The sequence below is a fragment of the Pseudoalteromonas sp. TAP-3C genome, assembly GCF_059888565.1.
The window spans coordinates 115343-173013 of the sequence record NZ_JCBFEM010000002.1; the positions used below are offsets into that span (position 1 = coordinate 115343).

Consider the following 57671-nt stretch of genomic DNA (forward strand, 5'->3'; position numbering starts at 1 on the left):
ATTTAGACACTTTACTGATTATTTTACCGTATTCTTTGGGGCTGATGGTGGTAGGTTTGCTTGAATCGATGATGACAGCCACTATCGTTGATGACCTTACCGATACTAAAAGTGATAAAAACCGCGAGTGTAAAGGCCAAGGTATTGCCAACATTGGCTCTGGTTTACTCGGTGGTATGGCCGGTTGTGCAATGATAGGTCAGTCTATTATTAATATTAAATCGGGTGGTCGTGGCCGCTTATCTACTTTTGCCGCCGGTGTGTTTTTATTAATTATGGTGGTGTTTTTAGGCGAGTGGTTAAAACTTATCCCTATGGCGGCGCTGGTTGCTGTGATGATCATGGTGTCAATAGGTACTTTTGCATGGGGCTCTATTCGCGATATTAAAAATCACCCGCTTTCAACCAATATTGTAATGGTTGCCACGGTTGTGGTTGTGGTTGCCACTCATAACTTAGCCATAGGCGTATTTGTTGGGGTATTACTATCAGCAGTATTCTTTGCTAATAAAATTAGCCGCTTTATGGTTGTACAATCTGAGGCATCTAATGGTGATAAAACTTACACAGTGACCGGCCAAGTATTTTTTGCTACCGCCGATAAATTTGTAGACTCGTTTGATTTTAAAGACGCAGCCGACAATGTCACTATTGATTTAACGCACGCTCATTTTTGGGATATAAGCGGCGTAGGCGCGCTTGATAAAGCCATTATTAAATTACGCCGTGAAGGCGCTGATGTGACAATAAAAGGTATGAATAGCGCAACCCAAACCGTGGTTGATAAATTTGCCATTCATGACGACCCTGCTGCCGTAGAAAAAATGATGGCAGGCCACTAAGGAGAACACAATGAAAAAAATAATAGCATGTGTAGATGGCTCAATTATGGCGCACTCTGTGTGCCAGGCGGGCGCTTGGTTATCGCAAAGCTTATCAGCCCCTTTGGTATTACTGCACAGTATTGAAAGAGACCGCTCTGCTGATATTAATTTAGCCGGTAACATTGGTTTAGGCGCTAACGAAAGCTTATTACTAGAGCTTGCTGAGAACGACGCGCAAAAAAGTAAATTACTTAAAGCGCACAGTAAAGCACTGCTTGAGCAATTACAGCAATCGTTACCTGCAACCATAAACGCCGAAACACTGGAGCGCTTTGGTGATGTCAATAAAACATTAGCGAGTATTCAAGAGTCTATTCGTTGCTATGTAATGGGTCGCAGCGGTGAAGATCATCAAGTGGGTGATAACTTAGTAGGCTCACACATTGAAAGTGCGCTGAGGGTTATTGAAAGCTCATTATTGCTAACTGTTGGCGAGTTTAAACAACCAAAATCGTTTTTACTGGCCTACGATGGCAGACAGCAAGCAAGCCTAGCTATTGAGCGTTTACTTGAAACCAAGTTACTGGCTAATTGCCACTGTCATTTAGCCATGGTAGGTAATAGTAACCATGCCACTAAAGAGGCGTTTAACAAAGAACTAAGCCGTTTAGAGTCAGAGTTTGCTTCAATTACCCCTCACTTTATAGAAGAGGGTAATATTGCCGACTCCTTGCTTGCTAAACAACAAGAACTCAACGTTGATTTAACTGTAATGGGTGCATTTGCACACTCTAAGGTTAGGCAGTTTTTTGTGGGTAGTAACACCTTAAAACTAATAGCAAATAGTCAATCTTCAGTATTGATTATTAAATAGTCTTACTTTTAATCATTTAAGCCCAGCTTGCTGGGCTTACTTTAATTAAATTACTTAATAAGGCGCAAAATGAAACAGTTTAATTTACTTGCCGAACTTGCAGCATCGGCTGAGGTAGTAATAGGATCAGAACAACATAACGATATAATCGTTAAAAATAATAACCACTTCGCTCACACTGTATTTGAAAAAAGCACACTTGGATTTGGCGAAAGCTATATGCATGGCTTATGGGATGCAGAACAATTAGATGAGGTTTTTTATAAGTTAATAAGGGCTGATATTGGTAACAATTTAAACCCGCTTAAACTACTACCCCACGCCATAAAAGCGCGGTTATTTAACTTACAAAAAACTAATCGAGCTTTTGAAGTTGGCGAACAACATTACGACTTGGGCAACGACCTTTTCGAGGCCATGCTCGACTCGCGCATGACCTACACATGTGGGTATTGGAAAGAAGCCGACTCGCTCGAACAAACCCAAATCAACAAACTCGACTTAATTTGCCGTAAACTTAAATTAGAGCCTGGTATGACCCTACTTGACATTGGCTGTGGTTGGGGCAGTTTAATTAGCTACGCGGCAGAGCACTACGGAGTAAAATGTACGGGCTGTACAGTATCAAAAGAGCAAGTGGCTTGGATCAAAGAAAAATACGCGCACTTGCCCCTTGAATTTGCTTTACAAGATTATCGCTCTTTAGAGGGGCAATATAACCGTATTGTTAGCGTAGGTATGTTTGAACACGTAGGTTATAAAAACTTTGACACGTATTTTGAAGTGGCAGAGCGCTGCTTAAAAGAAGATGGTTTGTTTTTATTGCACACTATAGGTAAACACGCAAAAACCGTTAAAACCGACCCTTGGATAGATAAGTATATATTTCCAAACGGTTATATTCCTAACATGTCGCAATTTGTTGCTGCCGCAGAGCCACATTTTGTTGTTGAAGATTTACATAATTTTGGCCCCGATTACGACAAAACGCTAATGGCATGGTTTAACAACTTTAATGAACACTGGCCGCAACTAAGTAACCATTATAATGAGCAGTTTTATCGAATGTGGACCTACTATTTATTAAGTTGCGCAGGGGCATTTAGAGCCAGAGATTTACAATTATGGCAGTGGGTACTTAGTAAAAATGGTGTTGTTAACGGCTACACACGAGAATCATAAGGATGCATTGTGAACAAAGCCACAAGGTGATCGAGACTGGTTTTGCTGGTTTAGTGGCGAATGAGCAACAAAAACTTCAGACATCTGGCTGCATTCAGGGGACTCAATTAACTTATTACATAGGTAATAACTTTGAGCAAAATGCGTTTGCGCTGATGAAACACTTTCAGTAATCATTTTTCATTGACAATACAACAATAGGAAAAACAATGAACAAAATTTTGCAGTGCCTTGTGTTAATAATGTGTGGTTTTAGCCCGCAAGTGTATGCTGGCGACGCCGCAATCGATTTAATTATGCACCCTGTTGGGTTGCTATGTATCGCTATTTTTATTATTGCCTATATTTTTGTCATCCTTGAAGAAAAAATTCATTTACGTAAGTCTAAACCGGTATTGGTTGCCGCAGGCCTAATTTGGACCTTAATTGCATGGCAATACTCAGCACAAGGCATGTCTGAGCTAAGCACGGCGGCATTTCGCCATGCTCTGCTTGAATTTTCTGAGCTGTTGTTATTTTTATTGGTTGCTATGACCTACATTAACGCCCTTGAAGAGCGGCGCTTATTTGACGGCCTACGAGCTTGGTTAGTTGAGCGTGGCTTTAGTTATAAACAGTTATTTTGGATAAGTGGTGTGATGGCGTTTTTTATCTCCCCCGTGGCTGATAACTTAACCACCGCCTTATTACTGTGTGCTGTAGTAATGAAAGTGGCTGCCAACGACAACCGCTTTATTGCCATGGCCTGTGTCAATATTGTAGTGGCTGCAAACGCCGGCGGTGCATTCAGTCCTTTTGGCGATATTACCACGCTAATGGTATGGCAAGCAGACGTAGTTGAATTTACTGAGTTTTTCTCTCTATTTTTACCTGCCTTGGTAAGCTATATTATTCCTGCGTTTATCATGTCATTGTACATTAATAATAAGCATCCTAAGTCAAACGATGAAGAGGTTGAGCTAAAACGCGGCGCACTGCGTATTTTATGCTTGTTTTTACTCACTATTTTGACCGCAGTGGTACTTAAAACCGCATTTGGCTTACCGCCTGTGGTAGGTATGATGATGGGCTTAGGTTACTTACAATTTTTTGGCTACTTTTTACGTATGACCCTGCCTGGTTCACTTGCCCGAAAACGCGCCATGGCCGAGCAACAAGGTGATAAACAACGGTTAAGCCGCTTAGGTAATGTGGTGCCTTTTGATGTATTTAGCCGAGTGTCGCGCGCCGAATGGGACACCTTACTGTTTTTTTACGGTATTGTTGTTTGTGTAGGTGGTTTAGGTTTTATTGGTTACTTAGCTTTACTATCAGATATGCTTTACACGGGCTGGTCTGTTACCGGAGCAAATATTGTATTAGGTTTAATGTCGGCCGTGGTTGATAACATCCCCGTGATGTTTGCAGTATTACAAATGATGCCTGACATGTCTCATGGCCAGTGGTTACTGATCACCTTAACCGCAGGAATAGGCGGCAGTATCTTGTCTATTGGGTCAGCGGCAGGCGTTGCGCTAATGGGCCAAGCCAGAGGTATTTATACCTTTAATAGCCATTTAAAATGGGCACCGGTTATTTTATTGGGCTATTTTGCAGGTATATTTACCCACTTATACTTAAATACTCGCTTTTTTATGTAGCCTATTTATATCCAGTTACTCGCTTTGTTACAAAGCGAGTAATTTTTCATAAATTTATAATATGAGACAATAATGAAAAAATTACCTATTAGTGTTTTTTTTGTAACACTAAATGAATCGGCATATATTGCTGACGCTATAAAAAGCGTGGCCGCATGTGACGAAATCATAGTCGTTGATTGTGGCAGCACGGATGGCACCCAAGAAATAGCAACAAAGCTAGGCGCTAATGTTGTTCATCACCCATGGCAAGGTTATGCCAAACAAAAGCAATTTGCCCTCGAGTTATGTCAGCATGAATGGGTTTTAAACTTAGATGGTGATGAGGTGATGACTGAAGATGCCTTAAAAGAGCTAGAAAGTGTGATTAATAACCCCCGTTACTCGTCTTTTCGTTTAAAGCGAATTGATATGTTTATTGATAAGTTTCCAAAAGAATCGGTTAAGAAAAAGAATAACTTAAGGGCTTACAAAAAATCTTTAGCATTTTTTAATAAACAAAAAAAGGTCCATGAAAGTGCCACTGTTAAAGGGCAAGAATATTATTCAAAAAGCCATTTTTATCACTTTGGATACAATAACATTGATACGCTGCTTGATAAAATTAACACATATTCGTCGCTCAGAGCACAAGAAAAATTTGAATCTGGTAAAGCATATTCATTAGCTAAGCTGCTATTTGCATTTCCTGTTTTTTTCTTTAAAGAATATATACTTGGCAGGTTGTTTTTATTTGGTGTAAGGGGCTTTATTAAAGCAATGATAGGTGCATCTTATGCCTTTGCAAAAGAAGCAAAGCTTTATGAAATGCACAAAAAGGACAAAGATAAATCATTAAATCAGGACTTATAATTTTTCATTTTGTACATTTTTTTATCTGCCACTGCAATTAAAGTATCGAGCGTTTTACCATCCTTAGGGTAAAATGCAGCCCCATATGAAAAATCAATTTTCATTTGGGGGAAATTGCTTTTAGCAACTTTATCTGCCAATACGTTGGCTATTCTGCAGGTAAGCTTATGTACATCTTTTAAGGTGTTAAAATGTTCCAGCAGTAACACAAATTCGTCCCCCCAAGCCTTGCCGCGGTATCATCTTCACGCAGAGTTTGCTGAAATACACTTGCAACTATCTTCAGTGCCTCATCACCCGCTTGGTGGCCAAGTTCATCGTTAAGTTCTTTAAATTGGTTTAAATCAACAAACACAATACTTAACGTGTTAGTTTGCATTTTTTCTGTTCGCTTAAAGTGTTTAACTACTTGGTTAAAACGATCTTCAAGTAATAATCTATTAGGTAAGCCTGTTAAATGGTCGTGATAAGCTAAAAAACGAAACTTATCACGCTGTGAAATATGATTGCTAATATCAGAAAATATTGTAATAAACCCTTCATTTTCGCCGCGTTGCATAATTCTTGTGGTAGACTGCCAAGTATGAATGGTCTCGCCAGATGCTTTACGGATCATAATTTCACCGCTCCAATGTCCCTCTTTTTTTATTTTTTTAAACGCCTCACAAATTAATTGCCTTTGATTAAGGCCATTTCTTAAAAAAGTCGGTCTACGAATTAATACATAATCATGCGAGTAGCCGAACAATAATATAAATGCATCGTTAACCCTGATAATATTATCATCTTCATCGGTGATCATAATCGCTTCACCGCTGTGATTAAATACCAAGTCATCAATTGAATATTGCTCATTTTCACAACTATTATAAACGCAGCAAACGGTCGAGTTGCTCTGTACGCTTTTTTTGAAACTCACTGAATAAATATGCTGCTGTACACATAGCTCTATGGTTTTAGGTAGTTGAGCACTGTTTAAATGAAGTTGATTAGCCATTACTGACAATTGCGCTTGTAAAGGCTCTGGCAATAAAGCAAACAGCTCATTACTAGATAAAACATCGTCAACAATTTTTAGTGCTGCAACAGGTATATCTTCTATTGTCATTTTATGCGCCTAATATTCAGTGAGTAGCCAATGTGTTAAATGCAAAATATATACCGAATTAATGATTTTTTATTGTTGAAATAAAACCATCTGGTTTAACCGCTAATACTGCGCAGTCTAATTGCGATAATACCGTTTCTGCGGTATTGCCTAATACTGCACGCGCTAAAGCCTGAGGGTTGTCATCATCACTAATAACATACAGTATATTTTTAAATCTGTTCATGGCTATTCCTTGAGTATCTCAGCGCTATTTTACGCAGCAGCAAAAGTGGAAAAGTTATAATCGCTCAATTAATAATTCAACCGCTCTTTGTGACGCATCTTGAAAAGGCTCTAACACCAAAGCAACGCCGAGCATTTCAAACTCTGCGGTTTCTTGCTTACTCTGTGACAGCATTGCAAGTTTACCGATAAACCCCGCCGAACGAGTAATTTGAATAATTGTTTTTCGAGTATCTTCTAGAGTAAGTCCAGTATGATGTTGCGGGATTGACGAGACCACCCATTTAGCATGGTTAAGTGGTAGTTCGTTTACAAATTCAGCATCGGTTACGTCCCCGTATGTCGCCTCTAAACCTAACGTTTGCCATTGTTTAATGGCTGTTGGGTTAAAATCAATTCCCAACACACTGATGCCTTTGCTTTTTAATTGTAACGCAATTGCAGTGCCTAAACGGCCTAAACCAAAAATAATAACCGTATAGCGCTCACCTTCATGATCTGTTGTTTGTTCACGCGGGGTATTTTTTCTTTCAAAAATAGTAATCAAAGGCTCAAACAAAGCATATAGTTGATGCGAATAGGTTATCATGTAAGTAGACAGTGCAATTGTGATAATACCCACTAAGGTGACTAAACCAAGAATATCCGCTTTTAAATGCCCAAGGCTGACTCCCATGGCAATAAATATTAATGAGAACTCACTAATTTGTGCCACTGTTAAGCCTGCTAAAAAACCGGTTCTTTTGCGATACCCCATCGCTCCCATAATGGCCAATACAATAATCGGATTGCCTATGAGTACAAACAACGAGAAGATAAGTGCACCAGTTGTATGCGCGCCAAGTTGCGATAAGTCTAAAGCCGAGCCTAAGGCAATAAAAAAGAACAATAATAAAAAGTCACGTAAAGGCCCTAGTTTAGCTGCAATAGTTTCACGATAAGGTGTAGAGGCTAACGCAACCCCTGCGAGTAACCCACCCACTTCCATACCTAAACCTATTACCTCACCTATGGCGGCAAATAAAGCGGCTTGGGCTATGGCATAAATAACTAACAGCTCTGGGGTTTTAGCTAGTCGTTCGGTTAAGGGAGTAGCCAAGTATTTGACAAAAACCACCACAAACAACAATAAACCAATGCCCGATAGTGCCACATTATAAAATGAGCCACTATGACCACTGTCATCAGAGCCCATGCCTATGGCCGCTAAAGCAATCATTGCAAAAACAACCACAAGATCTTGCACAATTAAAAAACCAAGGGCAACTTGGCCATGTAACGAGTCTATTTCTCGCTTATCTGACAACAACTTAACAATAATAATTGTGGAAGAAAACGTCAGTGCAACAGCCACATAAACACTGCTAATATGATCAAGCCCAATCATTAAGCCAATAAAATAACCAAATACTGAGGTAAATAATACTTGCCCAAGCCCAGTTAAAACAGAAACCTCGCCAATCGACTTGATTAACTTTACATCAAGTTTAATCCCCACTAGAAAAAGCAGTACGGCAATGCCTAAGTCTGAGAGTAGTTCGATTTTATCTTCAGAGTGCACAAGATCAAGCGCAGAGGGGCCAGAAAGCAACCCAACCGCAATAAACGCTATAATTAATGGCTGTCTTAACAAAATGCCAATAAAACCCACTAATGCGGCTAATACTAGCAACACCGTCATCTCAATAAATGGCGATTGGGCGATGAGTTCAGTCAAGAAGCCTCCTACTATGAATAATTTACATTTATAAACACTATGTAAACAAACAATAGTATAATTTACAAATTATAATTAGCTATGTTGTTTTAAAAACTCAATAAGCTTGGCAACGTTTTCACGAGCACTGCGCCCTGCACCAATTAACGTGGCTGATCCGGGGCTTGCCCAATCTCCATAACCAAATAACCACAAGCGCGGTTCTTTTTTCGCTTGGCCATCACAAACAGCCACGGTGCCGTTTGGTTCAAGTACCTCCAGTTCCGTTAAATGTTTAAGCTCAGCTTTAAAGCCAGTGCACCATATAATCGCATCTATGTGCTCTTTGCTGCCATCTGGCCATACAACACCGTGTTCAGTAAAGCTCTCAAACATAGTTACGGTGTTAAGCTGGCCTTTATCTCGCGCTACTTTTAGCCAAATCACTAACCCGAATACTGCCATGAAACTCATTAGATTCAATACCTTGCGGGCAGTTAATTAATGCTGCGAGCACTTGAATACGGGCAAAAAGCTGATCACGAACCTCTCTAAATTTATTTAATACTTGCTCATCCGCTAAGTTAACCGCCCCCGGATCAGCAAAAGGCCAGTGAAAACGCTTTACATGGCCTAAAAAAACCGGACACACTTCATCTGCGCATAACGTAATAACTGTATCAATCGTTTGTGTATCAATGTCATCCACCGATTTAGCACTGTGATGGCTAATATCAATGCCTATTTCTGATAACACAGTAACTGCATGCGAATTTAAAACCGCTGGTTTTGACCCGGCACTGCCCACTTTTATATCTGGGCCTAAAATATGGCGAGCAATGCCCTCTGCCATTTGACTGCGCGCAGAATTGGCTACACAAAGAAACAAAATGTTTTTCATAAATACCCCTTAAATGGCACGTTGGTTAACTCTTTTTGATAAAGCATCAGCAGATTCTTTTCGCTCTGAATAGCGATCAACTAAATACTCTTTGCGATCGCGCACCAGTAATGTAAATTTCACTAGCTCCTCCATAACATCAACAATGCGGTCGTAATAAGAAGAAGGTTTCATTGTGTCGTTATCATCAAATTCTAAAAAGGCTTTTGCAACCGACGATTGATTAGGAATGGTCAGCATGCGCATCCATCGTCCTAATACACGTAGTTGGTTTACTGTATTGAATGACTGTGAGCCACCACATACTTGCATTACCGCCAACGTTTTACCTTGTGTTGGCCTAAGCGCTCCCAGTGCTAATGGGATCCAATCGATTTGCGATTTCATTATGCCTGTCATGGCACCGTGTTTTTCAGGCGAGCACCACACCATACCTTCACTCCATTGCACTAATTCTCGCAATTGGGCAACTTTAGGGTGAGACGCCTCTTCACTGTCTGGTAAAGGTAAACCAGCAGGGTCAAAAATTTTTGTTTCGGCGCCCATGGCTTCTAATATCCGAGCCGCCTCTTGGGTAACCAAGCGACTAAAAGAGCGCGCTCTTAACGATCCATACAGTAATAATATACGCGGTTTATGCTCACTGGCCTTGTTTGCAAACAGCTCATTATTATTTGGTATAGTAAATAGCTCGGGGCTAATATTTGCTAAGTCATTACTCATTGGTGTTTATCCTCAAATTTATTTTCAAGCGCACAGCACAAACCATCGTCTTTATTGGCTTTGCTTGAAACCTGTTGCAATAGCGCAATTAACGGTAATAAAGGGGTAACGTTTAACGAATAACATACTCGCGGATGTTCTATCTCGCCAACCACAATTCCAGCTGACTTTAAAATTCGTAAATGCTCAGACACCGTCGATTGTGCCAACCCAACCTCTGAAGTGATTTCACCACCAACACAAGAAGTTCGGCTTAGTAATAATTGTACAATTTTAACTCTAGCAGGATGTGCTAATGCTTTTGTAACTAAAGCAATGTCATTTTGATCTTTAAAATTCACCGTAAAACCATTTAATATCGTTAATCGTCGAATAACGATATTGCTGTTAAATTTATTTTTTGTCAATAACTCTTTTATGCAAATTTACAGCACACTATTTTTACTTGAGTATATGCTTTTATAGATATATGATAATTCGCATATTCATATTTTCACATGTTACTTTATTAAAAAATGCACAGGTGTGTTTTTAATTATTAAGCATAGGAACAAATTGATGAACCCATTACAATTTTATAAATGCCTCGCTGATGAAACGCGGCTGAGGTGCATGCTACTTATTGCTGCACAGGGCGAATTGTGTGTCTGTGAGTTAATGAACGCTTTAAACGAACAGCAACCAAAAGTTTCTCGGCATTTAGCGCAACTACGTAGTTGTGGATTACTTACCGACAGACGCCAAGGCCAATGGGTTTTTTATAGTATAAATAAAACGTTACCAACGTGGGTTCACACTGTTTTATCTGACACACTACAATACAACACCGATTTCATTACAGATAACCTAAGCGAGCTGGAAAAAATGGGCAACCGTCCAGAGCGCGCGCAATCATGCTGCGCATAAAAATCAACCATTAAAAAAGGAAAATAATATGGGAATATTTGAACGTTACTTAAGTGTTTGGGTTGGCTTAGCCATTGTTATCGGGGTTTTGCTTGGTAATATTATTCCTGATTTTTTTGCCGTTATTGCTGCCCTTGAGTTTGCCCATGTAAACTTAGTTGTGGCGGTGTTAATTTGGCTGATGATTTACCCCATGATGGTTCAGATAGATTTTTCATCGTTAAAAGATGTTGGTGCTAAACCTAAAGGGCTCATTCTTACTTTGGTTATTAACTGGTTGGTCAAGCCTTTTACTATGGCATTTTTGGGCTGGTTATTTTTTAAAGGCATTTTTGCCGATTGGGTCGACCCGCAAACAGCCACTGAGTACATAGCCGGTATGATTTTACTCGGTGTTGCGCCTTGTACCGCCATGGTATTTGTGTGGAGTCAGTTAACTAAAGGCGATGCCAATTACACCTTAGTGCAAGTATCGGTAAACGACATTATTATGATATTTGCTTTTGCCCCGATTGCTGGTTTTTTACTGGGTATTACCGACATCACTGTACCGTGGGATACACTCCTGCTTTCAGTCGGGTTGTATGTATTATTACCTTTGGTAGCAGGTGTTATAACTCGCAAACGGGTTGATAAAAAATCAGATCATCAAGCAATAGAGGGTTTACTTTCAACCCTTAAACCCTGGTCAATCATTGGCTTACTTTCAACAGTCACTTTACTGTTTGGTTTTCAAGCGCAAACAATTATTGCTAACCCACAAGCCATTGTATTAATTGCTATTCCTTTGTTAATTCAAACCTATGCTATTTTTGCGATTACGTATTTTATCGCCATTAAAATGCGCTTACCGCACAATGTTGCCGCGCCTGCTGGCATGATAGGGTCATCAAACTTTTTTGAGCTAGCTGTGGCCGTGGCTATTTCGTTATTTGGATTACACTCAGGTGCTGCACTGGCAACAGTTGTTGGGGTATTAGTTGAAGTACCGGTTATGCTCAGCTTAGTGTGGTTTGCCAATCGTACCCGTCATTGGTTTAGTAATCCAATTTAAGTAACGAATTAATAATTAGAGACTCATTATGAACCACCCTTTTGACATATTAAAACTAGACAATGGCGCAGCATTTATTTTTACACCCTGCCCTGGCACAAAAGAGGCAGACTTAACAACATCGTTAGCAAGCTTAAAGTCTGCAGGCGCTACTGCGGTGTTAAGTTTACTACCGGATCAAGAAATAAAAGCGTTGGGTGTAACAGCTCTTGGTGAGCAAGTAGCTCAGCAAAATATGACGTGGTATCAATTACCCATTGAAGATGATCACGCGCCAGAGCAGCCTTTTTTTACTGCATTTGCAACAGTAAAAAGTGAACTATTAGCACGCATTCAGGCACAACAAACCCTGGTTATTCACTGTCGTGGCGGCAGCGGTCGTACTGGGTTAGTCGCGGCCATGTTGTTACTCGAATTAGGGCACCCTTGGCAACAAGTACACAGCTTAATTCAAAGTATTCGGCCAAAGGCATTAACCTTGGCACCCCATATTCATTTTTTAAAAACACATTATTCAATTTGAGGTAGTTATGACTATTAAAGTAGGTATTAATGGCTTTGGCCGTATAGGACGCTTGTCATTGCGCGTAGCATTTGATTGGGACGATGTAGACATTATACAAATAAACGATCCCGCTGGTGATGCAGTCACTTTAGCTCATCTGCTCACTTTTGACTCTGTGCATGGCCGTTGGCACCACGAAGCCACCGCTAATCAATCAACCATGCTTATCGATGGCAAACAAGTGCTGTGTACACAAAATAAAAATATTGCAGACACTGACTGGTCTGGTTGTGATGTGGTTATTGAAGCCAGTGGCAAAATGAAATCAAAAAGTGCACTGCAAGCCTATTTAGACCAAGGTGTAAAACGCGTTGTAGTCACAGCCCCTATTAAAGAAGAAGGTGTGCTTAATGTAGTAATGGGAGTAAACCAGCATTTATACGATAAAGCCGCGCACCCAATTGTTACAGCAGCATCATGCACCACAAATTGCTTAGCGCCAGTGGTAAAAGTGATCCATGAAAAATTGGGCATTGTTCATGGCTCAATGACCACTATTCACGACATTACCAACACCCAAACTATTTTAGATGCACCGCATAAAGATTTACGCCGTGCACGCGCTTGTGGCATGAGTTTAATTCCAACCACCACAGGATCTGCCACCGCAATTACCCATATATTCCCAGAGCTAAAAGGTAAGCTTAACGGCCATGCAGTGCGCATCCCATTAGCAAATGCATCATTAACCGACTGCGTGTTTGAGGTTAGCCGTGCGACCAACGAAACCGAAGTTAATCAATTACTTAAAGAAGCGGCAGATAATGAGCTTAAAGATATTCTTGGTTATGAAGAGCGCCCACTAGTTTCAATTGATTACAAAACCGATCCGCGCTCTAGCATTATAGATGCGTTATCAACTATGGTGGTAAATGGTACACAAGTAAAATTGTACGCCTGGTACGATAATGAGTGGGGTTATGCTAACCGTACAGCAGAGCTAATGCGTTTAGTTGGCCGCTCAGATAAGGAATAAACTATTATGCAGTGGCTAGCACAACTAACACCACAAATCCGTCAGTACATGATAGTGACAGGAAATTACTGGGCATTCACTTTAACCGATGGCGCATTACGCATGTTGGTTGTGCTGTATTTTTACGGCTTAGGTTACAGCCCGCTAAAAATTGCCATGCTGTTTATTTTTTATGAGCTTTTTGGCGTCATTACTAACCTTATTGGTGGTTGGTTGGGAGCAAAACTTGGCTTAAACAAAACCATGAACATTGGCTTGTTTTTGCAAATTATTGCTTTGGCCATGTTATTAGTGCCCTCTGAGCTACTATTTATACCCTGGGTAATGGCGGCGCAAGCCATGTCAGGCATAGCCAAAGATCTCAATAAAATGAGCGCAAAAAGCTCAATTAAATTACTGGTGCCCGACGATACCCAAGGGCAATTATACAAATGGGTGGCTATTTTAACCGGTTCAAAAAATGCACTCAAAGGCGTTGGCTTTTTCTTAGGAGGCGGTTTACTTAGCTTACTTGGCTTTCAAGGTGCTATTTTGGTTATGGCATGCATGCTAACGTTAGTTTGGATCATTAGCCTAATAACACTTAACAAAGATTTAGGAAAAGCTAAATACAAACCCAAATTTACTGATATTTTATCTAAAAGTAAGTCGGTAAATACCCTCTCTGCAGCAAGAATGTTTTTATTTGGCGCCAGGGATGTGTGGTTTGTGGTTGCTCTGCCCGTTTACCTTGCCACCGTATTTAATTGGCAGCACTGGTATGTAGGTGGCTTTTTGGCTATTTGGGTCATTGGTTATGGCATAGTACAAGGTTTTGCGCCAAAACTTACTGGTAACAGTAAAAACGCTAAACCTGATGGTCGTCATGCCATGCTATGGGCGATAGCACTTGCAACAACGCCTGCCGTTATTGCGCTATCACTTTATTACCAATGGCATGTACAGTTTATGTTAATTGCGGGACTGCTGGTTTTTGGCGCTTTATTTGCAATAAATTCCTCTTTGCACAGCTACCTAATTGTTAGTTATGCAGGTAAAGATGGGGTTTCCCTCGATGTTGGCTTTTATTATATGGCAAACGCGATGGGGCGATTAATTGGCACGGTTTTATCGGGTTGGGTGTATCAACAATACGGGCTTGCTGCGTGTCTTGGAATATCAACGGTGTTTATTATTTTAACCGCCGTTATATCAATTCGCCTACCACGAGAACGAAAACATTTAATACCCTCTAATTAAAAAGTCGTCTTTTGATATTTACCCGCTGTTAATTTTGTGGAATACTCCGCACCCTCTTAGGGGAGTAGCCCGCTCAGTAATGAGTAAACTTATCAACATAATTGCACCTCACGTGCATGGTAAGTTTGTAATGTTGTAGCAAGCGTTATCGGCGAGACCTAGGTAGACACTATCCTCATGGCGGGAGATAGCTGTTTGCCTTGGTTTAGTATTCCCGCCTGAAGATAATTTTAATGGATATTTTTTTAACCTCTACCGTCACTGTGGCCCTTGCTGAAATTGGCGACAAAACTCAACTTTTATCGCTTTTACTAGCAGCACGCTTTCACAATAAAATAGCGCTTATTTTAGGCATTCTTGCTGCGACTCTTATCAACCATGGTTTATCTGCCTGGTTTGGTGATTGGCTTAGCGGAAATTTTGCGGTTCAATACTTACCTTGGGTGGTTAATATAAGCTTTATTGTTGTTGGCTTATGGCTACTCGTTCCCGATAAAGATGAAGACGTAAGCCATAAATACGACCGCTATGGGGCGTTTTTAGTGGCGCTTATTTTGTTTTTTATTGCAGAAATTGGCGACAAAACGCAAATTGCAACCGTACTACTGGGCGCACAATATCAATCGGTACTGTGGGTAACCATTGGCACAACAGTAGGGATGCTTATTGCTAACGTACCCGTTATTTATGCAGGCAAGGCATTACTTAAACGCATTCCGTTAAACACGGTCAGAGCTATTGCCGCCACGGTATTTGTACTATTAGGTATTTACGGTTTAGTCACTATGTAATGCTTAAAAAAACGCTTATCGAAATTAGGTAAGCGTTTTTTACGTTTTACTAATACAATAACAGCCTTTTGTGTCGGCTATTAACAGTGATGAATTAAAGCCAGCGTGTAAATTACTGATCACTGTTTCAACAAAACCACTGCCTTGCGAGCAAGCAAGCCCTTCAGATAATGGCCCCGCATAAACAAACTCACCGTTTTGATCAATTAAAACCGCAGCCGGTGTGGCTGGGATCAGCGCTTTCAATTCATTATTTAATTTAAATTTTTGCACTGTAACGCCGTGGTTTAAAGCAAAGCGTTGCAAAGCCGATAGGTGCGGCCCCGCTTGTCTGGTGCAGCCACAGTTATTTTCAGTAATAATAAAAAGTTGAGCGCTGTCTTGGTTTTGCCATAGTATTTGCTCTTTAAACTGCGAAAACCAATTTTGTTGTTTCAACATCTTATTTTCATCAAAAGGCTTAAGTTGCCCAAGTTGAAAATAAACAAGTAATGACACAACAAATAACAGCCAAATTCCTATTAGCGTATACGTAAAATAACCCGACTTATTTAAATTTCGCAATACTTTGCTCTAATACATCAATACTTACATCAATCATTTGCACTTTTGCAGTGAGTTGCTCAACAATTTTGCCATCTTCATGTTGACGCTGACGCATCTCATCTGTACTTATTGCTATTTGCTGCGTATTCCCTGCTTGTTCAGCCACAACCTGAGCCACGGAATAACTGCTATTTGATACAGCTTGAATTTGTTCACTCATTGTCGAAATATTTTCTTTCATAGTCGTACTAATTTTTGTTAAATCGACAACAAAATCAACACATTGATTCATTGATTGTGTGGAAGTACGACTATTATTAACCAAATCTGTTAACGTGGATGCGATTTTAGCCGTAGTCGCTTGGCTATTATTAGCCAGTGAACGAACCTCATCTGCAACAACAGCAAAACCACGGCCATGCTCACCGGCTCTTGCCGCCTCTATAGCAGCATTTAATGCCAATAGATTAGTTTGATCAGCAATACCTGAAATCTCATTTAGTAAATTTGTAATTACATCACCAGCAGCAACCAGGTGGCTCAATTGCTCCTCAGTTTGCGTTAACAAAATAAGCAACTCTTTACTCTTACTGTCTGTTTGTAATACTTCTTGCAGCGCTGTATTCGCCGACTCAGTAATGCTACTTACTTGCTGCTTTAATAAATCACTTTCTTGTTCAACCAGTTTAAAGCCATGCGCAACTTGCGAACCTGAACTTGCAATATCGTCTGTTTGTGCATCACGCAGCTTGGCACTATTGGTTAAATCGCCGTGAACATCTATTAACTCTTTTGAGTTATTTTTGAGTGAATCAGACTGCGTTTGTACTTGTTTAATCACATCTGACAGGTAATCAAGCAAAGTATTAAAACCAGTGACTGCATCACTATTAGTATCACTAGCCCGCACAGAAAGCTTAATTTGGTTTGGGTCTTGCATTATTTGATTAGTCGCATAACCTAACGACAAGCCAGCTTGGCGCTCTCGTTGTAATGTTATTGCAATAAACCCGGCAACAATGGCTTCAACAATGGCGTAGGCCGCATGAATAAGCACCGTAGTAAACGCAAGCCGATCTGGGTCAAATACATAAAAACCTGTGTTTTGTGTTTGCAAATAATAAAAAGATAAATGGTGAATAGCAACAAATGCAATAGCAGTAATAAACACTTGCCATTGAACAAACATAATTAGCATGGCTAAGAAAATAAATATTTCAAAATGCACCTCAATCAAGCCATACGCTTGTTGAATATGCAAAAATGAAAACATCATAATAGCGGCGGCAACAACGTGCGGGGTAATTTTGCTCTCTGGCTGAGTTTTTAATAACCAAATGGGAAACAAACTTAATGGCAAGCCAATAAGAAGCCCCTCTTTTAACGTATCAAAATAAAGGCCTATGCCAATAGATTCAACGAACAATAAACAAAATATGATTGTAAACAATCGGCTTACACTAGACATAGCACCCTTAACTAATTTTTATAATTTAATATACTTGCACTAAAAAAGTACCAAGTAGATAATTAACCTAACGTGTACATACGTTAAGTTAACGCTTTTTGTTTAATTTAAGTATATTTATTGCCTGTACTACTTAATAATTTTTAATATCTCTTTAAAAATAGACGTTCCCGCTTTTTTTGTCCATTGAAAAATAATTGCCTCTATCGATGAAATAGTCGCCCCCGCTTGACGCAGTTGCTCAATTGCAATCGCTTTATTATTAGTATCCCTCGCCCCTACTGCATCACTTGCAATAATAACGTTAAAATTTTGCTTTAGTAAGTCTAAACAGGTTTGCAGTACACACACATGCGCTTCTGCACCTACTACTATTATTTGCGAACGTTTGTAACCCTTAAGCTGCGCCAAAAACCCCTTTTCTTGACAGGCGCTAAAGTACATTTTTTCGAAATAGTCTGCATTAGGTAAACATTTTTTAATTTGTGAGTCGGTTTCGCCTAATCCTTTTGTGTATTGCTCAGTGATCAACGCTGGAATGCCTAAAAGTACACTTGCACGACTTAACTGTAAGGTACACGTTAATAATGCGTCATAGTTATAAATTGCTGGGGCAAGTTTACTCTGTAAATCAATAATTAAAAAAAGGCTATTTTCAATATCTAAGTCCTGAGAGATCCCCACGAATTTAGCCTAAATTATCAATTTGTATAGTCAGAAGTGACAACTGGCTATACACATAAATAATGAACTGCCCATCAGGCTCATACCTAGGATCATCAACCACTTCTTTGCCAAGATAAATATAGGACAATACTCGTCGTTTTTTCTCTGTATTCGCTTGTAATGCCGCATCCCCTTGTTGTGCCGACACGGTGTACCCTATGCACCATAAGACAAACAACATTAACGCCGCTATGAGCAATAAATTATCAAACCTTTCTGCGCTTCTTGAATTTGCAAAGGCTAAACTAATGCCAAGTTTTGCATTCTTAGTGTCTCTGAAACTTTCTTCTATTTGCATACGTTGTTTATATAAAGTCACAATCCGTTGAGGCTTATCTGTAAATTGTGTAGGTAAATTAAACACAAGTAGCCAAGGCTCTTTGGCCTTTTGTTGTTGGTATTTAACCGTTGTACATTGAGATTGCCCACCCCGTTTTTTGATTTTTTTACGTCCCTTGTTTTTCCCTCTAAACAAAACACCTTGGCACGCGAAACGAACTGTTTTTCCGTAGTAAATCTGTGTCAGAAGGTGTGGTTTATCTGTTGCTTGCTCAAACCATGATTTACAATTTCGCCATGTCTCAAGGTCGCTAGATAAGGTCACATTGCCTCTGACGCGCCCAAGCCAATACCAGCCTTTATCTTCTATGGCTTTAAACCATGGCGTTCTAAAAATAGCATCAGATAAAATAATAGGCTGACAATCTGCAGGTAAACACTGTGCCAAGCTATCGAGTAAGTGTTGATGAGCCGCTTCGGTATTTAATTCGCTTTCAGGATACACTTTTTCATAGAGCGTTAACGCTCTTCCCCCCATTGGTATGCTTGCCCTGAGCACTTGAAATATTTCGCCGCCATTAATAGGTGACCAGTCAACGATAATAAGTGGGTGTTGTTGCTGGCCTACTAAGCATTCGGTCATATGTTCATAGAAACAAAGACGTTCTTGATGCAGGTTAGCATTACCAATCAAACGGTCTGCGCGTTTAATATCATGTTTTTTATCGGTATTAGAAAATGATTTTAATCCGCGGCCTAGGTAAGTGACAGTAACGCGCTGGTCACGCAAGCCTGAGTTAACAAACGTAAAGACTGTATTTAAACGTGTTTTATGAATTTCAGGGTAGGCAATGGCAATATCTTTGTGTAATATTTCGGTGGCTTTCATGATTATGAGTGAGTTTTTTTATAGTGAAAAAATTTGATCACAAATAATCATGAGAGTCTACCATTAATTTTTATTTTGTGGGGATTCGTCAGATCTAAGTCAGTAAAGTGATTCATAGCGACTCCTTCTAGCGCTAGCTACTATAAATAAAAAAGCAAAAATCACAAACAATTAACAGTTTATGTTTTTTTGTAATTTTTATATTAAACTCATGATAGTATCACGATTAATAATTTCAATTTATATAGCTTCTCAAAGGAGTTTTGTGGGTGCTTTTTAAAAACGTTACTCTTTGCTTATTTTTACTTTTATATGTAGACCATACATTTGCATCACAAAACTACACACAACAATTACAACATATTTCCAATGATGAAAAACTATCTCAAAGCTATGTTATCAAATCAATTCAAGATGACATTGGTTTTATATGGATTGCAACGGCTCAAGGATTAAAACGCTTTGATGGTTACGAAGTAACGCCTTTTAGTGGTGGGTTTGATTTAGACAAACATTATATTTTTGGCCTTTACACCACACACAGTGGCAAAATAGTCGTATCAACTAACTTATCAGGTGCGTTTTTGGTTGACCCCCACACATTAAAAGTTGAGCAAATTTATTCAGGGCAATTAGATACAGAGCAACAAAAATTCTCTCCCATAGCAGCAATAGTGGAACTAAAAAAACAATTTTATTTTGCAATTGATGAACACGTATTTTCTTTTAATAAAAGTACTAAAAAGCTCACACTTGAATTCTCAATGAGTGATAAAGACAGCTATATCCGCGCACTAGCCTTACACCAAGGCGATTTATACATTGGTACTAATATTGGCCTCTTTATAGTTGATACAGGTAAAAACATACCTGTGCCTGTTAAACTGCATAATGATGATAAGCTCACCAGAGATAATAATGATGTAAAGTTTTTACAGATTGACGACGATCAAGGCTTACTTATTGGCACGGTTGAAGGCATGTACCTTGCACCTTTTAAGCAAAACGCGCAGATTGATACATCAGCTATTACTGTACTGATAAAAAATCTAAATATTTGGGATTACATTAATACCCCTCAAGGGGAGTTTATCGCAAGTGAAAGTGGGCTGTATCAGTATCATCGCCATACCAAGCAGATAGAATTTATTTTGAATTTTCAAGATAGTAAATTTAATTTAAGTGAAAATACAATTAACGATTTACTACTAGATAAATCTGGCTTGTTATGGCTTGCATCTAGAACACATGGCGTTTTTACATGGAATGCGCAAGCTAAAAAATTTAAACATATAACGTTACCAAAAAACAATATTGTTAACACTATTCACCAAGAACAGTCCGGCGGATTGTGGTTAGGAACCGATAACGGTATTACTTATTGCGACCAAAATTATAGTAATTGCAAAGCTTATCTGCAATCGGCGGACACAAAAGCAGCTTATGCACAATTTGCTGTTTTTGATATTTTTCCCTCTTCTTTTGCAGGTGTTAATTATTTATGGCTGGCTAGGTTTGACGGTTTAGCGCTATTTGATACTAAAACTGGCAAAATAATAGAAAATAAAGATATTGAAAAACATAGCTTAAATGATGGCAGCACTTATGGTTTTGCCGAGATAGCCCCAGACACTTTTGCCTATATAAAAGGTGAGAATTTTTATATTTTTAACGGCAAAACGGGATCAAATAGGGTAATTAAAGGCTTAAAAGAAAAAATAGATCCATTCCTAAGTTACACATTTCATCGCTCGCAAAGTATTTACCCAGACGATTTATTTTTAAGCACTACAAAAGCACTGTACCGATACAATGAAAAAACAGGCAAACTCACTACACTTTTTCAATCAGATAAAGAAAACAAATTATTAAATTACACTGTTGAAAATTTATATTTTGATACGACACGCAATACATTGTGGCTAGCCACTACTGAAAATGGACTGATTGGCGTTGACCCTGCAACATACCAAATAAAGCATCATTTTAATTCAAAAAATGCATTAAACACCGATTCTATATACAAATTGCTTGCAGATGATCATGGTTTTTTATGGGTTAGTAGTGACAATGGCCTCTACCAACTTAATTTAGATACGCTGGAAATAGCCACTTACACCGTAAAAAACGGCTTAAATAACAATAAATTTGGCGCAATCGCTGGTACAAAACTAACTAATGGCAAACTTATTTTAGGCAGCCACAACGGTGCACTATTATTCGACCCCAATGAATTTTCGAAAAATAAAAACACTGAGTTAGAAAACACCTTAACCATTACCAATATTAGTTTATTTTCCAGAGAGCTTGATTATTTTCCTAAACAGTATTTAAAAACTTCATTAATGCTAAATCATGATGATATGGGGCTCATGGTGCGTTTTTCTAGTTTTGACTATCAAAATATCAACAACACCTATTACAAAGTAACGCTGTTAGGTCCTACGTCTTTAAGTTATGAAAACTTAAAGGCTAATCGTGTTTTCTTTACAAAGCTACCGCCTGGTGATTATTCGTTAATTGTCACTGCAAATAGAAAAGACGGCAGCGAAGTAAGCAACCCCACTCTGTTAAAGCTCAATGTTGCCTACTCACCATGGCAGTCACCTATTGCCTATGCTGCCTACCTTATTAGTGCATTTGTTGTGTTGTTTTTACTGTTTTGGCAATACCGCAGTCGTAAAATTGCTATTGAAAAGGCTCATCGTGAAGCGGTTCATTCTAAAACGCAAACAGACTTAGCCCTTAAAAGTAACAAAAGCGGTGTGTGGGATTATAATTTTACCAACAACACAATAAATACACTGAGAGGATTAGAGCTCGGGTATGAAAATCTACCTGATCGTACCGATATAAGCCAATTTTTTAATATTATGCACCCAGATGACCGCCATCGGTTTCAGCGTAAATGGGAGGCCTATTTACAGCAACCAAACCAAAAACATTGGCAAGCAACCTACCGCCTTCGCGATAAAAATAGGCATTGGTTATGGTTTCAAGATTTAGGTCAAACGATTTTTAACAAAGACACTCAAGAGCCGCTTTATGTCTCTGGTATTTTTACAAATATCACCGAGCAATTGGCAAACGAGCAGCAAGCAAAAATATTAGGTGAGGCATTTAGCCAAATAAATGACTATTTACTCATTTTAGATGAAAACCTAAAACCTGTGTCTGCTAATAATAGTTTTATGGAAGTTTTTTCAGATAATGATAAACAAAAGAGCGTTACCTCAGCGCTATTTATCAAAGCCATCGGGCAAGAGAAGTGTGAAGAATTTGCCCACACATTAAAAGCACTTAAACCAAAAGAAAACTGGCGTACTAATGCAAATGTAAATACCACAAAAGCTAAACAGCATCCTATTAATATAAGTGCCACAGCCGTTGCCAATGAAAAAGATGAAGTAAGTTATTATGTTATTGTTATTACCGATTTAACCGAACAAAAACGTGCTGAGAACGAGCTACGCTACCTTGCTAACTATGATGCATTAACGGGGCTACCTAATCGCAGCCTGATGAATAAAAAAATTGAAAGTGCAATTATAAAAGCAGCAGAAGATAACTCACAATGTGCGGTTATTTTCATCGATTTAGATAAATTTAAACCGGTAAACGATTCGTTTGGCCATGCGGTAGGTGACAAGCTACTGTGTAATATTACTGAGCGAGTAAGCCAATATCTAGGTGATGGGGCAAGCTTTGGTCGTCAAAGCGGCGATGAATTTTTAGTGCTAATTGAAAACATCGCCTCAATGGCCTCTTTGCACCACACGCTTAATGAAATGAGTAGTGAACTGGCTAGTAAAGTTATTATTGAAGACTTTTCTATTAGTATATCAGCCAGTATTGGCATTGCAATGTATCCCTACGATGCAACATCTACTGATGCACTGATCCGCAATGCAGATATTGCCATGATGCATGCTAAGCAAGCAGGTAGAAACGGGTTTCAATTTTTTAATGAAAAAATGAATGAACAAATTAAACAAAAGCTTATTCTTGAAAACGACTTAAAAGACGCAGCTAAAGATAATCAATTTTTTAATCACTACCAACCCATTGTTAATACCAAGGATAAAACAATCTGTGGGGTAGAATTACTAATGCGCTGGGAAAATCAAGGCAAACACATTTCCCCCGCTTCGTTTATTCCCATTGCTGAAGAAACCGGTTTGATTGATATGTTAACTGAGCAAGCATTACAGCGTGCAATTTCTGATCTGGACCCTATTTTGAGCGTTAACCCACAGTTTTACATATCATTAAATGTATCACCTAAGCATATTTTAAAAGCGAATATAACCCAGAGACTTAGCACCATACTTGAAAAAGCAAATATTAAACCACAACAAATACGCTTAGAAATTACAGAAAACACCCTACTAGAAGACAAAAACAAAGCGGCTAAACAGCTAAAAAGTTTGCAAACGGCAGGATTTAAACTGTTTCTTGATGATTTTGGTACAGGTTATTCATCGCTCACCTATTTAAGTCAATTTCCGATTAGCGTTATAAAAATAGATCAAAGCTTTGTCAGTAGTATTGGCATAGACAAGGGCGATGAATCAATTATTAAAACGATTTACTCACTAGCCGAAAACTTAGAACTATACTGTATTGCTGAGGGCGTAGAAACGCGAGCGCAACTCGAGTTTTTACAAAATATAGGTTGCTATAAGCTACAAGGTTACTACTTCGCTCACCCTATGAGCGCCAGCGATTTGCTCAGCCCTGAATGCTTTAAAAAAATTATTGATTTAATATAAGCCTGCTTAAAACAAGCTTAATAACAGCCAGTGAACGAGTGCGCTAATGTATGTGCTTACATTCATAACTTTCAATTTGTAACACACTTTCGCCAACATTAAATTTGTCTGCAAGTAGTTTTATTACTTTTAACCGGCATTCTTCATCGTGCTTTTCTATTGTGCAGTGTTGCTTTAGCACCACATGAGCACCCACTATGACCTGTTTATTTTTACGAACAACCGTCACATTATGTACATTAGCCACATGCTCCATAGTTGCTATCTCCGTTTCAATATCAGCAACTTCAGGTAATTTAGCTTTGTTTAAACGCAGTCCTTTTATACAGCTAATAATTACCTTAATACCAGTAAACAACACAAAAGAAGCGATTAACATACTTGATAAAATATCAATTATATTCCACCCGGTAACGTAAATTAAAACACCGGCAACAAACGTAGATACCGTTGAAATTAAATCAAAAAACGAGTGTAAAAATACCGCATATACATTAATACTGGCCCTACGGCCTTTATAAAGTACCCAGGCCGCTGCACCATGAAATAAAAAACCAATCGCAGCAATAACAGACATCAAATAACTATTAATTTCATGGCTATGGCCTTGGTTATGTTCGATGAATCGATCTGCACCTTCATACAAAATAATAAGACTAATGGCTAAATACAACACACCGTTGATAAGCCCACCAATAAGTTCCGCTTTTTGGTGGCCATCGTTATACGTTTTCGCTAAATGAATAGCAAAACTAGAGGCGATTAAAGCAATAAATAACGAGCTATTATGGACAAATAAGTGCCCTGCATCAGCAAGAACCGCCAATGAGTTGGCGTAATAAGCACCTATTAATTGAATAACCATAAATGAACAAGTAATTGCAAGTGCAATTAACAAACGGCGACGAGAAGCATGATGCGTGGTTATTTCTGTCATGAAATATAAAAAGCCTTTACTAAAACAAATTAAGCTTTTGCAATAAAGCAAATTGGGAAATGCGTAATGATATACAGTCACAATTGTAATATGAACAGCAAATAAACACACTAAAAACTTAGTAAAATACAAAAATCTGTACTAAAAATAACTAATCTGATATAAAAATAATAATTAATTCATAAATATAATCTGCATTGATATTTTACTTGGAGAGATCAGTGGGCCATGATGTAACAAAAATAATTTGCCACGTTTTTAATAATATGTCGTTAGCGGTTATTATTTATGATAAATGCGCAGACAATTATGTAGTAACCCCCCACGCTAAATCTCTGCTTCACATTGAAAATAAAAATGAACGTATAACAAAATCAGCGTTTGATGATATTACTTTACTCAATTGGCAAACTAAAAAGCCGATTAATATTCAACAGCTATTTTTAGCAGATACCCGCTCGCCTGTTGTATTTAAAAACAAACATAACACGACCCTTTTAACCATAACACGCTCCGTGTGTGATGATCTGATCATGATCACTTTAGAACATGACAATACCAGCAACGACGACGAATATGACTTTGATAAGATAATTTCTGAAATTTCCACTGAACTTATCGATATTCAAAATGACAACATAGATCAACAAATTGATTTTGCCTTAAAAGCCATTGGCACAGTGTGCAAAGCCGACAGAAGCTACTTATTTGAATTTAATACCGATAAAAATACCCTAACCAATACCCATGAATGGGTTAATACAGGCATAGCAAGCTACAAAGACAGATTACAAAATGTACCTAAAGCGGAACTGCCGTACTTTTTTGAGGTAATGAATTTAACCCATGTATTCCAAGTGAATGACGTAGCACAACTACCGCCGCAAGCCCAAGCTGAAAAAGCCGAGTTTGAAGCGCAAAACATTCAATCGGTGTTATGTATTGGCCTGCGTTTTGATAAAGAACTGGTAGGATTTATTGGCTGTGACTGCGTAAACCATAAACGCCCATGGAGCGACATTGACTTGATCAGAATAAAGTTGGTAGGTGAAATTATTAATAACGCACTAAAAAACATAAATTACAAAAACAAATTGCATGACGCACAGCAACAACTGATCAAGGCAAATAAAAAGCTGAATCAACTGGCAAATACAGACGCACTCACTAATATTGCAAATCGACGCTTTTTTGATTCAACACTTAACAGTGAAATTAAACGCTGCGCTCGCCAAAACAAACCCTTAAGCCTTATCATGTGCGATATTGATTTTTTTAAACCTTACAACGACTACTATGGCCATCAGCAAGGCGACGAGATACTTAAAGTGGTAGCAAAAGCACTAAAAAAATCATGCAAACGCGAAGGCGACCTAGTCGCACGTTACGGCGGAGAAGAATTTGCCATCATACTCCCCTTGGTTGATGAAAGTCATTGCACTGAATTTGCAAAGCTAGTTAAACAAACAATCACAACTTTAAACCTAACCCATGACCATTCCCCAGTCGCCTCATACCTAACCTTAAGCTTTGGGTGCTACAGCTGCATACCAAACGCAACAACTCATGCCGATGAAATAATAAACAACGCCGATAAAGCGCTCTATCAAGCAAAAAATGCCAATCGCAATCAAATACGTGTATTTAAGCTGTAGGTCGTGCTTTAGCGCGTTTAGTGTGTAATGCAGCAGTGAACTTAATTTCAAATAAACCACGGTGTTAACAATCCATCCATGGAGCTTGGTCACATCGGTCATCCATGACCTCACTTCTTCGCGCTGCACTCTTTATTCGGTAAGTCGTTTAGGTCACTCATCACCTAAGCTGCCTGTGCTTGTAGGTCGTGCTTTAGCGCGTTTAGTGTGTAATGTGCGGCAGTGAACTGGTTGTTTAAATTAACACTGGCGTTTGAATCCATCCATGGAGCGTGGTCACATCGGTCATCCATGACCTCACTTCTTCGCGCTGCACTGTTTATTCGGTAAGTCGTTTACTTTGGGCGTCCTGCCCTTCGCCATAAAGGCCTGCTTCGCAGTTCAAAAATATTCCCGATATTTTTGTCACTCCCTCATCACCTAAGCTGCCTTTGCTTGTAGGCGCCAAGCTTGCTGGCGCGATAACTTATAAATCGATGCTTTTATACACATATAACCTGTAGGTTGTGCTTTAGCGCGTTTAGTGTGTAATGTGCGGCAGTGAACTGAATTTCAAATAAACCACGGTGTTAACAATCCATCCATGGAGCTTGGTCACATCGGTCATCCATGACCTCACTTCTTCGCGCTGCGAAACTTCGTTTCGGTCACTCATCACCTAAGCCGCCTGTTCGGCGGTGAAGTTTTTGATATGGCCATTGAGCAAATGCGCAGATTTCTAAGCCGCCTGTTCGGCGGTGAAGGAAGACGGTATTCATTTTTTTGCAATATACGATTTCTAAGCCGCCTGTTCGGCGGTGAAGGCAATGCCGGCTGTTGTTGCTTGCGCACCAATTTTCTAAGCCGCCTGTTCGGCGGTGAAGATGTACGGGTAACAGTGGATGGTGATGGAAATTTTCTAAGCCGCCTGTTCGGCGGTGAAGAGCGTTTCAGGGGGGAGAACGTCGGGTTATATTTTCTAAGCCGCCTGTTCGGCGGTGAAGCGTGCATGGATGGCAAGCACAGCCGAGTTTATTTTCTAAGCCGCCTGCTCGGCGGTGAAGGCAAAATGCACAAACGCGGTTTTATTGCTACATTTCTAAGCCGCCTACTCGGCGGTGAAGCGCATTGCTCTATGCACTCGACAACGCCCCAATTTCTAAGCCGCCTGTTCGGCGGTGAAGAAGCTCGCCACATTTACGCGCTAAAAATGCTTTTTCTAAGCCGCCTGTTCGGCGGTGAAGTTGTTTTGTGGGTGCATGGTGTTTTCCTTTTTGTTTCTAAGCCGCCTGCTCGGCGGTGAAGGTAAGTGTAGGGCTGGCGTGCCCTTCAATTGCTTTCTAAGCCGCCTGCTCGGCGGTGAAGTTCGTACCAATCAAGATAGATCTCAAGCGCTTTTTCTAAGCCGCCTGCTCGGCGGTGAAGTTAACAATGAAGTGATCAGCAATTTTGATTTATTTCTAAGCCGCCTGTTCGGCGGTGAAGGATTAGCCTAAGCACTTAGAGTGCTACGTTGTTTTCTAAGCCGCCTGTTCGGCGGTGAAGTTTATGAATAAATATCTTATGAGTTTTAGCTGTTTCTAAGCCGCCTGTTCGGCGGTGAAGCTCATTTACACCATCTTCAACTTTAGCTATCTTTTCTAAGCCGCCTGTTCGGCGGTGAAGCAGTAAAGCCCTATAGTGTTGTTTAGGCTTTCTTTCTAAGCCGCCTGTTCGGCGGTGAAGACCTACAAGGTTACGACAATGTGGGGTACTTTTTTCTAAGCCGCCTGTTCGGCGGTGAAGATTATCAATGGTAACTCTTTTATCAACTCAGCTTTCTAAGCCGCCTGTTCGGCGGTGAAGCAATGTTGTTGCTAAAAACAAGTGACGCAAACTTTCTAAGCCGCCTGTTCGGCGGTGAAGCCTGATCCAATCGTCTTTTTTACCTTGCACTTTTTCTAAGCCGCCTGTTCGGCGGTGAAGATGTCGCACTGGCCGAGGTCGAATTGCAAGCTTTTCTAAGCCGCCTGTTCGGCGGTGAAGGGTCATGTTCTGTTCGTAAACCACCCGTTGACTTTCTAAGCCGCCTGTTCGGCGGTGAAGGAAAGCGCAACAGGCCGTGGTCGTTACCGAATTTTCTAAGCCGCCTGTTCGGCGGTGAAGAGGTTGGTGAGGATTGGATAACTAAATTTGACTTTCTAAGCCGCCTGTTCGGCGGTGAAGATATCTGTCACGGGTAAGATAACCAGATTAACTTTCTAAGCCGCCTGTTCGGCGGTGAAGGGTTGCACTATGTGACTTTTGAGGGCGAAACGTTTCTAAGCCGCCTGTTCGGCGGTGAAGATATATAAGGGTTTCCCACTTGAAAATTAATATTTCTAAGCCGCCTGTTCGGCGGTGAAGGTGATAAACGTGTGGCTACTAGTTATTTTACGTTTCTAAGCCGCCTGTTCGGCGGTGAAGCTTATGGGGCTGAGTATTTCACAATACGTGAATTTCTAAGCCGCCTGCTCGGCGGTGAAGAGCTTAGATCGAGATATTCCGTTTTTTAACATTTTCTAAGCCGCCTGCTCGGCGGTGAAGTCGACAGCAGCTATGAAGAATGGTTCTTCGTTTTTCTAAGCCGCCTGCTCGGCGGTGAAGGGTAAAACCAAAGAGGCTAATAGATTCATTATTTTCTAAGCCGCCTGCTCGGCGGTGAAGTTCTCTGCTGCCTCTTTAGCTGACTTTGATTTTTTCTAAGCCGCCTGCTCGGCGGTGAAGTTTTTGCGGGGTCGTGGACATCAAACCTGCTATTTCTAAGCCGCCTGCTCGGCGGTGAAGGTAAACCAAGCCACTCTCCGTTTGCGGCTTTTTTTCTAAGCCGCCTGCTCGGCGGTGAAGGAGTTGTTAAAAACCGCTTTGAGTGTGACGATTTTCTAAGCCGCCTGCTCGGCGGTGAAGTTAAGACCATACCAAGAAAAATTTAAAACGAATTTCTAAGCTGCCTGTGCGGCAGTGAACAAAGCGATGCTGTGTACTTTAACAAGCTTACATTTCTAAGCTGCCTGTGCGGCAGTGAACAACCAACAAACTGCTTTTAAGAACTTCTTTGATTTCTAAGCTGCCTGTGCGGCAGTGAACAAAGAGCAAGGCCGAGAAAACAACTTAACACATTTCTAAGCTGCCTGTGCGGCAGTGAACAAATTTAGCTACAAGCGTTCGAGTGGAAGGTTTTTCTAAGCTGCCTGTGCGGCAGTGAACGTTATCCTTTAATATTTCAGTATGCGCTTAAATTTCTAAGCTGCCTGTGCGGCAGTGAACTTTGAACAGGCCAATGAGTACGCTATCAAAGATTTCTAAGCTGCCTGTGCGGCAGTGAACCCGCTGTAGCTACTACCCATCGCCTGATTGTCTTTCTAAGCTGCCTGTGCGGCAGTGAACTTAGTGTTTCAAATACAAAGTGCTGTTCTTGCTTTCTAAGCTGCCTGTGCGGCAGTGAACAAGCGGCGATGGTAGATTTATAGGATTTGATATTTCTAAGCTGCCTGTGCGGCAGTGAACTTGGGGTTGGGTTCTTCTGCTGTTCTGCCCGTTTTCTAAGCTGCCTGTGCGGCAGTGAACTGTTGTCTGCTGTCCTGCCCCATCATTATCAATTTCTAAGCTGCCTGTGCGGCAGTGAACTGTCCCTGCAACAGTTCGGTGAAGAACTGTGTTTTCTAAGCTGCCTGTGCGGCAGTGAACTTAGATACATTTATAAAATAAATTGTTATACATTTCTAAGCTGCCTGTGCGGCAGTGAACTGAAACGTGTTTTAGTATTGGTATCGTTGGGATTTCTAAGCTGCCTGTGCGGCAGTGAACAAGTTAGATAGTAATTACAAGGTAGTTGATAATTTCTAAGCTGCCTGTGCGGCAGTGAACTCCATAACTAAGGACTGTTTAATTCTGTGTAATTTCTAAGCTGCCTGTGCGGCAGTGAACTGTCTGGGGTCGGTTCGCCCTCTGTTTAATTCTTTCTAAGCTGCCTGTGCGGCAGTGAACGATCGTCGTCAATTTTGGGAAGGCGTATTTGATTTCTAAGCTGCCTGTGCGGCAGTGAACATATCGACACTTTATTTCTATGTATCAAGTAATTTCTAAGCTGCCTGTGCGGCAGTGAACTTTAACGCAAAATTACAAAACATATGAAAATATTTCTAAGCTGCCTGTGCGGCAGTGAACCGCAACTAATCGAAGTTCGCAAAGCCATATTTTTTCTAAGCTGCCTGTGCGGCAGTGAACTCAGAAAAAGACTTTAATCACGAGTGGGAAATTTTCTAAGCTGCCTGTGCGGCAGTGAACATAAAACTACTGTGGCAAGTGTTCGCATGGTCTTTCTAAGCTGCCTGTGCGGCAGTGAACATTTCAAGAGATGCAATTGCGCCTTGTGTTTCTTTCTAAGCTGCCTGTGCGGCAGTGAACGTCTAGCGCTTCAAGCGGTGCGGCCATTTTTCTTTCTAAGCTGCCTGTGCGGCAGTGAACATGCAAAAAATAATCACCGAATTGCGCGTTAATTTCTAAGCTGCCTGTGCGGCAGTGAACACTTCATTGTTAAAAATGGTTTCGCCACTAATTTTCTAAGCTGCCTGTGCGGCAGTGAACACGCTTCAACGGTTCGCCAAAACGGCCCAAACTTTCTAAGCTGCCTGTGCGGCAGTGAACTTGTAGCGCGGTACTTTTTGCAAGCGCTGAAATTTCTAAGCTGCCTGTGCGGCAGTGAACAAAGGCCGCTTAATCGCGGCCTTTTTGTTTTGTTTCTAAGCTGCCTGTGCGGCAGTGAACTTATTAGCAATACAGTTGTTATTGACGAGCAATTTCTAAGCTGCCTGTGCGGCAGTGAACAGCTAAAAAAGTTTAGAAAAGAGTTTTCACAATTTCTAAGCTGCCTGTGCGGCAGTGAACTCAATGTCGAACAGCTCACAGCCGCCGCGCAATTTCTAAGCTGCCTGTGCGGCAGTGAACATTGCTGTTAATAACAGTCACCCCGCTTTTAATTTCTAAGCTGCCTGTGCGGCAGTGAACAACACAAAGGCCGCATCCGAAAGAAGTTCTAATTTCTAAGCTGCCTGTGCGGCAGTGAACTGGTCCATACAATGTTTACGTCGCCCTCTACTTTTCTAAGCTGCCTGTGCGGCAGTGAACGCAGCCAGTGATGCAACAAACGACCAAGTTGATTTCTAAGCTGCCTGTGCGGCAGTGAACAAAAAGACGCTAAAATGAACGTTACTATTAATTTTCTAAGCTGCCTGTGCGGCAGTGAACTGTCTGACGCTTGGACGTTCACCGCTTCGTTTGTTTCTAAGCTGCCTGTGCGGCAGTGAACTGTATAAAGGTGGTTAAATCGCTTTGAATACTTTTCTAAGCTGCCTGTGCGGCAGTGAACTTTTTCGGCGCGTTCCTGTGCAAGCACTAGGTTTTCTAAGCTGCCTGTGCGGCAGTGAACAACAGTTTATCAGCAAAAAAATAAGTTACAACAGGTTGTTAGGGTAAATATGCTAATTTTACCTTATAAAAAACGACCTATTGTAACTTATTGTTTTTATATCATATTTTTAAAGAGCAAAAATAAAGGGTTAAAACCAAGGTACGGTAGCGGTTTTGCTTAACCCGTAACAATCAAATTGACCATTAACTGAATCCGCTTGAATGTCACTCAACACAAAAAATTTGCGATGTATTTGCCCTGTTGAACTACTAAACAGATCTAAATACGGATTGTCAAACCCTTGGCTTAGCATTTTTACCTTGTAACGTTTTTCACCGTCTTTGTTTATACTGCCTCTGGTTATTAGGCGCCTTAACTTAGCTGAACTCATATTACTTCTCTTTTGAGAAATAATGCGGTATTGCGTTTGTTCAGGGACGGGCAAAATATTACTTAATTGACAATAACCAAGCAAAGGCCCTAGCCAGTTTAAACCTTGTAAATCATGCAATAAGCTTGCATTTCCATGAATACGAAACAGCCGTCCTAACTTCACATTTGCTTGTGGAAAGCTAATACCAATTTCATTAGTGTTTAATGCCACTAACGCTTTGTGGAATTTAGTAAATACTTTGCTGCTGAGTTCTGCCTCACGCATTTCGGCATCAGGCTGCAAACGTAACTCAATGTAAGAATCCATAATTTCTCCTAAACTCGAATATTTGATACATAGGCAAGCCCTTTTTTGCCTAAGTAAAAGCTCGACACGCCGGCATTTTCAATGAGTGTTTTAATTTCGAGCGCTTTATCACGTTCAACATCAATGATAATTTCTAGTTGCCCACTGGCTTTAGTCATCATTGATGTTACTTCTCCTTGTCCCTTTATCTTTTCTTTTTTAATAAAAGGATTACCCCATATTGTTTTTTTTGGTCCTGTTGTGAATCGGTCCATAAAATCCTTTTTAGTAAAACCTCGTTTTGAGATACCGCTTATGCCACCCGCTTTAGTTTTTGCAGTAGACATAACATACTTTTTCTCTAGCCGAACTAATTGTAAATATAAAGCAGAGCAATAAAGGCTAATGGTCATTACTTGTCCTTTTTTATTAAAATAGTCAATATCAGGAAAAAGTAACTTTAAAGTATTCACTGCACTAGCAACAACACTTTCATTTTCTTGAGGTTTTTCTTTATTCAAAAATTCAAGGCGGCTAATAATGCTAATTGGATCAAGTTGAATATTTTCTTCAATCATTGTCTTATCAACTATAAAACTGCATAGCTTTGGCATATCTAGATTTAACACCCCCCAAAACTCTTCTGAATAATCAGACGTAAAAACAGGATCAGTTACTTTAATCATTCCCGTAAATGAATTCTGATCAGTGCTGCCATTCATGTTTCGAATAAAGGTCATCTCATTTGTAAAATGAGGCTTATCTACAAAAGTTACTTTACTCTCTAAATTTTCAAAATAATAAGCACTTTCATACATTTTACTGCGCGCTTGATACAACTTTCGTTGATCGCCAATTAAGCGATTTAATAACCCCATAACTGTATCTAATGTATTGTCGCGAACTTTAAAATTTCCCTCTTTTTTAAGGTTGGTCATAGAGCCTAAAAATTCCCTGCCTTTTTTAGGTAATGGCTCATTATTTGAGCCTCCTAAAAACGAATTACGCCAGCATGAATCATAATCAATCGTTATTTTCATATCGCCACCTATTTCGCGTAAAAATATTGGCCATATTGCGATTGTGGTTCACTAACGATTTCTGACTCATCACGCTTAATACGCATCATTTTATGACTATCGTTATAATCGACGGTTATCTCATCGACATACATGTAACCTTTGGCTTGACGAATACTTAAATCGGCAATGCGCGACAATGTATGCTCAATAATTGCTTGTATTGCATCGTCATTAAGCAAAATTCCGCACTCACCTTCTTCAAAAATAGTACCTTTACGAACATAATTACTGTGAAAAGTCGCGATTGGATTTAACGATGGATTGAGTTCTTTGATAAAGCTTTGCACTGATTTTGCAACTTCTTCACCTTGGCCTTCTTTAATAATCATGCTGGCACGGTCGAACTTTTTATCGAGTGAAATAAACTGCAATTGCTCAATGCTAATAGAGCCATAGGAAATATATTCAGTATCGCCAAACGTGGTTTTAGAAAAAAACGATGAACTATCTCGCTCACCTGCCTGACCAAACTGCTCAAAGTTACCATTTCCTAATTGATCAACGAAGTCTTCTAATAATAATGGGCTAGTTCTTTTACATTGACTTGAAGGCACAACATAGCCACGAACAAGGCCTGTAATAGAGGCTAATACTTTTTCTAAGTTTTTTTCTCCTGCAAAATGTAGATCAAAAGCTTGCTCTTTAAATAAGTGATGGCGAATACAGTTTTGACTGATGTATAAAGGCGTTTTTTTAAAATCTATATCGGTCGCCTCTTTTTTGTATTTATAACCTGTCTCGTCTTTTATTTTTCCTGTTAAATTTGAATAACCCCTCAATTTTGGCAACGTATGGTTGTCTACTGTTTTTCCGTTATCGCCAGTTAAAGTAGTTGGGCCATTCCAATTCACTACGCCATGACCCAATGCTTTAATTTTGAAATCAACACTTTTAATTCCGGTTACTTTTTTCATGATTTATTCCTCATCTTCTGTGGTTTGATTAATTTGTTTGATAGACATTGCGCCTATGGGTTGTTTGTCGCACACAGCGTAATAAATAGCGTGTGGATGTCGGGCACTTTCGCCCCCCACTGCTAGCAGGTCGTTAGTGGTGTAGCTTAAATAAATAGGTGATTCAGGATCCCTCGCTTCATTGAGTAAAATTTTATCTGTGAATGACTTACCCAACCCTCCCATAATATTGTGGTGCTTTTTAAACATGTGAGATAGTAAGTCTTTGTCGCTTTGCTCGTAACCACAAATAGCTCTGGTGGGATATGTGAGGTTATCAATATTGCTGTCATCATCTAGTGGCATTGAATAAGCATACTCCTCTAAGAATTGCGGTACTGAATTAGTTAAATTAATTAGTGCCAGTTGTACAAAACGATTATCACCACGTAACGATACTTTGCTAATTTTGCCACGTTTTTTATCTTTATTTTTCCTCGGTGGTACAGTGATGGGATCAATCACTTTTGCATTAATTTGTTGCACACTATTTTTAAGTACTGCTACTAGATCACTCTCTATAAAACTTCGATCACGCTCAGTATGATGAAAATTAAAATAAAGTTGATAAATTTCTGGCAAAGTAAACGTTTTATCGACAAGCTCGTTTTGTAAAAACTGATACCACGCCCGCACTGAACTCAGTACATACATTTTTCCTAAAAAACCTGATGCTGGGCTTTTGCCTTTTCCGTTGGCGATGGATTCAGGCACTGCTAAGGTATAAATGTTTACATCACTATTTTCGCCAAAACGGTCTAGCCGCCCTAACCGCTGTAAGCTATCTTCAGCACTGGTGATTTCGGCTACCATATAATCACAACTGATATTAAGCGATGCCTGCACAATTGGGCCACTTCGCAGAACCTCATACTTGCTAGTGCCACCACGTTTGTATGCCTCGTACACCTCAGCAAACCATTTACGTTTATCACTTTTAATAAACTTTGAATGCAACAGCACAGCATTTTCAGTGTGTTGATTAGCGATAAAGCTATTTTGTGCGGTTAACGCCATATTACTGATCACAAAGGTACAATCACTTTGTGGGACAAATAACGGGTTAGCATTATCAAGTTTGCTATCATCAAATACTTTAAAATCGAGTCGATACTGGCTTTGATTGAACGATGGCATGACTTTGATATCGTCTGAATGAATGTTCAATAACTCTTCAACAAAAACGTAATGTGGCGTTGCCGACACTAATAAGGTCTTAGCCTGTTGCTGCTGTATTTTTTTAGCCGCTATTAGCTCTGCAAACAACAAATTAAACGATGCCATATTCACGTACTCATGAAATTCATCGAATACCACATGCACGTTTAAAAAATCGATAAGCGTATTGGCCTTAGTGTGGCTGATCACTGCGCCCAAAATTTGATCTATAGTAGTGATAACGATATCACCAGAAAAATTTTCGTCATCAGGAATTGGATTATCCCACAGATTATGGAATTTAAACTCACCGGTATTAATTTCAATGGTACTATTTGGTAGATATTGCTCTGAAGTTAGTTCATAAAATAAACCTTGGCAGACTTGTACGCGGGGACATACCCAAATGATGCGTTTTGCACCTTGTAGTTTTGCCCACTCCAAAGCAATTTTAGTTTTACCGCAGCCAGCGGCCCCAGCGAGTACTGCAACATCTTCGGCGGTAGTCAGTTCTTTAGCAATGTCACTTTGTTTTTTACTACGCTCACTATTAGGAAAAAATGTACTGAGACACGTATCGATATCGCTACAAAGAGTAGACTCAACGTCAAGTAACTCAGTAACGATATCGTTTAAGTTACGCTCAAAAATGGCCGTATGTAACTCTGTCGCACTTAAAGCAGAGACTTTACGATCAGCGGTGATCAAACAAGCACGTGCAATATTATTCAAAGCGTTAACTTTTACATTAATATTATTGGCCGATACCGACTCTTCTAACTCATACTCTTTGTAGCTCGGTAAAGGTGGTGCATCAGGAAGATTCGCCTCTAATTCTTCTGCAATTTCAGTGATAAAAGTTTTTTCAAGCAGGCTATTACTTAAGTTTCGATATTTCTTATCTATACCAATAACTTGCTTAAGCAGTGTGTGTGCTTGCATAACAATATCAGTTAAACCAACTCCCTTCTGGTTTGCTATGAGCTTTTTACAGATGTCTTTGTAAGATTCAAAACCACTTTTCTCTTTACGATATGGCTTAGCATGATGCCAGTAAATTGCATGTTTCACAGAGCGTTTATTGCTAGGGTTCAGTACTTTTAGCTCTGAACTATCAAGTAATTGATGCAGCAATAAAGACACCTCATTGTGCCTAGGGTGTTTATCAAAGCTAAATTTAGCGTCATCAATGTGTTGACCGTCTTCTGCTACAAATTCCTTCTTCTTGGGGTTAGTAACCCACTCTTGGAACTTGGGGTCGATTTTCCCTAAGTCATGTAAACAACCAGCAATAAAGTTTACAATCGAAAACTGTGTACTTTCAGGAAATAATTTGCGATGTAGCTGCTCGGCAACATAACCGACAGCAAACAAATGTTCGCTTAATGGCTGTAAATGGGTGTTGGCATACAACACACCTTGTTTGGGTTTGTCTGTTACAACATCCATAAAAACCTCTTTTTCTGTTATATTCACTGGCACTATGCCTTGTTCATTAAATTTATTCCTATTCCCCACCACCCATATTAATTCACTCCTTGAGCGCGAGCGGATCCAATGACAACTCACGGCGGTGCTTTTGCTGGCGGTTTTGCGTAGCATTTTTTTAACGGTGAGTAGGCCGTCTTCGGTGATTAAGGTTTGCCAGGTGTTGTCGCCTATGCGATTGGCGAATGCGTCGAGTACGCGGCGTGTTTTTTTCAGGGCGTTTTTTTCGCATTGTGAAACGAATGTGACCATCATAGTGATACGCCTTTTACGACTTGTCGCGCTAAAGCATGACCTACAATAAATTTAAAATACGCTAAAAAACAACCTCCTTGGTCTTGACGCGCTAAAGCACCACCTACAATAGGGTTACGCATGTTCGTCCACTCCTAATTCATCGGCGAGGGCGATGTTTTTAACGGTGTCGAACATTAAATCGAGGGCTTTGTGGTCGGTAAACGCTTGTAGTACTTGCTGGCGGAATTCTTGTTCAGTGGCGTTTTCTTTGGCGCAAATAAATGCCCAAGGTAGTACTAATGCGTCTTTTATTAAGTCAGCAACGTCGAACACTAATGCGCCGCGTCTGGTTTTACCATGCATTACGGCAAAACCATGCGGTATACCTAACACCCATAAACAGCTGGCGGCTAAGCCATAAGCTAAGTAATTGCCGTGGTTTAAAAAGTCGTTAGCTTTATCGGTGCTGTTTTTGTCTGGTTGATGTTGACGGGTAAAACCTTGGCTATTGGTGTTGTTGGCGGCGTATTTGTACAACAGTTTGGTTAATTGCGCTTCGCTAAGTAATAAGTCTGATTGCTTACTAGCCGCGTCAGTACGAGTATGAAAGGTCTTGAGTGCAGTTTGTATTTGCTCGCTGTTAAAGTCGAATCCTTGATTTTTTAGCTCGCGGTCTTTTTGCCAGACTTTTTCAATAAATTGAATGCGTTGTTGCTGGAAAAGTTTACCAGCAGTTAAACGCTTGGTATCGTCAAACCAAAACTGCAACCAGCCGTGTAAGTATTCGGTGGGGCGATATTCACTTTGTGGGGTAAACCATTCTACTTCGCATGCCATATACAATGGCGTGCCACCGCCACCAGCAAAGCCTACCAATACACCTGCTTGGGCCAACATGCGCATAGCCGCTTGGGTTATAGATGTACCATTACCGAGTAATAAAACCGTGGTGTTGGCAATCGGGATATTAAAGTACTGGTTTTCTTGCTTAGCTTCTGTAAGGTACAGCACTCGGCCGTCTTTTTGCATTACACGGCAATACTCTAAGTAATACATGTTGGCGCGTTTTGAATGCAGTATTGCTTTTAAATCACTGGGGCTAAAATCATCCATCACTCTATTCCTTAACGGGTTTTATCAAACTCTACGCTTGCTAGATTAATTCAACAACACTGTACATTTATCACCTGTCGTGCTTTTGCGCATATTAAATTTACCAAGCCATAAAAGGGGTTAGGGTCTGTAAGCACTCAGGGCTGAGTATGATTTGTTGGGCTTCGGGTTTTGCATGGTAACTATCTAGGTGTAGTTGTTTTAAAAGATACAGTAATAACGCGGCGCGTACGTTAATTACACGTTGGTAACGGCCATTAGGCTGTTTACTCATTTGATGATCAAGGGCAATAATATGGGCGCGCTCTGGGGTTAAACGTGGATCGGGCTCTATAACCACATCAAGTTGGGTGTGCCACAATGTGTCGTAACTTTGGTCATATTTAATCGGGCCTTCAAATTCAAAATCGCCACTAAAGCGGGTTAGTACAAAATCGCGAAAGTCGCGATTTTTTTCACAATAGGCGCGTACATGCCAGCGCATACCATCAAATACCAGATTGTGTGGGCTTATTATGCGTGATTCAAAGTCAGGACTCGATACCGAGGCATACCCTACATCCACACGCTTTTGTTGATTAAGTGCTTGTAAAACGCCTCTTATTTTAACGGGTTGTATGTCCGCAAGTGGTGAGCTTATCCACGTAAAGTGCTGATATAAATAGGCACTTTCACTTTGATGCGCAAGTTTTAAATAGGTATTTAAGTCAAGTTCTGTTTGGCATGGATTAAAATGTATACTGGCTTCGTAGCCTTTAATTGAGCCATTATAACTAAGGCTCTTTGGGTAAAACACTAAATACTCTTGAATAATATGTGAGGCGCTAGAGCGGCTAATAGCAAAATGCGTTTGTAAGTGATTAGTGGTTAAACGCCCTTCCCAGTAAATAATGAGTTCAAGAAAGTGAAAACGGCGTTTGGTAATGTAGTCTAATTGCAAAGTCATGCGTTCCCTGCATTGTTTTTATTGTTGTTTAAATTACCAGAAACCCGATATTTTACAAGTACATTCACGTCATTGTTGAGTCATACTTAAAAATTAAACATGCTATTTAATGCCTCTTGCAATGATAATGGTGCGTGGCGTTTGTTTTGAATGCGCTCGTTTAGCTCTTCTTTGAGTGCTTTCACTGTGGTGCAATAGCTTAGTCGCTGTGCAATTTCATCACATTCGTTATTTAAGGCAGCTATGTGGCTGTCAAAGTGATGTTTAATTTGTGCTTTACTGCGGCCATTAAACTTTTTCCACACTAGGGTTTGGTCGTCATTATTTTCTTTTTGCTGGCGATGGAGTGCATTAAGCTGCGCTATTTTATTTTGTAATAACGGCACTAAATTTGCCTTTGTTTGCTCGTCAAAATCTACATCGTCGTCAATATGCGTTATATAAAGCTGGAGTAAAGTAAAGCTGTCTTTTGTTTTACGTGCATGCCCAAGCTGTTGCATTAATTGGTGTTTTTGTGCTTTTTTGGCGGGATCGGGCTCTTTATCAGGGTGAAGTTTTGACGCCAGGCGTTTATACATTTTGTTTAACTGCGAACTTTTAAATAGCTTTTCTAGGTTAGCGTCTGTTTTTTGCTGTTTAATTTCGTCACGATCATACTGCTCATATCGGTCGTAAGCACCATCCCCGTCTTCATCGTCAATGCTCTGGTAACTAGATTCGTGTTCGCTTTGGTTGTCTTCAGCATTATCTGCAAACCCTTGCTCATCAATATGTTGATAAATTTTTTCTGGCTCAAGCGCTATTTCTCGTAGTTGCTCGTCGGTTAGTTCAAGACCCGGAAAGTCTTGTTGTAGCAGGGTGCGCAATACATTTAATTCTTCTGGTGCTATGGCGTTAATAGTTGCTTGATTGTATTTATTAAGCTGTGATTGAAACTCCTCGTCTACTGCACTTACATTTAATGGCCCACTAAATGGATGCTGGTGTAGGTAGTCTAAATCTTCTTTAATCCAATATACAAGCTCGTTACGTTGTTGCTCAGATAAGCTTTTACGCGCAATAAACTGACTTAAATGGGTGATTTGCTTTGCCAGCATATGTGCTTGTGTATGCTCAAATGGTTCAACTTGGTGCTGAAATTGTGTAAACAAATGGTGCTTTTTAATCTCAAAATTTTCGTTGCGTTTGGTGTGTTTTTCTATGCGTTGCCATAAACGTTCGAGTTCAGAGCTGATTTTTTTGTCAGTTTTATGTTTTACGCTTTGTAAAAACGTAGTGTCAGCGCTCATATTTAGCCTAATATAAAGTCAAAACGAAAGTATATCACGGGCATATATAAAAATAATGAGCCTTAGTACGGGAAATTTTTCAACGGCGTTTATCACTATTATTTTGCTAGGAAATTGTTTAACTTCAATGGTAATCTAATCGTGTTACGTTATTTAAAAGAGTAAAAATACGTAACCGCCGCCGTACTGGCCATTATTAAAGGAGAACATACATGGATCCCATCGCGCAAATTCTCAACGTTATTTTTACCGTTGAAGCATTTTTACTGATTTTTGTTTTAGTGCTGCTAAAAAGTAGCGTTAAATTTGTACCACAAAACCGAGCATGGCTTATTGAGCGTTTTGGTAAATACCAATCAACCAAAGAAGCCGGCTTAAATTTTATTGTGCCTTTTATTGACCGTATTGCCGCTGACCGCAGCTTAAAAGAACAAGCCCAAGATGTGCCATCGCAATCGGCTATTACCAAGGATAATATTTCACTTTCTGTTGATGGAGTTTTGTATTTTCGGGTACTTGACCCATACAAAGCCACCTATGGCGTTGACGATTATGTGTTTGCGGTAACTCAGCTTTCACAAACCACCATGCGTTCTGAGCTCGGTAAAATGGAGCTGGATAAAACCTTTGAAGAGCGTGATGTACTCAATACTAATATTGTAACTTCTATTAACCAAGCGGCCGAGCCTTGGGGTATACAAGTACTGCGCTACGAAATTAAAGATATTGTGCCACCGCAGTCAGTAATGGAAGCGATGGAAGCGCAAATGAAGGCCGAGCGTGTTAAACGCGCGCAAATTTTAGAATCTGAAGGTGACCGCCAAGCAAACATTAATGTTGCCGAAGGTAAAAAACAAGCACAAGTCCTTGCTGCAGAAGCCGAAAAAGCCGAACAAATACTACGAGCTGAAGGTGAAGCTCAAGCCATTACTGCTGTTGCACAAGCACAAGCTGATGCACTGCGTAAAGTCGGTGAAGCCGCTGATACTGAGCAAGGTCAAAAAGCAATTCAGTTAGACCTTGCAACAAAAGCCATTGCCGCCAAACAAGCCATTGCCAAAGAGTCGTCGGTTGTTTTACTCCCCGACAACGGCACCGATGCCAGCTCGATGGTGGCACAAGCTATGTCGATTATTAATACCTTAAACACTAAACAAAAAGGTTAATTTGGAGCAAAGTATGGAGTTCATTACGAATAACATGGCGCAAACATTGATGATTTTAGGTGTGTTAGCGCTAATAGTTGAAGTGGCTGTATTGGGTATGTCTACCTTTATATTGTTATTTTTAGGTATGTCTTTATTTGCCAGCGGCTTAATGATGAACTTCAACATGCTAGATGACTCTTTAACCACCGCTTTATGGAGTAACACACTTATTACTGCGGGGTTTGCTGTGTTTTTATGGAAACCATTAAAACGCATGCAAAATAAGGTAGATAAAAAAGGCGTACACAGTGACTTTGCTGAACTTGATTTTATTTTAGTGGACGATGTTAACGAGCACGGTTTAAGCACTTACTCTTACTCAGGTATTAACTGGAAATTAAAAAGTAATCAGCCTTTACCTGCGGGTACTCATGTTAAAGTAGTAAAAAAAGAGGTGGGTGTTATGTGGGTAGAAGCCATTTAACTAAACCAAACTTAGTTTCAATGAACACAGAGGATTATGATGATAAATAAAATTATAGGTATTGTACTTATTGTTATTGGTATTGCGCTGGCAATGTGGGGTTATGACGTTTATGAATCTGCATCTTCTCAAGTTACCCGTGCATTAAACGGCGAAACCCCAATGGAGGCATGGTTTGGCTTTATTGGTGGCGCAGTCTGTATTTTAGTTGGTATCACTCGGCTAAAGTAAACAAAAAAAAGCCGCCTTTGGAGAGAGCGGCTTTAAAGCGACAGCCATGGGTGTGAGCTATCTAATCAAGGGAAAAATTATGCTGCATGTTCGTTTTCGTTTACTTGTTCACTATGACGAATTAAGTAATCAAACGCACCTAGGCTTGCGGTTGCCCCCGCCCCCATAGCAATAATAATTTGCTTAAATGGCGTATTGGTTGCATCCCCTGCACCATAAACACCCGGCAATGAGGTTGCCCCTTTAGGATCAATCAATATTTCACCAAATTTGCTTAATTCTAGGTCGCTGTCTTTTAACCATTCGGTATTGGGTATTAAGCCAATTTGTACAAATATTCCAGCTAAGGTTAGCGCTTTAGTGTGTCCTGAAATACGATCGGTGTAGTTTAACCCCGTTACTTTTTTGCCATCTCCTAGCACTTCGGTGGTTTGTGCATTTTTAATAATGGTAATATTAGTTAAGCTTTTTGCTTTGCGAATAAGTACGTCATCGGCACGTAAGGTATCGGCAAATTCTAGTACCGTTACATGCTCAACTATGTTGGCTAAATCTATTGCGGCCTCAATACCCGAGTTACCGCCACCAATGACGGCGACCGGTTTACCTTTAAACAAAGGGCCATCACAATGTGGGCAATATGCAACACCATGGCCTTTGTATTGCTGCTCACCCGGTACGTTCATTTCACGCCAGCGAGCGCCGGTTGCCAGTACCAGTGATTTAGCTTTTAATACCGCGCCGTTTTCTAAGGTAATGCCATAGCCATTACTTCCTTTTGTAAGCGCCACAGCACGTTGGTTATGCATAACATCAACATCGTACTGTTTGACGTGCTCTTCAAGTTGAGCCACCATTTTTGGCCCCTCGGTTGCTTTAACCGAGATAAAGTTTTCAATGGCTAATGTATCAGCCACTTGCCCACCAAATCTGTCGGCAACAACCCCAGTATTTAAACCTTTACGCGCTGAATAAATGGCTGCTGATGCGCCCGCAGGCCCCCCGCCAACAACCAATACATCAAATAGCGATTTTTCGTTAAGTGATGCAGCTTGGCGCTCTGCGCCTTTGCTATCTACTTTATTTAAAATATCCGTTAAGCTCATGGCACCTTGGCTAAATAGCTCACCATTTAAATAAACCGCCGGTACCGCTAAAATATTTCGTTGCTCGACTTCCTCTTGAAACAAGGCACCGTCTATCATGGTTGCATTTATTTTGCTGTTTGTAGCAGCCATTGTATTGAGCGCTTGGACGACTTGCGGACACGTTTGGCAGCTTAAACTAATATACACTTCAAAGTTTAGTTCTTGCTGTAGTGATTGTATTTGTTCAATGTCGTCTTTATTGGCTTTGCTTGGATGCCCGCCTGTATGTAATAGCGCCAGCACTAAACTGGTAAATTCATGGCCCATAGGAACCCCAGCAAAGGTGATATGCGTATTTTTTTCAGGTGAGTGCACCACCATAGAAGGTCGGCGCGCCGTTGAATCTGGGTTATTACTAACGCTTAATTTGTCACTTAGCGACGCTAAATCATTGGCTAAGTTTTCTACTTCTGTTGATTTTTTGCTGTCATCCAAGGCAATAAGCAGCTCAACAGGCTGAGTCAGCGATTCAAAATGGCTTTTTAGTTGGTTCTTTATGTTGTTATCTAACATGGCTTAGCCCCTTAAGGAAAAATAAAACAGCAGAGTTCCCATGCCATCAGTGCATGTGCGAATTTTAGAAAAGTATGATGGCGTGGGAAAATCCCCAGTGAACCTATACAGGCTCACTGGTATTAGAGTCATGTGCTACTCTAAATTTAGGTGTTGATAAGCTTTAAATTTTACCAACTAGGTCTAGTGAAGGTGCTAGTGTGTCTTCACCTGGCTGCCAAGATGCAGGGCAAACTTCACCGTCATGCGTTGCAATGTATTGCGCAGCTTGTACTTTACGAACTAGTTCTTTAGCGCTACGACCAATGCCTAAATCGTGGGTTTCAACAATTTTGATTTCGCCCTCTGGGTTCATTACAAATGTACCGCGAAGTGCTAACCCGTCATCTTCAATCATTACCCCAAAGTTGCGGGTAATACGCCCTGTTGGATTGCCAATCATTGGGTAAGTAATTTTACCAATAGTGTCTGACGTGTCATGCCATGCTTTGTGGGTAAAGTGTGTATCTGTTGATACCGAGTAAACCTCTACGCCCATTTCTTGAAGCTGTGCGTAATATTCTGCAAGGTCTCCTAGCTCAGTCGGGCATACAAATGTGAAATCTGCAGGGTAAAAGAAAAAGATAGACCACTTACCTAATACGTCTTTTTCAGTGAGTTCTACAAAGTCACCATTGTGGTAAGCTGTTGCATTGAAAGGTTGTAATTTTGTGTTAATCAATGAAGTGCTCATAGTATTCCTCATTTTTGTTTAGTGTATGTAAACGTTAACGCTGTGTGCGTCTGCTTGATTGATACAATAAGCCTGTTGAGTAAATAAATAAAATTGATTGTTTAGATTAAAACAATCGCTTTTTAAGATTGGATGCGTCTATGATCGTGTTTTTAAACTAACGCGTTAATGTATACAGAGCACAAGTAGCAATCACTTAATTTAGTAACAAAACATTGTCTATCCTTGTTACAATACAAACGTTAAATTATCTAACCCACGCAAAGGTAACCGCCACATGGAAAAATTTGTCAATCACATTCAACTGGGCTACTTGGGCTTATTACCGTTTTTAGGCTGTGTGGGCTGGCCACTGATGTTTGGTGCCAACAGCGTAAATTTAGAGTTTTTTACCTTTTACAGCATCGCTATTTTAGCTTTTATGGCGGGTAATTTATGGCATGCGGGCCAGCAAAGTTTTGCCGCTGCGATTAAGGCGGTAATCCCGGTGATCCCGGTGCCATTTTTGTCGTTTTTACCAACCGAGTGGATGCTCGCGTGGTTAGCGGTCAGCTTTTGGTTAGTGCTAATTTTTGAAAAGCTAACCATTCAATGGCAGGGTTACCATAAAGACTATCAAAAAATGCGCTTTGTGCTCACCTCTGTGGTGTTTGTGTGTCATATTCTTATTATAGGCATGAGTATTTACCCTAAATAAGCTGCCATTACTTAACCATTGGTCTGTAATAGGGTAACATCCGCGCACTGTATTTAGAGGACACACCATGATAGACCAATTGCGCCAACAGCTTACTGACCTAGGTGAAAATTTCACTGAAAAAAACGCCGCGTTTAAAATTAAAGTCATCCCGTTTTTTTGCGCCATAAGCATAAAAAAAGATCATAAAAGCGAAGGGCGCCTTTCATTTTATTCAAATCAATTAATTGAAATTTTTATGGTTGTGTTACTAATGCTGTTTGGTTTATCTATTTATAATCCTGACGCTGGTTTTACTTATGGCCCTATTCACATTGTTTTTGCTATTTTAATTACTTTTAACCTTATTTTGAAACAACTCGCCATTGAAGGGTTAAAAACCCGTTTAGCTATGTACCGCTTGCACCAATCAGCCTCGCAAGACAGTAACATTCATGTTGAAAATAAAAACATTTAGTCACTATGTACTTAAACCCAAACTGGAACATACTCACCGTAGGCGATGGCGATTTATCATTTTCGGGGGCGCTTTATCGTCATATAAACCCACAAAAACTAGTGGCATCTACCTATGATGATAAAACGCAGATTGAGCATAAATACCCAGATAATGCACTCGAATTTTTAAAGGCGCAGAGCGTTGAGGTGTTCAATGGCTTTGATGTGACTAACCCGCAATGTTGGCAACAATTAGCCGAGCACCTAAACAGCTTTGATGTGGTGATTTTTCAGTTCCCGCTTATTCCTGCGTTTGTGGGTCGTGAGGCGTTTGAACAACATACCCAAAACACCAGCATGAACGTACTTAACCGTGCGCTGCTGCATCAATTTATAAAATACGCCAATGAGTTTGCCTTAAACCCCCAAGGCGCAGGGCTATGCTATATCACTTCAAAAGATGTAAAACCGTACCGTCAGTGGAATATTGAAGGCAGTTTAAACACGCATTTAAACGCTGACTATCAAGGGCAAATGCCTTTCGATATCAGTGGTTTCAATGGCTATAAAATTCGTAATGTCGACCGCGATAAACACGTTAAAGACACCCGCGGCATTACTTACGTATTTAGTGAAAAACCTTTACCTGAACTGGCTAATATTTTAACCTTTCCTCACTACTTAACAGATAATTATTGCCAACTTTGCCGTGTGGGGCCTTTTTTAGCAAAAGAGGATAAAAGTAAGCATTTAGCCGCTAAAAAACACCAGCAAATGCTTAAACTTGAACAAGACTGGCACTCATGGCTAAGTGACTTTTATCAGCTCGCTTAATGGCAACACGCCTGCTGTTTAATTAAATCAGCCGCTTTTTCTGCAATGGCTATTACGCCAGCATTGGTGTTACCAGTGATAATGCGCGGCATAATTGAGGCATCTACGACACGCAAATTTTTAACCCCATAAACTCGCAATTGGCTATCAACAACCGCCATAGCGTCTTGCCCCATTTTACAGGTGCCTACGGGGTGATACTCAGTTTCTGCCGTTTGCCTAATATATTCAATAAGTTGTGCATCATTGTTTATATCCAGCGGATAAATCATTTTGCCTCTGATATCATCAAACGCTTCACTTTGCATTATCTGCAGCGTTTTTTTAAGCCCCGCGAGCATCACCTTTAAATCATCGGGGTGACCTAAATAATTTGGATCTATGAGTGGCGCACTTAATGGGTTGGCATCAGCTAAACGAATTGTGCCACGGCTTTTAGGTTGCATAATACTACAGTGGATACTGTAACCATGGCCGGTGTGCAGTTTTCGACTATGATCATCCACCAGCCCAATAACAAACTCAAGCTGTACGTCGGGCACAGCTGAGTTAGCGAATAAACAAATAAATGCATGTGATTCTGCAAAATTACTGGTTAAACAGCCTGTTCGGCTTGTAAACCAATCAACACAGCCTTTAGTAATATTGAGCGCACCACTGCCACTTATACCAAAAGTGCCTTTAGAGTATTTAGCTCTGTACAAAGGGACGACCGTTAAGTGATCGTGCAGGTTCTCGCCTACTCCGTTTAACTCGTTAATCACTTCAATATTATGCTGTGTTAGTTGCTCAGCGGAACCAATACCTGAAAGCATTAAAATTTGCGGGGAATTAATAGCCCCTGCACTCAAAATAACCTCTTTATTTGCGTTAAGTACAATGGGTTTATTATTAACAGTGAGAGCAACGCCCGTCGCCACTTTGTCACAAAAAAGCACTTTATTAACGTGTACCTTGGTAAGTACCGTTAGGTTTTTTCGGTTTAAGTGTGGGGTTAAATAGGCTTTAGCCGCACTGCATCGTTCTCCATTATGCTGAGTCACTTGCGCTAGCCGCGCTCCTTGTTGTTGCTCGGCGTTTATATCGCTATTAAGCGGTACGCTTTGTTGTTGGCATGCTTTTAAAAATAGTTGATTAACCGGGCTTGGCTTGCTTAAATCTTGTACATGTAATGGGCCGTTAACCCCATGCAATGAGCTATTAATGAATGTTTTATTATTTTCGGCTTTAATAAAATAAGGGAGTAGGCTGGTATAATCCCAGCCAGTATTTCCCATAGCAGCCCAGCTGTTGTAGTCGTGCTTATTACCACGAATATACACCATGGCATTAATAGAGCTTGAGCCACCGAGCACTTTACCACGAGGCATAAACCCGCAGCGGTTATTCAACTCTTTTTGTGGCACCGTATTATAATGCCAGCTGTTGATGCCATAAGGTACGCTAGCGGCTACGCCTGCAGGCATTTGTACCATGGCGCTTTTGTCGCTGCCACCGGCTTCAATTAAGCACACACTGACATTTTTATCTTCAGATAATCGCGATGCCAGCACACAACCCGCACTCCCTGCGCCTATAACAATGTAATCAAATGACGTGGTGTTCACACGCGTACCTCTGAACATAAAACAGAAAATAAAAACCAAGCTAAAAGCATAATACACTTATCGCTAAAATAACGACTCATCTTCGTTATTAAATATTTTTGTCACAAATATTGTTAAACTACATCCCTGATCAAAATACGTAAAGGCTAAACATGAATTTTGTAATTGTGGGTACCAATTTTATAAGCGATACGTTACTTAAAGCTGCAAATACCCTTAATAATTTTAATTTATATGGTGTTTGTTCTCGCCAAGTGAGCAGCGCCGAGCGCTTTTTAGCTAATCACCCTACTAATACAAATGCTAAAATTTTCACCTCAATTGATGCCGTTTGCCAAGATGAGCTCGTAGATGCAGTTTACATTGCAGCACCAAATAGTTTGCATAAAAGCTATGCAACAACCTGTTTAAATGCAGGAAAACACGTATTAGGTGAAAAACCTGCAGCGGCAAATAGCCAAGAGTTAGCAGCCATATTAACCGCTGCAGAAAAAAATAATCGCCTCTATATGGAAGCGATGATGACCACACACCTTCCTAATTTTGCGCGCCTGCAAAAAGCGTTAAATAAAATAGGCACACCGCGCAAGTTTATTGGTCAATTTAGTCAATACTCATCTCGTTACGATAAATATAAAAATGGTGAGCGCCCTAATACCTTTTTACCTGAATTTGCCAATGGCGCTTTGGTAGATTTGGGTATTTATCCACTTTATTTAGTAATCGCGCTGTGGGGAGCACCTGTTAGCGTTCAGGCCAGTGGTGTAATACTTCAAAGTGGTGTAGATGGCGCTGGCGATGTACTGTTAAATTACGCAGATAAGCAAGCAGTAATTAGTTACTCCAAAATATCGCAAGGCGAAAATATAACCGAGATACAAGGTGAATTAGGGCGTATTAGAATAGAAGCTGTGTCACAGCTTAAAAAAATAGAGTTTATTGCTAACAATGGTCAACGAAAAATCATAAGCGATGATTTTGATAAGCACTTTATGAAATATGAACTTTGCCATTTTATGAATACAATTAAACACAATCAGCGCGAGTCGAGTGTTAATACACATCAGCTATGTGTAGAGGTAATGCAGGTACTTGATGCGGCACGCAAGCAACTCGGCGTTGTGTACCCCGCAGATTTAATGGCTTAATAATACCCTCTTGCATGCTTTTTAATTGCTTTCATAGTGGTTATCTATTACTCATAAATAGACAAGAACCGATAATTAAAAATTATTTAATTAAAAAATCACCCACATTAAAAAAATATCCTATAATTAACTTAAAGTTAATATATATTACTGCAAAATAACAGCCGTTTAATGCTGGTCCCCCTTGCTTAATATGAGTTTTGTGTGGAGGTTTTCTTGACTATTCGATTAATGCTTAGAGCCGTATTTGCATCAGCAACTATTATTGCTGTTGGTTTATTAATAATTATTATATTACTTAAACAAGGATTATTAGAAAGTGAAGAAGTTGCTCAACAACGTTATGATTTAAGCCATTTGGCTCGCCTTGCAGAAACAAATTCAACATTACTGACTAATCTTGCTCGACAACATGTGGTTACGCTTGATGGGTTATATAAAAAACAATACTTTGAACTCGTTGAACAACGAAATGGAAAGCAATCTTGGTTGGACGGTCGTTCACTTTCTTATATTGAGCGCTTAAAAGAATACAATATTGACAATGAAGATTTAGCGTTATTAGCTGAGTCTAACGAATTATCAGTTAATTTAGTAAACACTGAAGTTCAAGCTTTTAAAATGGTAGAGCCCTTTATTGGTTTAAATTCTTTGGAGCTAAATGATCAACAACTAAATCAGTGGCTTGAAGCCGTTAACTTATTAACTAATATGGATTACATTAACGAAGCGAAAAAAATAAAACAGCCTGTGGCTAAATTTTTGAAGTCTGTCGATGAAAAAAACATAAACCTCGTTAACAACAATAATAATTATGTAGAAAATCTCAGCTATGTGAGTTTATTTTTAGTTGCAACGATTATTGCTATTTTAATTATTTGCTACCTCCAGCTAGAAAGGCGTGTTATACGCACAACCTCTCATTTAGTTGATGAGGCTCAGCGTATTGCCAGCGGCGATTTATCAAAGTCGATTGAGTTTACTGGTAAAGACGAAATATCTATGCTTTCAGAAAGCTTTAATACTATGATTACCCGTTTATCAAGCTTACTTACACAGATTAAAAAGCAATCAGATCAAGCGCAATCTTCAGCCACAGAACTTGATGAAATATCCGATAAAGCAAAACGACTTAACGATCAACAAAGCCATGCAATTGAGGTAATTTCAAGCTCAGTCTATGAAAACTCTACCGCAGTGAAAGAAGTATCTAGAAGCTGCAGCGATGCTGCTAACATCGCCCAAGAAGCTGATGATAAAACACAACAAGGGATCAGTGTAGTGCACCAAGGTATTAAATCAGTTGAAGATGTTGCGCGAATTTTATCTGAATCAATTGTTCATTTAACTGACCTTGAAAAATCAGTAGTTGAAGTAACAGCCATTCTAAACGTAATCAGTAATATTGCTGAGCAAACAAATTTACTTGCTTTAAACGCAGCAATTGAAGCCGCACGCGCAGGTGAGCAAGGACGAGGATTTGCGGTAGTTGCTGATGAAGTAAGAACATTAGCTAGCCGAACACAAAAATCGACGATTGAAATTCAGGACAAAATTGAAAGCTTACAGTCGGCAAGCAATGCGGTTACAAACAGGATTAGAAGTAGCGATGAAAGCGTAAAACACGCAGTTGCCAATTCAGAACAAGTGGGCACTATGTTAGAAGAAATTAGCCAGCAAGTAAAAACCATTTCTGATCTTAACCGTACTATTGCTTCGGCATCTGAGGAGCAATCGCAAGTAACTGAAGACATTGCACAGCGCCTTACCAGTATTCAAAATGATAGTTTAGAGTCACAAGGACAAACCGAGCAAATCTCCTTGTCATCTAAAGAGCTGGCACAAGTAGCCGTGAGCTTAAATGTGCAAATAAACAAGTTTAAGTTAAGTTAATTATTGTTTATGTAATACGCCTTACTTAATGATCGCAGTCACTAAAAAATTTAGCTCTAATCCTCAAAAAAGCGTAGAATCTTTGCGTACTAATTTTGCGCTTCTTTAAGGACTGTAATGCAACGGACTATTCCTCCTTTTTTACTCGCTGTTATATGCGTTTTACTTGCTATGATCACTATCCAGTCGGGCGCATCTATTGCAAAACAGCTTTTTCCTATTGTTGGGCCTGAGGGGACAACCGCGTTACGTTTAGGGTTTTCCGCAGCTATTTTGTGTTTGATTTTTAAACCATGGAAACACTTTCCTGTTGCAAGCCAACGCTTACCTATTTTAATTTATGGTTTAAGCTTAGGCGGCATGAATATTTTATTCTATTACGCCATTGAACGTATTCCATTAGGTATTGGTGTTGCACTTGAATTTACCGGCCCATTAGCGGTTGCTTTGTTTTCTTCTCGCAGAAAACGTGATTTATTTTGGGTAGCCTGCGCAGTAACCGGCATATTACTGCTATTACCCGATATGAAAGGCCAAGAAAGTTTAGACCCTGTTGGTGTTGTGCTCGCCCTTGCAGCCGGTGCTTGTTGGGCTGGCTATATTTTATTTGGTAAAAAAACCGGTAGCCAAAGCTCCGGTGGTGCAACGGTTGCTATGGGCATAACCATCGCGGCTATTGTACTTGTACCTTATGGCGGCATATCGCAAAGCGCCGCATTTACTTGGGATATTATTCCGTTAGGTATTGCAATTGCAGTGCTTTCAAGTGCCCTGCCTTACACTTTAGAAATGATCACCCTACGTAATATGTCGTCTCAAGGGTTTAGTATTGTAATGAGCTTGGAGCCTGCCGTTGCCGCATTGGCTGGGCTTATTATTTTAGGAGAGCTGCTAACTATTTGGCAATGGCTGGCTATTTTACTGGTAATTATTGCCTCGGTGGGTAGCTCAGCGTCAAACGGTAAAAAACAGCCAGTTCCTGCTTAATATTTAATAAAATATTTAGCTCCTGGGACATACAAAACCCAAGCTATTTGCTTGGGTTTTAAAGTGAAGTTATTCACTATTTTATAGGGGATGGCTGGCCATGAGGGCTTGAGCGTAAATATTGCTTTGGTGCTTGTACTTGCGCGCCCAACTCTGCCGCAGCATGCCAAGGCCAATGTGGGTTGTATAAAATACCTCGCGCTAAAGCGACACCATCAGCACGTTCATCACTAATAATATTTTCAGCTTGCCGCGCCTCGGTAATTAAGCCCACCGCTATCACTGGCATATTTACAACCTGTTTAATGGCGGTTGCAAACGGCACCTGAAAATCCTTAGCAACAGGTATATCTTGCAAAGGGCTTAAACCCGCAGTGCTTACATGAATAAAGTCACACCCTAACGCATCAAGCGATTTTGCCAGTTCAATTGATTGCGGTAAATCCCAACCACCATCAACCCAATCTGTTGCTGAGATACGCACACCCACCGCTTTGTTGCTCGGAAATACCCCTCTTACAGCTTTAAATACATCGAGTAATAATCGCATTCTATTTTCTAGACTACCACCGTATTGATCATCACGTTTGTTTGCCAGCGGCGATAAAAACTGGTGTAGCAAATAACCATGCGCGCCATGTATTTCAATTAAATCAAGTCCCAACTCGTCAGCGCGTTTTGTCGCATTAACAAAGTCACTTATGAGCGAATCGATATCATCTTGGTTCATCGCTTTAGGAATGGGGCTGCTTTCATCGTAGGCAATGGCTGATGGCGCAACCGTTTGCCAACCATTGAGATGATCGGGCATAAGTACCTCACCGCCATCCCATGGTTTATCGGTTGAGGCTTTTCGACCTGCATGGGCTAATTGAATACCAATAGGCATGGGACTGTATTGTCTTACCGCCGTTAAACTCTTTGCTAATGCAGCTTGGGTTGTATCATCCCATAAGCCTAAATCGGCGTAGCTAATTCGCCCTTCGGGATTAACGGCCGTCGCTTCTAAAATAAGTAAACCCGCTCCGCTTAAACTCAATTGCCCTAAATGAATGGTATGCCAGTCACTTGCAGCGCCATTGTTGGCCGAGTACTGGCACATGGGTGCAATAATAATTCTATTCTCTAGGCTTAATTTACCAAGTGACAATGGTGAAAACAGCTTTGACATTATATATCCTCGTATAACTGACTCACAGCCACAGCTAAATTGTGCTGTCGGTGTTATCAATAATTAAACATGTATTTATAAAGGTTATGGGGGAGAATATTCATTTTTATAGTGTTTATAAAAATATAAGTAATGACGTTTTAAACGATTCATTATCCAGTTTTTATCTCTATTAAGCACAATTATTATTTTTGTTAATTTTAAAGCAGCACCTTTGTTTGTTTAATATACAGCGTAAAATACTTAAACTCATCTTTATATTTTTATTCTAAAAAGGTGAATTAAAATTCATATTTTTATTTCTATCAGCAAAACTCCCTGATACTATTAGCGCTCATTTATTAACGTACTAAATCTAACTGGGATCAATTTTTATGTTTAAACCAAGCCTGTTAACCTTGGCTGTATCAAGCGCACTGAGCGGTGTATTATTTAGCAGTAATGCAGTGGCACAAGAGCAAGTTATTGAAAAAAATAAATCGCTTGAAGTTATTGAGGTTACAGCAACACGCCGAAGCGGCTCTATTCAAGCAGCGCCACTTAACATTACTGCACTTGATGCGGATGTAATGAAAGATCAAAACATCAGCGAGCTTGCGGATGTTGCGCGTTGGGTTCCGGGTTTAACGATTACTGATCAAGGGGGGCGTTCTGGCTCGCCTATTATTGTACGTGGATTAAATACAAATTCATCAGGGCCTTCATCTGACGGCGGCACGGTAGCCACCTATATTAATGAAATCCCCGTGTCGGTAGACATGCGCTTAGTTGATGTAGAGCGTGTGGAGGTGCTTATTGGGCCACAAGGCACATTATACGGGGCTGGTACATTAGGCGGTGCCATTCGTTATATGCTTAAAGAGCCAGAGCTTGATTTTATATCCGGTGAGGTATTTGGTGATGTTTTTCAAACTCAAGAAAGTGACTCTGTGGGTGGCGAAGCAGGCTTTATATTCAACTTACCATTAATTGAAGACAAACTGGCTGTACGCACCAGCTTAAATATTTATGAAGATCCTGGGTTTATTGACTACAACTATGTAGTGCGCGATCCTGGCGTATCATTGCCCGGTCCCAATTGGAATGATGCAACCGCAGTTAATGACAATCTCAAGCAAGTCAACGATGCCAACGGCGAAACCACCACTACAGGGCGTATTTCATTACGTTATAAGGCGAATGAATCATTTGAGGGGACACTCAACTACTTTTACCAAAAGCAAGACTCCGAAGGTCGTTCTATTGTTCATCACAATAGCCTCAACACGAATAATGGTCTGAGCAATAAGATTGCTAAATATGAATCGGCATACCGTTTTGAAGAGCCTCGCGTTAAAGAAGATCAATTACTAAGCCTTGAACTCAAAGCCGACTTAGGTTTTGCTGAGCTGGTATCGGCCACCGGTATTTCACAATTTGACGCCGACGGTCAACGCGACCAAACAGATCTTTTAATTCGCTTAGACTATGGCTACGAAGAGTTTCCTTCGTTTTCAGCCTTTACGCGTGAAATAGATGAAAAAGACACCTTCACACAAGAGCTGCGTTTAGTTTCACAAAGTGATAATGACGTAAGCTGGATTATTGGTGGCTTTTATAATAAAACCGATACTGATGCATCAAGTAGAGAGTTTACCCCAGGGTTTGATCAGTTTGCGGTTGATAACTTTGATGGCGCACAACTTAGACCAGACTCTTTAGAATATGTAGAAATTACAGGCAGTAAAGTGACTGAATCTGCGCTGTTTGGTGAAGTGGGTTATCAAGTCACTGACAAACTCGACATTACCATTGGCGCGCGTTTTTACAAATACGACGTAGAATCAAAAGCGGCATTTGATTTCCCATTAGCCAACACGCTATATGAAGGTGCAGCACCCGATGCAATTTCAGTGAGCTTTGAAGAGAACGAAGCCGGTGACAACGGTAATCTCTTTAAGTTTAATGCTAAATACCAATTTACAGATTCTGTAATGGCGTATGCAACCATTAGTGAAGGCTTTAGAATTGGAGGCTCTAATGGCTTAGTGCCTTGTCCAACACCTCTACCTGAGGATCAACAAACGGGCTGTGGTACACCTGATGAAATGCTGTATGAAGCCGACACCACCACCAACTATGAGCTAGGCTTTAAAAGTACTTGGTTAAGAAGCCAACTGCATTTTAATGCTGCGTTATTTAATGTTGATTGGGACAATGCACAAATTGCTGGTGCAACCACGGTGGGGCAATTACCGTATTTATCAAATGCAGGAAGCGCGAATGCGAAAGGCGTTGAAATTGCTACCCGCGCTATTTTATCAGACTCGTTTACTGCCTATGCAACGTATGCCTATACAAAAGCAGAGCTGACCTCAGATGCGCCGTTTTTATTTAACGCCGACGGCACTGATGGCGCAAAAGATGGCGACCGCTTACCTGGCTCGCCAGAGCATCAGTTCTCTATGGGTATTAACTACCAAACAGAAGTATTTAGCGACAAAATGCTAGATATTAACTACGGTTTAACAGCACAAAGCGATGTAATATCAAAGGTAGGGCTACGTGATAATGGTGAAGTATTACCCGGTTATAGCTTAAGTAATATATCTGCTAAATTAACCGCCGATGCGTGGTCAACCACGTTATACGTTGATAATATGTTTAATAAATATGCGGTTACCTCCGTGCGTCGCTCAGATGCCGATATTACTACGGCCAATGGTGCTGAAATACAACGTAACTATGGTTACTATATTAACCGCCCACTTACTGTAGGCATTAAATTTAATTACAAGTTTGAAATATAATTAAATTATTAGTTTAAGTACAATAAAAAGTCTCAAATTAATTTGAGCCTTTTTATTTATAAGCACATTATTTATAAGAGTATTCATGCAGCCAAACTTAAAGCAACGTCACCAAAGCGCTATAAAAAACTTAAACCAAGGTAATATCCAGCAAGCGCATAAAACACTGGTTGAGCTAGTAACACAAAAGCCAGACTTTGCTGATGGTTACTTTTTACTCGCCATGGTTAATTTACACGTTGGCCAAATAGTTAAAGCCATAAAGCTGATTGAAAAAGCATTAAGCTTTGCGCAATCGATTGAATATACCGCGCAACTTGCCAAATGTTACGCCCTTAGCGGCGACTTACAAAAAGCAAAAAACACTGCCCTCAGCGTTAAGCTTGAACATATTAGTAAAGCGCTTGATGCCGATACATTAGGTGTAGCGCTCACCCAAGCGGGCTTACATCAGCAAGCGGCTGACTACTTTACATGCGCGTTAAGTTTAGCTGAGGTGAGTAATACTGCTCAGCCGCAGCTTTATTATAACTATGGGGTATGTGCTAAATTTTTAGGCCAGTTTGACAAGGCGCAGCACGCGTTTGAAAATGCCATTGCACTGAACCCGCTTCATCATCAAAGTCATTTTGCCTTAGCCGATTTAACTAAAGCCACTGAGCAAAATAAC

At 40.2% G+C, this 57671-nt stretch carries 49 protein-coding genes, 1 pseudogene, 1 CRISPR repeat array and 1 riboswitch (2 of these 52 running past the window's edge); of the genes and pseudogenes, 26 read left to right on the plus strand and 24 right to left on the minus strand.

The genetic code is table 11. The features are described from left to right. The 6 genes from AC6H44_RS16485 to AC6H44_RS16510 all read left to right on the plus strand — a co-directional run. On the plus strand, positions 1-842 hold the 3' portion of the coding sequence (locus AC6H44_RS16485) for a SulP family inorganic anion transporter (protein WP_500738918.1). The gene continues 643 nt to the left of window position 1, outside the view; 842 of the gene's 1485 nt are visible here — the last part of the coding sequence; its start codon lies off the left edge, out of view; its stop codon occupies positions 840-842. A 10-nt stretch (positions 843-852) separates the two neighbouring features. Further along, positions 853-1698, plus strand: coding sequence for a universal stress protein (locus tag AC6H44_RS16490; protein ID WP_500738920.1), 846 nt, complete (start codon positions 853-855; stop codon positions 1696-1698). A 69-nt stretch (positions 1699-1767) separates the two neighbouring features. Next, a complete protein-coding gene (gene cfa, locus AC6H44_RS16495; RefSeq protein ID WP_500738922.1) occupies positions 1768-2880 on the plus strand; it encodes a cyclopropane fatty acyl phospholipid synthase in 1113 nt (370 codons plus the stop codon). 2 nt (positions 2881-2882) lie between these two features. Then, positions 2883-3053, plus strand: a complete 171-nt coding sequence (locus AC6H44_RS16500; RefSeq protein ID WP_500738923.1) for a hypothetical protein — start codon at positions 2883-2885, stop codon at positions 3051-3053. A gap of 36 nt (positions 3054-3089) precedes the next feature. After that, positions 3090-4520, plus strand: coding sequence for a sodium:proton antiporter NhaD (gene nhaD / locus AC6H44_RS16505; protein WP_500738924.1), 1431 nt, complete (start codon positions 3090-3092; stop codon positions 4518-4520). 72 nt (positions 4521-4592) lie between these two features. Next, positions 4593-5372, plus strand: a complete 780-nt coding sequence (locus AC6H44_RS16510) for a glycosyltransferase family 2 protein (RefSeq protein WP_500738925.1) — start codon at positions 4593-4595, stop codon at positions 5370-5372. Here AC6H44_RS16510 and AC6H44_RS16515 read toward each other — a convergent pair. The 7 genes and pseudogenes from AC6H44_RS16515 to AC6H44_RS16545 all read right to left on the minus strand — a co-directional run bounded on the left by AC6H44_RS16515 (position 5360) and on the right by AC6H44_RS16545 (position 10432). Further along, a pseudogene (locus tag AC6H44_RS16515) lies at positions 5360-6480 on the minus strand (GGDEF domain-containing protein). The gene AC6H44_RS16510 and the pseudogene AC6H44_RS16515 overlap by 13 nt on opposite strands. A gap of 58 nt (positions 6481-6538) precedes the next feature. Then, entirely contained in the window at positions 6539-6706 is a 168-nt protein-coding gene (locus AC6H44_RS16520) for a hypothetical protein (protein WP_500738926.1), read from the minus strand. A 54-nt stretch (positions 6707-6760) separates the two neighbouring features. Next, complete coding sequence (locus AC6H44_RS16525) at positions 6761-8422, minus strand: cation:proton antiporter (RefSeq protein ID WP_500738928.1); 1662 nt, start codon at positions 8420-8422, stop codon at positions 6761-6763. A gap of 75 nt (positions 8423-8497) precedes the next feature. Further along, positions 8498-8866: a hypothetical protein gene (locus tag AC6H44_RS16530; protein ID WP_500738929.1), complete on the minus strand. Its 369-nt coding sequence runs from the start codon at positions 8864-8866 to the stop codon at positions 8498-8500. Further along, complete coding sequence (locus tag AC6H44_RS16535) at positions 8820-9302, minus strand: arsenate reductase ArsC (RefSeq protein WP_500738931.1); 483 nt, start codon at positions 9300-9302, stop codon at positions 8820-8822. The genes AC6H44_RS16530 and AC6H44_RS16535 overlap by 47 nt, the downstream gene beginning before the upstream one ends. 9 nt (positions 9303-9311) lie before the next feature. Further along, entirely contained in the window at positions 9312-10025 is a 714-nt protein-coding gene (arsH, locus tag AC6H44_RS16540; RefSeq protein ID WP_500738933.1) for an arsenical resistance protein ArsH, read from the minus strand. After that, a complete protein-coding gene (locus AC6H44_RS16545) occupies positions 10022-10432 on the minus strand; it encodes an ArsR/SmtB family transcription factor (protein WP_500738934.1) in 411 nt (136 codons plus the stop codon). Before AC6H44_RS16545 ends, arsH begins: the two co-directional genes overlap by 4 nt. Positions 10433-10583: 151 nt before the next feature. Between AC6H44_RS16545 and AC6H44_RS16550 the strand changes: the two genes are divergently transcribed. The 6 genes from AC6H44_RS16550 (at position 10584) to AC6H44_RS16575 (ending at position 15556) form a co-directional block, all read left to right on the plus strand. After that, on the plus strand, positions 10584-10931 hold the full coding sequence (locus AC6H44_RS16550) for a metalloregulator ArsR/SmtB family transcription factor (protein WP_500738935.1): 348 nt from the start codon (positions 10584-10586) through the stop codon (positions 10929-10931). Positions 10932-10959: 28 nt separating this feature from the next. Beyond that, entirely contained in the window at positions 10960-11985 is a 1026-nt protein-coding gene (arsB, locus tag AC6H44_RS16555) for an ACR3 family arsenite efflux transporter (protein WP_500738937.1), read from the plus strand. 28 nt (positions 11986-12013) lie between these two features. Beyond that, on the plus strand, positions 12014-12508 hold the full coding sequence (locus AC6H44_RS16560) for a phosphatase domain-containing protein (protein WP_500738939.1): 495 nt from the start codon (positions 12014-12016) through the stop codon (positions 12506-12508). 7 nt (positions 12509-12515) lie between these two features. Beyond that, entirely contained in the window at positions 12516-13526 is a 1011-nt protein-coding gene (locus AC6H44_RS16565) for an ArsJ-associated glyceraldehyde-3-phosphate dehydrogenase (RefSeq protein WP_500738940.1), read from the plus strand. A 6-nt stretch (positions 13527-13532) separates the two neighbouring features. Next, the gene (gene arsJ / locus AC6H44_RS16570; protein WP_500738941.1) at positions 13533-14765 is read left to right on the plus strand and encodes an organoarsenical effux MFS transporter ArsJ; all 1233 of its coding nucleotides are present in this window, start codon (positions 13533-13535) and stop codon (positions 14763-14765) included. A gap of 47 nt (positions 14766-14812) precedes the next feature. Further along, a riboswitch (yybP-ykoY riboswitch) is annotated at positions 14813-14915 on the plus strand. An 83-nt stretch (positions 14916-14998) separates the two neighbouring features. Beyond that, a complete protein-coding gene (locus AC6H44_RS16575) occupies positions 14999-15556 on the plus strand; it encodes a TMEM165/GDT1 family protein (RefSeq protein WP_500738942.1) in 558 nt (185 codons plus the stop codon). Between the two features lie 39 nt (positions 15557-15595). On the opposite strand, the gene AC6H44_RS16580 is transcribed toward AC6H44_RS16575, so the two are convergent. From AC6H44_RS16580 to AC6H44_RS16595, 4 genes are all read right to left on the minus strand, one after another. After that, entirely contained in the window at positions 15596-16120 is a 525-nt protein-coding gene (locus AC6H44_RS16580) for a DUF6436 domain-containing protein (protein WP_500738943.1), read from the minus strand. Further along, positions 16104-17570 (minus strand): methyl-accepting chemotaxis protein, encoded by a 1467-nt coding sequence (locus tag AC6H44_RS16585; RefSeq protein WP_500738944.1) that lies wholly within the window; start codon positions 17568-17570, stop codon positions 16104-16106. Before AC6H44_RS16585 ends, AC6H44_RS16580 begins: the two co-directional genes overlap by 17 nt. 129 nt (positions 17571-17699) lie before the next feature. Then, complete coding sequence (locus AC6H44_RS16590; RefSeq protein ID WP_500738945.1) at positions 17700-18254, minus strand: isochorismatase family protein; 555 nt, start codon at positions 18252-18254, stop codon at positions 17700-17702. A 4-nt stretch (positions 18255-18258) separates the two neighbouring features. Beyond that, on the minus strand, positions 18259-19464 hold the full coding sequence (locus AC6H44_RS16595) for an IS4 family transposase (protein ID WP_500735106.1): 1206 nt from the start codon (positions 19462-19464) through the stop codon (positions 18259-18261). A 269-nt stretch (positions 19465-19733) separates the two neighbouring features. On the opposite strand from AC6H44_RS16595, the gene AC6H44_RS16600 reads away from it, so the two are divergent. Continuing rightward, positions 19734-24236 (plus strand): EAL domain-containing protein, encoded by a 4503-nt coding sequence (locus tag AC6H44_RS16600; RefSeq protein WP_500738946.1) that lies wholly within the window; start codon positions 19734-19736, stop codon positions 24234-24236. 43 nt (positions 24237-24279) lie between these two features. Here the strand turns inward: AC6H44_RS16600 and AC6H44_RS16605 are convergent, their stop codons facing one another. Continuing rightward, positions 24280-25173 carry a cation diffusion facilitator family transporter gene (locus AC6H44_RS16605; protein WP_500738947.1) on the minus strand — a complete coding sequence of 298 codons (894 nt, stop codon included), beginning with the start codon at positions 25171-25173 and terminating at the stop codon, positions 24280-24282. Positions 25174-25394: 221 nt separating this feature from the next. On the opposite strand from AC6H44_RS16605, the gene AC6H44_RS16610 reads away from it, so the two are divergent. Beyond that, the gene (locus AC6H44_RS16610) at positions 25395-26828 is read left to right on the plus strand and encodes a sensor domain-containing diguanylate cyclase (RefSeq protein WP_500738948.1); all 1434 of its coding nucleotides are present in this window, start codon (positions 25395-25397) and stop codon (positions 26826-26828) included. Between the two features lie 715 nt (positions 26829-27543). Continuing rightward, positions 27544-27872: direct repeats of the CRISPR family, unit length 28 nt. A gap of 194 nt (positions 27873-28066) precedes the next feature. Further along, positions 28067-28303: a hypothetical protein gene (locus AC6H44_RS16615; protein WP_500738949.1), complete on the plus strand. Its 237-nt coding sequence runs from the start codon at positions 28067-28069 to the stop codon at positions 28301-28303. 4080 nt (positions 28304-32383) lie between these two features. Here AC6H44_RS16615 and cas6f read toward each other — a convergent pair. The 8 genes from cas6f to AC6H44_RS16655 all read right to left on the minus strand — a co-directional run bounded on the left by cas6f (position 32384) and on the right by AC6H44_RS16655 (position 41180). Further along, on the minus strand, positions 32384-32935 hold the full coding sequence (cas6f, locus tag AC6H44_RS16620) for a type I-F CRISPR-associated endoribonuclease Cas6/Csy4 (RefSeq protein ID WP_500738950.1): 552 nt from the start codon (positions 32933-32935) through the stop codon (positions 32384-32386). An 8-nt stretch (positions 32936-32943) separates the two neighbouring features. Then, positions 32944-33954 carry a type I-Fv CRISPR-associated protein Cas5fv gene (gene cas5fv / locus AC6H44_RS16625; protein WP_500738951.1) on the minus strand — a complete coding sequence of 337 codons (1011 nt, stop codon included), beginning with the start codon at positions 33952-33954 and terminating at the stop codon, positions 32944-32946. 8 nt (positions 33955-33962) lie between these two features. Further along, the gene (gene cas7fv / locus AC6H44_RS16630) at positions 33963-34910 is read right to left on the minus strand and encodes a type I-Fv CRISPR-associated protein Cas7fv (RefSeq protein WP_500738952.1); all 948 of its coding nucleotides are present in this window, start codon (positions 34908-34910) and stop codon (positions 33963-33965) included. A gap of 3 nt (positions 34911-34913) precedes the next feature. Continuing rightward, complete coding sequence (locus AC6H44_RS16635; RefSeq protein ID WP_500738953.1) at positions 34914-37850, minus strand: CRISPR-associated endonuclease Cas3''; 2937 nt, start codon at positions 37848-37850, stop codon at positions 34914-34916. Then, entirely contained in the window at positions 37847-37972 is a 126-nt protein-coding gene (locus tag AC6H44_RS16640) for a hypothetical protein (protein WP_500738954.1), read from the minus strand. Before AC6H44_RS16640 ends, AC6H44_RS16635 begins: the two co-directional genes overlap by 4 nt. Beyond that, the gene (cas1f, locus tag AC6H44_RS16645; protein WP_500738956.1) at positions 37965-38945 is read right to left on the minus strand and encodes a type I-F CRISPR-associated endonuclease Cas1f; all 981 of its coding nucleotides are present in this window, start codon (positions 38943-38945) and stop codon (positions 37965-37967) included. The genes AC6H44_RS16640 and cas1f overlap by 8 nt, the downstream gene beginning before the upstream one ends. A 100-nt stretch (positions 38946-39045) precedes the next feature. Then, entirely contained in the window at positions 39046-39891 is an 846-nt protein-coding gene (locus tag AC6H44_RS16650) for a BrxR family helix-turn-helix transcriptional regulator (protein WP_500738957.1), read from the minus strand. A gap of 86 nt (positions 39892-39977) precedes the next feature. Next, positions 39978-41180, minus strand: coding sequence for a hypothetical protein (locus tag AC6H44_RS16655; RefSeq protein WP_500738959.1), 1203 nt, complete (start codon positions 41178-41180; stop codon positions 39978-39980). 212 nt (positions 41181-41392) lie between these two features. On the opposite strand from AC6H44_RS16655, the gene AC6H44_RS16660 reads away from it, so the two are divergent. The 3 genes from AC6H44_RS16660 to AC6H44_RS16670 are packed head-to-tail and all read left to right on the plus strand — an operon-like array spanning position 41393 to position 43043. Continuing rightward, positions 41393-42346, plus strand: coding sequence for an SPFH domain-containing protein (locus AC6H44_RS16660; protein WP_500738960.1), 954 nt, complete (start codon positions 41393-41395; stop codon positions 42344-42346). Positions 42347-42359: 13 nt separating this feature from the next. After that, the gene (locus tag AC6H44_RS16665) at positions 42360-42812 is read left to right on the plus strand and encodes an NfeD family protein (protein WP_500738961.1); all 453 of its coding nucleotides are present in this window, start codon (positions 42360-42362) and stop codon (positions 42810-42812) included. Positions 42813-42851: 39 nt separating this feature from the next. After that, complete coding sequence (locus AC6H44_RS16670; protein WP_500739135.1) at positions 42852-43043, plus strand: DUF3185 family protein; 192 nt, start codon at positions 42852-42854, stop codon at positions 43041-43043. A gap of 77 nt (positions 43044-43120) precedes the next feature. On the opposite strand, the gene ahpF is transcribed toward AC6H44_RS16670, so the two are convergent. Continuing rightward, positions 43121-44704 (minus strand): alkyl hydroperoxide reductase subunit F, encoded by a 1584-nt coding sequence (gene ahpF / locus AC6H44_RS16675; protein ID WP_500738963.1) that lies wholly within the window; start codon positions 44702-44704, stop codon positions 43121-43123. A gap of 163 nt (positions 44705-44867) precedes the next feature. Further along, positions 44868-45437, minus strand: a complete 570-nt coding sequence (ahpC, locus tag AC6H44_RS16680) for an alkyl hydroperoxide reductase subunit C (protein WP_500738965.1) — start codon at positions 45435-45437, stop codon at positions 44868-44870. A gap of 277 nt (positions 45438-45714) precedes the next feature. Here ahpC and AC6H44_RS16685 point away from each other — a divergent pair, with 277 nt between their 5' ends. From AC6H44_RS16685 to AC6H44_RS16695, 3 genes are all read left to right on the plus strand, one after another. Continuing rightward, a complete protein-coding gene (locus AC6H44_RS16685; protein WP_500738966.1) occupies positions 45715-46134 on the plus strand; it encodes a DUF3429 domain-containing protein in 420 nt (139 codons plus the stop codon). A gap of 67 nt (positions 46135-46201) precedes the next feature. Then, positions 46202-46591, plus strand: a complete 390-nt coding sequence (locus AC6H44_RS16690; protein ID WP_500738967.1) for a hypothetical protein — start codon at positions 46202-46204, stop codon at positions 46589-46591. A gap of 5 nt (positions 46592-46596) precedes the next feature. Beyond that, positions 46597-47406, plus strand: a complete 810-nt coding sequence (locus AC6H44_RS16695; RefSeq protein ID WP_500738969.1) for a class I SAM-dependent methyltransferase — start codon at positions 46597-46599, stop codon at positions 47404-47406. Here the strand turns inward: AC6H44_RS16695 and AC6H44_RS16700 are convergent. Then, positions 47403-49013: a GMC family oxidoreductase gene (locus AC6H44_RS16700; RefSeq protein WP_500738971.1), complete on the minus strand. Its 1611-nt coding sequence runs from the start codon at positions 49011-49013 to the stop codon at positions 47403-47405. The genes AC6H44_RS16695 and AC6H44_RS16700 overlap by 4 nt on opposite strands. 152 nt (positions 49014-49165) lie before the next feature. On the opposite strand from AC6H44_RS16700, the gene AC6H44_RS16705 reads away from it, so the two are divergent. From AC6H44_RS16705 to AC6H44_RS16715, 3 genes are all read left to right on the plus strand, one after another. Continuing rightward, entirely contained in the window at positions 49166-50161 is a 996-nt protein-coding gene (locus tag AC6H44_RS16705; protein ID WP_500738973.1) for a Gfo/Idh/MocA family protein, read from the plus strand. Positions 50162-50377: 216 nt separating this feature from the next. Then, positions 50378-52054, plus strand: coding sequence for a methyl-accepting chemotaxis protein (locus tag AC6H44_RS16710; RefSeq protein WP_500738975.1), 1677 nt, complete (start codon positions 50378-50380; stop codon positions 52052-52054). A gap of 117 nt (positions 52055-52171) precedes the next feature. Then, positions 52172-53041 (plus strand): EamA family transporter, encoded by an 870-nt coding sequence (locus AC6H44_RS16715; RefSeq protein ID WP_500738977.1) that lies wholly within the window; start codon positions 52172-52174, stop codon positions 53039-53041. Between the two features lie 76 nt (positions 53042-53117). Here AC6H44_RS16715 and AC6H44_RS16720 read toward each other — a convergent pair whose 3' ends face one another. Beyond that, positions 53118-54212: an NADH:flavin oxidoreductase/NADH oxidase gene (locus tag AC6H44_RS16720; protein WP_500738979.1), complete on the minus strand. Its 1095-nt coding sequence runs from the start codon at positions 54210-54212 to the stop codon at positions 53118-53120. 374 nt (positions 54213-54586) lie between these two features. Between AC6H44_RS16720 and AC6H44_RS16725 the strand changes: the two genes are divergently transcribed. Both AC6H44_RS16725 and AC6H44_RS16730 read left to right on the plus strand, forming a co-directional pair. Then, positions 54587-57001, plus strand: coding sequence for a TonB-dependent receptor (locus AC6H44_RS16725; protein ID WP_500738980.1), 2415 nt, complete (start codon positions 54587-54589; stop codon positions 56999-57001). 85 nt (positions 57002-57086) lie between these two features. Next, positions 57087-57671, plus strand: partial view of a tetratricopeptide repeat-containing sulfotransferase family protein gene (locus AC6H44_RS16730; protein ID WP_500738982.1) — the 5' portion only. It continues 1026 nt past the right edge of the window; the window shows 585 of its 1611 coding nt (coding positions 1-585); it begins with the start codon at positions 57087-57089; its stop codon lies off the right edge, out of view.

Excerpts from the sequence above, each read along its gene's own strand:
- AC6H44_RS16490 (WP_500738920.1), top strand. The coding sequence starts at position 853 with ATGAAAAAAATAATAGCATGTGTAGATGGCTCAATTATGGCGCACTCT.
- cfa (WP_500738922.1), top strand. The coding sequence starts at position 1,768 with ATGAAACAGTTTAATTTACTTGCCGAACTTGCAGCATCGGCTGAGGTA.
- AC6H44_RS16500 (WP_500738923.1), top strand. The coding sequence starts at position 2,883 with ATGCATTGTGAACAAAGCCACAAGGTGATCGAGACTGGTTTTGCTGGT.
- nhaD (WP_500738924.1), top strand. The coding sequence starts at position 3,090 with ATGAACAAAATTTTGCAGTGCCTTGTGTTAATAATGTGTGGTTTTAGC.
- AC6H44_RS16510 (WP_500738925.1), top strand. The coding sequence starts at position 4,593 with ATGAAAAAATTACCTATTAGTGTTTTTTTTGTAACACTAAATGAATCG.
- AC6H44_RS16520 (WP_500738926.1), bottom strand. The coding sequence starts at position 6,706 with ATGAACAGATTTAAAAATATACTGTATGTTATTAGTGATGATGACAAC.
- AC6H44_RS16530 (WP_500738929.1), bottom strand. The coding sequence starts at position 8,866 with ATGGCAGTATTCGGGTTAGTGATTTGGCTAAAAGTAGCGCGAGATAAA.
- AC6H44_RS16535 (WP_500738931.1), bottom strand. The coding sequence starts at position 9,302 with ATGAAAAACATTTTGTTTCTTTGTGTAGCCAATTCTGCGCGCAGTCAA.
- arsH (WP_500738933.1), bottom strand. The coding sequence starts at position 10,025 with ATGAGTAATGACTTAGCAAATATTAGCCCCGAGCTATTTACTATACCA.
- AC6H44_RS16550 (WP_500738935.1), top strand. The coding sequence starts at position 10,584 with ATGAACCCATTACAATTTTATAAATGCCTCGCTGATGAAACGCGGCTG.
- arsB (WP_500738937.1), top strand. The coding sequence starts at position 10,960 with ATGGGAATATTTGAACGTTACTTAAGTGTTTGGGTTGGCTTAGCCATT.
- AC6H44_RS16560 (WP_500738939.1), top strand. The coding sequence starts at position 12,014 with ATGAACCACCCTTTTGACATATTAAAACTAGACAATGGCGCAGCATTT.
- AC6H44_RS16565 (WP_500738940.1), top strand. The coding sequence starts at position 12,516 with ATGACTATTAAAGTAGGTATTAATGGCTTTGGCCGTATAGGACGCTTG.
- arsJ (WP_500738941.1), top strand. The coding sequence starts at position 13,533 with ATGCAGTGGCTAGCACAACTAACACCACAAATCCGTCAGTACATGATA.
- AC6H44_RS16575 (WP_500738942.1), top strand. The coding sequence starts at position 14,999 with ATGGATATTTTTTTAACCTCTACCGTCACTGTGGCCCTTGCTGAAATT.
- AC6H44_RS16585 (WP_500738944.1), bottom strand. The coding sequence starts at position 17,570 with ATGTCTAGTGTAAGCCGATTGTTTACAATCATATTTTGTTTATTGTTC.
- AC6H44_RS16595 (WP_500735106.1), bottom strand. The coding sequence starts at position 19,464 with ATGAAAGCCACCGAAATATTACACAAAGATATTGCCATTGCCTACCCT.
- AC6H44_RS16605 (WP_500738947.1), bottom strand. The coding sequence starts at position 25,173 with ATGACAGAAATAACCACGCATCATGCTTCTCGTCGCCGTTTGTTAATT.
- AC6H44_RS16615 (WP_500738949.1), top strand. The coding sequence starts at position 28,067 with ATGGTGTTTTCCTTTTTGTTTCTAAGCCGCCTGCTCGGCGGTGAAGGT.
- cas6f (WP_500738950.1), bottom strand. The coding sequence starts at position 32,935 with ATGGATTCTTACATTGAGTTACGTTTGCAGCCTGATGCCGAAATGCGT.
- cas5fv (WP_500738951.1), bottom strand. The coding sequence starts at position 33,954 with ATGAAAATAACGATTGATTATGATTCATGCTGGCGTAATTCGTTTTTA.
- cas7fv (WP_500738952.1), bottom strand. The coding sequence starts at position 34,910 with ATGAAAAAAGTAACCGGAATTAAAAGTGTTGATTTCAAAATTAAAGCA.
- AC6H44_RS16635 (WP_500738953.1), bottom strand. The coding sequence starts at position 37,850 with ATGATGGTCACATTCGTTTCACAATGCGAAAAAAACGCCCTGAAAAAA.
- AC6H44_RS16640 (WP_500738954.1), bottom strand. The coding sequence starts at position 37,972 with ATGCGTAACCCTATTGTAGGTGGTGCTTTAGCGCGTCAAGACCAAGGA.
- cas1f (WP_500738956.1), bottom strand. The coding sequence starts at position 38,945 with ATGGATGATTTTAGCCCCAGTGATTTAAAAGCAATACTGCATTCAAAA.
- AC6H44_RS16650 (WP_500738957.1), bottom strand. The coding sequence starts at position 39,891 with ATGACTTTGCAATTAGACTACATTACCAAACGCCGTTTTCACTTTCTT.
- AC6H44_RS16655 (WP_500738959.1), bottom strand. The coding sequence starts at position 41,180 with ATGAGCGCTGACACTACGTTTTTACAAAGCGTAAAACATAAAACTGAC.
- AC6H44_RS16660 (WP_500738960.1), top strand. The coding sequence starts at position 41,393 with ATGGATCCCATCGCGCAAATTCTCAACGTTATTTTTACCGTTGAAGCA.
- AC6H44_RS16665 (WP_500738961.1), top strand. The coding sequence starts at position 42,360 with ATGGAGTTCATTACGAATAACATGGCGCAAACATTGATGATTTTAGGT.
- AC6H44_RS16670 (WP_500739135.1), top strand. The coding sequence starts at position 42,852 with ATGATAAATAAAATTATAGGTATTGTACTTATTGTTATTGGTATTGCG.
- ahpF (WP_500738963.1), bottom strand. The coding sequence starts at position 44,704 with ATGTTAGATAACAACATAAAGAACCAACTAAAAAGCCATTTTGAATCG.
- ahpC (WP_500738965.1), bottom strand. The coding sequence starts at position 45,437 with ATGAGCACTTCATTGATTAACACAAAATTACAACCTTTCAATGCAACA.
- AC6H44_RS16685 (WP_500738966.1), top strand. The coding sequence starts at position 45,715 with ATGGAAAAATTTGTCAATCACATTCAACTGGGCTACTTGGGCTTATTA.
- AC6H44_RS16690 (WP_500738967.1), top strand. The coding sequence starts at position 46,202 with ATGATAGACCAATTGCGCCAACAGCTTACTGACCTAGGTGAAAATTTC.
- AC6H44_RS16695 (WP_500738969.1), top strand. The coding sequence starts at position 46,597 with ATGTACTTAAACCCAAACTGGAACATACTCACCGTAGGCGATGGCGAT.
- AC6H44_RS16705 (WP_500738973.1), top strand. The coding sequence starts at position 49,166 with ATGAATTTTGTAATTGTGGGTACCAATTTTATAAGCGATACGTTACTT.
- AC6H44_RS16715 (WP_500738977.1), top strand. The coding sequence starts at position 52,172 with ATGCAACGGACTATTCCTCCTTTTTTACTCGCTGTTATATGCGTTTTA.
- AC6H44_RS16720 (WP_500738979.1), bottom strand. The coding sequence starts at position 54,212 with ATGTCAAAGCTGTTTTCACCATTGTCACTTGGTAAATTAAGCCTAGAG.
- AC6H44_RS16725 (WP_500738980.1), top strand. The coding sequence starts at position 54,587 with ATGTTTAAACCAAGCCTGTTAACCTTGGCTGTATCAAGCGCACTGAGC.